The organism is Compostibacter hankyongensis (genome assembly GCF_039541075.1).
Taxonomy (GTDB): domain Bacteria; phylum Bacteroidota; class Bacteroidia; order Chitinophagales; family Chitinophagaceae; genus Compostibacter; species Compostibacter hankyongensis.
Genome location: NZ_BAABFN010000004.1, coordinates 57,672 through 115,342, shown reverse-complemented (window position 1 = coordinate 115,342; position 57,671 = coordinate 57,672). Strand labels below are relative to the sequence as shown.

At 54.6% G+C, this 57,671-nt stretch carries 47 protein-coding genes (1 of these 47 only partly in view); 22 read left to right on the top strand and 25 right to left on the bottom strand.

The window, feature by feature from the left end; translation table 11 throughout:
* Positions 1–337: 337 nt before the first annotated feature.
* Both ABD851_RS09515 and rbsK read right to left on the bottom strand, forming a co-directional pair.
* Positions 338–1,342, bottom strand: coding sequence for a GRP family sugar transporter (locus ABD851_RS09515; RefSeq protein WP_344978563.1), 1,005 nt, complete (start codon positions 1,340–1,342; stop codon positions 338–340).
* A gap of 89 nt (positions 1,343–1,431) precedes the next feature.
* Entirely contained in the window at positions 1,432–2,355 is a 924-nt protein-coding gene (rbsK, locus tag ABD851_RS09510; RefSeq protein WP_344978561.1) for a ribokinase, read from the bottom strand.
* A gap of 206 nt (positions 2,356–2,561) precedes the next feature.
* Here rbsK and ABD851_RS09505 point away from each other — a divergent pair, with 206 nt between their 5' ends.
* Together ABD851_RS09505 and ABD851_RS09500 are read left to right on the top strand one after the other, a co-directional pair.
* A complete protein-coding gene (locus ABD851_RS09505) occupies positions 2,562–4,061 on the top strand; it encodes a hypothetical protein (RefSeq protein WP_344978559.1) in 1,500 nt (499 codons plus the stop codon).
* Between the two features lie 8 nt (positions 4,062–4,069).
* Positions 4,070–5,263, top strand: coding sequence for a cellulase family glycosylhydrolase (locus ABD851_RS09500; protein WP_344978557.1), 1,194 nt, complete (start codon positions 4,070–4,072; stop codon positions 5,261–5,263).
* On the opposite strand, the gene ABD851_RS09495 is transcribed toward ABD851_RS09500, so the two are convergent.
* The 7 genes from ABD851_RS09495 to ABD851_RS09465 form a co-directional block, all read right to left on the bottom strand.
* The gene (locus ABD851_RS09495; protein WP_344978555.1) at positions 5,241–6,317 is read right to left on the bottom strand and encodes a GTP-binding protein; all 1,077 of its coding nucleotides are present in this window, start codon (positions 6,315–6,317) and stop codon (positions 5,241–5,243) included. The genes ABD851_RS09500 and ABD851_RS09495 overlap by 23 nt on opposite strands.
* Before the next feature lie 55 nt (positions 6,318–6,372).
* A complete protein-coding gene (locus tag ABD851_RS09490) occupies positions 6,373–6,711 on the bottom strand; it encodes a peptidylprolyl isomerase (protein ID WP_344978553.1) in 339 nt (112 codons plus the stop codon).
* Positions 6,712–6,721: 10 nt separating this feature from the next.
* Positions 6,722–9,343 carry a GH116 family glycosyl hydrolase gene (locus tag ABD851_RS09485; protein WP_344978551.1) on the bottom strand — a complete coding sequence of 874 codons (2,622 nt, stop codon included), beginning with the start codon at positions 9,341–9,343 and terminating at the stop codon, positions 6,722–6,724.
* A 46-nt stretch (positions 9,344–9,389) separates the two neighbouring features.
* On the bottom strand, positions 9,390–10,634 hold the full coding sequence (locus ABD851_RS09480; RefSeq protein ID WP_344978549.1) for a DUF6786 family protein: 1,245 nt from the start codon (positions 10,632–10,634) through the stop codon (positions 9,390–9,392).
* Positions 10,635–10,644: 10 nt separating this feature from the next.
* Positions 10,645–11,811, bottom strand: coding sequence for a glycoside hydrolase family 172 protein (locus ABD851_RS09475; RefSeq protein WP_344978547.1), 1,167 nt, complete (start codon positions 11,809–11,811; stop codon positions 10,645–10,647).
* A gap of 46 nt (positions 11,812–11,857) precedes the next feature.
* Entirely contained in the window at positions 11,858–12,718 is an 861-nt protein-coding gene (locus tag ABD851_RS09470) for a fumarylacetoacetate hydrolase family protein (protein ID WP_344978545.1), read from the bottom strand.
* 209 nt (positions 12,719–12,927) lie between these two features.
* Positions 12,928–14,586, bottom strand: coding sequence for a UxaA family hydrolase (locus ABD851_RS09465; protein WP_344978543.1), 1,659 nt, complete (start codon positions 14,584–14,586; stop codon positions 12,928–12,930).
* 171 nt (positions 14,587–14,757) lie between these two features.
* Between ABD851_RS09465 and ABD851_RS09460 the strand changes: the two genes are divergently transcribed.
* Together ABD851_RS09460 and ABD851_RS09455 are read left to right on the top strand one after the other, a co-directional pair.
* Entirely contained in the window at positions 14,758–15,642 is an 885-nt protein-coding gene (locus tag ABD851_RS09460) for an AraC family transcriptional regulator (protein WP_344978540.1), read from the top strand.
* 77 nt (positions 15,643–15,719) lie between these two features.
* Positions 15,720–16,760, top strand: coding sequence for a 2-oxoacid:ferredoxin oxidoreductase subunit beta (locus ABD851_RS09455; protein WP_344978538.1), 1,041 nt, complete (start codon positions 15,720–15,722; stop codon positions 16,758–16,760).
* A gap of 106 nt (positions 16,761–16,866) precedes the next feature.
* On the opposite strand, the gene ABD851_RS09450 is transcribed toward ABD851_RS09455, so the two are convergent.
* Together ABD851_RS09450 and ABD851_RS09445 are read right to left on the bottom strand one after the other, a co-directional pair.
* Positions 16,867–17,505, bottom strand: a complete 639-nt coding sequence (locus tag ABD851_RS09450) for a LysE family translocator (protein WP_344978536.1) — start codon at positions 17,503–17,505, stop codon at positions 16,867–16,869.
* Positions 17,506–17,555: 50 nt separating this feature from the next.
* Positions 17,556–19,091 (bottom strand): GH3 family acyl-acid amido synthetase, encoded by a 1,536-nt coding sequence (locus tag ABD851_RS09445; RefSeq protein ID WP_344978533.1) that lies wholly within the window; start codon positions 19,089–19,091, stop codon positions 17,556–17,558.
* Between the two features lie 103 nt (positions 19,092–19,194).
* Between ABD851_RS09445 and ABD851_RS09440 the strand changes: the two genes are divergently transcribed.
* Genes ABD851_RS09440 through ABD851_RS09430 form a run of 3 tightly spaced genes read left to right on the top strand, consistent with a single transcriptional unit; the run spans position 19,195 to position 22,271 of the window.
* Positions 19,195–19,962, top strand: a complete 768-nt coding sequence (locus ABD851_RS09440) for an inositol monophosphatase family protein (RefSeq protein WP_344978531.1) — start codon at positions 19,195–19,197, stop codon at positions 19,960–19,962.
* A 30-nt stretch (positions 19,963–19,992) separates the two neighbouring features.
* The gene (gene thiL / locus ABD851_RS09435; RefSeq protein ID WP_344978528.1) at positions 19,993–21,024 is read left to right on the top strand and encodes a thiamine-phosphate kinase; all 1,032 of its coding nucleotides are present in this window, start codon (positions 19,993–19,995) and stop codon (positions 21,022–21,024) included.
* A gap of 50 nt (positions 21,025–21,074) precedes the next feature.
* Positions 21,075–22,271 carry a redoxin domain-containing protein gene (locus ABD851_RS09430; protein ID WP_344978526.1) on the top strand — a complete coding sequence of 399 codons (1,197 nt, stop codon included), beginning with the start codon at positions 21,075–21,077 and terminating at the stop codon, positions 22,269–22,271.
* Positions 22,272–22,332: 61 nt separating this feature from the next.
* Here the strand turns inward: ABD851_RS09430 and ABD851_RS09425 are convergent, their stop codons facing one another.
* The 3 genes from ABD851_RS09425 to ABD851_RS09415 all read right to left on the bottom strand — a co-directional run bounded on the left by ABD851_RS09425 (position 22,333) and on the right by ABD851_RS09415 (position 29,375).
* Positions 22,333–23,742: a SusD/RagB family nutrient-binding outer membrane lipoprotein gene (locus tag ABD851_RS09425; protein ID WP_344978523.1), complete on the bottom strand. Its 1,410-nt coding sequence runs from the start codon at positions 23,740–23,742 to the stop codon at positions 22,333–22,335.
* Positions 23,743–23,752: 10 nt separating this feature from the next.
* Complete coding sequence (locus ABD851_RS09420; RefSeq protein ID WP_344978521.1) at positions 23,753–26,815, bottom strand: SusC/RagA family TonB-linked outer membrane protein; 3,063 nt, start codon at positions 26,813–26,815, stop codon at positions 23,753–23,755.
* Between the two features lie 169 nt (positions 26,816–26,984).
* Positions 26,985–29,375 (bottom strand): efflux RND transporter permease subunit, encoded by a 2,391-nt coding sequence (locus ABD851_RS09415; protein ID WP_344978519.1) that lies wholly within the window; start codon positions 29,373–29,375, stop codon positions 26,985–26,987.
* Positions 29,376–29,509: 134 nt separating this feature from the next.
* Between ABD851_RS09415 and recO the strand changes: the two genes are divergently transcribed.
* Positions 29,510–30,244, top strand: a complete 735-nt coding sequence (gene recO, locus ABD851_RS09410) for a DNA repair protein RecO (RefSeq protein WP_344978517.1) — start codon at positions 29,510–29,512, stop codon at positions 30,242–30,244.
* Positions 30,245–30,254: 10 nt separating this feature from the next.
* On the opposite strand, the gene ABD851_RS09405 is transcribed toward recO, so the two are convergent.
* From ABD851_RS09405 to rsfS, 4 genes are all read right to left on the bottom strand, one after another.
* Positions 30,255–31,019: a UDP-2,3-diacylglucosamine diphosphatase gene (locus tag ABD851_RS09405; RefSeq protein ID WP_344978515.1), complete on the bottom strand. Its 765-nt coding sequence runs from the start codon at positions 31,017–31,019 to the stop codon at positions 30,255–30,257.
* Between the two features lie 179 nt (positions 31,020–31,198).
* Complete coding sequence (locus ABD851_RS09400) at positions 31,199–31,840, bottom strand: LutC/YkgG family protein (protein WP_344978513.1); 642 nt, start codon at positions 31,838–31,840, stop codon at positions 31,199–31,201.
* 14 nt (positions 31,841–31,854) lie between these two features.
* Complete coding sequence (ftsH, locus tag ABD851_RS09395; protein ID WP_344978511.1) at positions 31,855–33,915, bottom strand: ATP-dependent zinc metalloprotease FtsH; 2,061 nt, start codon at positions 33,913–33,915, stop codon at positions 31,855–31,857.
* A gap of 91 nt (positions 33,916–34,006) precedes the next feature.
* Positions 34,007–34,411: a ribosome silencing factor gene (gene rsfS, locus ABD851_RS09390; protein ID WP_344978509.1), complete on the bottom strand. Its 405-nt coding sequence runs from the start codon at positions 34,409–34,411 to the stop codon at positions 34,007–34,009.
* Between the two features lie 187 nt (positions 34,412–34,598).
* Between rsfS and ABD851_RS09385 the strand changes: the two genes are divergently transcribed.
* Positions 34,599–35,357, top strand: coding sequence for a biotin--[acetyl-CoA-carboxylase] ligase (locus ABD851_RS09385; protein ID WP_344978506.1), 759 nt, complete (start codon positions 34,599–34,601; stop codon positions 35,355–35,357).
* Positions 35,358–35,359: 2 nt separating this feature from the next.
* Here the strand turns inward: ABD851_RS09385 and ABD851_RS09380 are convergent, their stop codons facing one another.
* The 4 genes from ABD851_RS09380 to ABD851_RS09365 all read right to left on the bottom strand — a co-directional run bounded on the left by ABD851_RS09380 (position 35,360) and on the right by ABD851_RS09365 (position 38,454).
* Complete coding sequence (locus tag ABD851_RS09380; RefSeq protein WP_344978504.1) at positions 35,360–35,698, bottom strand: translation initiation factor; 339 nt, start codon at positions 35,696–35,698, stop codon at positions 35,360–35,362.
* Between the two features lie 303 nt (positions 35,699–36,001).
* Entirely contained in the window at positions 36,002–36,925 is a 924-nt protein-coding gene (locus ABD851_RS09375; RefSeq protein ID WP_344978502.1) for a diacylglycerol/lipid kinase family protein, read from the bottom strand.
* A 169-nt stretch (positions 36,926–37,094) separates the two neighbouring features.
* Positions 37,095–37,943 carry a carboxylating nicotinate-nucleotide diphosphorylase gene (gene nadC / locus ABD851_RS09370; protein WP_344978500.1) on the bottom strand — a complete coding sequence of 283 codons (849 nt, stop codon included), beginning with the start codon at positions 37,941–37,943 and terminating at the stop codon, positions 37,095–37,097.
* A gap of 106 nt (positions 37,944–38,049) precedes the next feature.
* A complete protein-coding gene (locus ABD851_RS09365; RefSeq protein ID WP_344978498.1) occupies positions 38,050–38,454 on the bottom strand; it encodes a DUF4783 domain-containing protein in 405 nt (134 codons plus the stop codon).
* Between the two features lie 210 nt (positions 38,455–38,664).
* Here ABD851_RS09365 and gpmI point away from each other — a divergent pair, with 210 nt between their 5' ends.
* From gpmI to gmk, 4 genes are read left to right on the top strand one after another with little or no spacing between them, the layout of a single operon-like run.
* Complete coding sequence (gene gpmI / locus ABD851_RS09360; protein ID WP_344978496.1) at positions 38,665–40,215, top strand: 2,3-bisphosphoglycerate-independent phosphoglycerate mutase; 1,551 nt, start codon at positions 38,665–38,667, stop codon at positions 40,213–40,215.
* A 35-nt stretch (positions 40,216–40,250) separates the two neighbouring features.
* Positions 40,251–40,949, top strand: a complete 699-nt coding sequence (locus tag ABD851_RS09355) for a DUF4290 domain-containing protein (RefSeq protein ID WP_344978494.1) — start codon at positions 40,251–40,253, stop codon at positions 40,947–40,949.
* Positions 40,946–42,256, top strand: coding sequence for a UDP-N-acetylglucosamine 1-carboxyvinyltransferase (gene murA / locus ABD851_RS09350; protein ID WP_344978492.1), 1,311 nt, complete (start codon positions 40,946–40,948; stop codon positions 42,254–42,256). Before ABD851_RS09355 ends, murA begins: the two co-directional genes overlap by 4 nt.
* Before the next feature lie 2 nt (positions 42,257–42,258).
* A complete protein-coding gene (gmk, locus tag ABD851_RS09345) occupies positions 42,259–42,831 on the top strand; it encodes a guanylate kinase (protein WP_344978490.1) in 573 nt (190 codons plus the stop codon).
* A gap of 368 nt (positions 42,832–43,199) precedes the next feature.
* Here gmk and ABD851_RS09340 read toward each other — a convergent pair whose 3' ends face one another.
* Positions 43,200–43,814: an acyl carrier protein phosphodiesterase gene (locus tag ABD851_RS09340; RefSeq protein ID WP_344978488.1), complete on the bottom strand. Its 615-nt coding sequence runs from the start codon at positions 43,812–43,814 to the stop codon at positions 43,200–43,202.
* 210 nt (positions 43,815–44,024) lie between these two features.
* Between ABD851_RS09340 and ABD851_RS09335 the strand changes: the two genes are divergently transcribed.
* On the top strand, positions 44,025–44,429 hold the full coding sequence (locus ABD851_RS09335) for a hypothetical protein (RefSeq protein ID WP_344978486.1): 405 nt from the start codon (positions 44,025–44,027) through the stop codon (positions 44,427–44,429).
* A 189-nt stretch (positions 44,430–44,618) separates the two neighbouring features.
* Positions 44,619–45,593, top strand: a complete 975-nt coding sequence (locus ABD851_RS09330; protein WP_344978484.1) for a deoxyhypusine synthase family protein — start codon at positions 44,619–44,621, stop codon at positions 45,591–45,593.
* Between the two features lie 21 nt (positions 45,594–45,614).
* Here ABD851_RS09330 and tatC read toward each other — a convergent pair whose 3' ends face one another.
* Positions 45,615–46,418, bottom strand: coding sequence for a twin-arginine translocase subunit TatC (tatC, locus tag ABD851_RS09325; protein ID WP_344978482.1), 804 nt, complete (start codon positions 46,416–46,418; stop codon positions 45,615–45,617).
* Positions 46,419–46,766: 348 nt separating this feature from the next.
* Complete coding sequence (locus tag ABD851_RS09320; RefSeq protein WP_344978480.1) at positions 46,767–48,029, bottom strand: hemolysin family protein; 1,263 nt, start codon at positions 48,027–48,029, stop codon at positions 46,767–46,769.
* A gap of 48 nt (positions 48,030–48,077) precedes the next feature.
* Here ABD851_RS09320 and ABD851_RS09315 point away from each other — a divergent pair, with 48 nt between their 5' ends.
* From ABD851_RS09315 to ABD851_RS09285, 7 genes are all read left to right on the top strand, one after another.
* Positions 48,078–49,457, top strand: coding sequence for a LutB/LldF family L-lactate oxidation iron-sulfur protein (locus tag ABD851_RS09315; protein ID WP_344978478.1), 1,380 nt, complete (start codon positions 48,078–48,080; stop codon positions 49,455–49,457).
* A gap of 30 nt (positions 49,458–49,487) precedes the next feature.
* Entirely contained in the window at positions 49,488–50,156 is a 669-nt protein-coding gene (locus ABD851_RS09310; protein ID WP_344978476.1) for a 3-keto-disaccharide hydrolase, read from the top strand.
* Between the two features lie 67 nt (positions 50,157–50,223).
* Positions 50,224–51,456, top strand: a complete 1,233-nt coding sequence (locus ABD851_RS09305) for a FecR domain-containing protein (RefSeq protein WP_344978474.1) — start codon at positions 50,224–50,226, stop codon at positions 51,454–51,456.
* A 117-nt stretch (positions 51,457–51,573) separates the two neighbouring features.
* Positions 51,574–54,888 (top strand): TonB-dependent receptor, encoded by a 3,315-nt coding sequence (locus ABD851_RS09300; RefSeq protein WP_344978473.1) that lies wholly within the window; start codon positions 51,574–51,576, stop codon positions 54,886–54,888.
* Positions 54,889–54,905: 17 nt separating this feature from the next.
* Positions 54,906–56,582: a RagB/SusD family nutrient uptake outer membrane protein gene (locus tag ABD851_RS09295; protein WP_344978471.1), complete on the top strand. Its 1,677-nt coding sequence runs from the start codon at positions 54,906–54,908 to the stop codon at positions 56,580–56,582.
* 32 nt (positions 56,583–56,614) lie between these two features.
* Positions 56,615–57,577 carry a hypothetical protein gene (locus tag ABD851_RS09290; protein WP_344978469.1) on the top strand — a complete coding sequence of 321 codons (963 nt, stop codon included), beginning with the start codon at positions 56,615–56,617 and terminating at the stop codon, positions 57,575–57,577.
* 77 nt (positions 57,578–57,654) lie between these two features.
* A protein-coding gene (locus tag ABD851_RS09285; RefSeq protein ID WP_344978467.1) for a BNR-4 repeat-containing protein crosses the window boundary here: on the top strand, positions 57,655–57,671 show its 5' portion. The gene runs 1,495 nt beyond the window's last position; the window shows 17 of its 1,512 coding nt (coding positions 1–17); the start codon lies at positions 57,655–57,657; the stop codon falls past the right edge of the window.

Below are 57,671 nucleotides of genomic sequence, written 5' to 3'. Positions count from 1 at the left end.
CATATAACGCTCCATTCTTGGCATTTATCAACATGGAATTATACGTTACCAAGGCGTCGTACTTTATTCAAAAAACAAACGTGTTTGGTCGCTGCTTAGGGTTCTTTCCGGATAGTATAACTGGGTTCAACGCGGCTTAAAACATAAAGACCTCTGAGGGCAGGACAAGCATCAAAAGTATCCTCAGGGTTTTATAAAGAAAAATAAGTATTGTTTATAACTGATAACACGGGTTTATGCTGATTAAAAATTATTACATCCATTCTATTTGAATTTTGCTTTCCCGCCGGCACACTACCCCGGATATCATCCTCATCTGAGCACGGGAAATGTTTATTCAGGATCCTCCGGACAGTATGATCAGGCCCAGCCCGGCCAAAAAGCAGATAAACATCCCGGTCAGCAAACCGGTCACCTTGTTGCCGGTATTTTTAAATTCTTTCCAGACCACCACGCCCCAGATGGCGGCTACCAGCGTGGCCCCCTGTCCCAGTCCGTAGGAAATGGCAGGACCGGCCTTACCGGCGGCGATCAGGTTAAACAGGTTCCCCAACCCCCAGATCGCTCCGCCGAGTACGCCGATAATATGCAGTGAAAAACCGCCCTTAAAATAATCACGATAAGACAAGGGCGCGCCTTCCAGCGGTTTTTTCATCATGATGCTGTTAAAAAGGATATTGCTGACCATGATACCGGCCGCAAAGATCACGAAAGCGGTATAGGGCGTCATCTTCAACGGTTGCGGATGCACGAAGTTGTCCAGGTCCATGGAGGCTGCCACAAAGCGGTAGAAGAAAGACATGAGTATTCCGGCCAGTACGGAGAGCACAATGCCTTTGGTGCCGGCTTTCTGTCCCCCGGCCGCCGCTTTGCGGTAAGCGATGGCATTTAATATGATCGCCACCGTTACCAACAACACGCCGCTGAAGAGCAGGGCGGGGTTTCCTTTTTCCACGCCGAAGTAATTGATGACCACTCCCAGCACCAGCGCGATGCCGATGCCGACAGGAAAAGCCACCGACATCCCTGCAATGGCAATGGCCGCCGTGAGCAGTATATTGGCCAGGTTAAAGACGATCCCGCCCAGGAACGCACTCCCGATATTGGCGCCGCTGGCCTGCATCAGGTCCGGCAGGAAGCTTCTGCCGTTTTCACCGAAGCTCCCCAGGGTAAAGGCCGCCAGCAGCGAAAAAAGCAGGATGCCGATGGCATAATCCCAATAAAACAACTCATACCGCCAGCGCCCGGCGGCCAGCTTCTGGGTATTGGCCCAGGAGCCCCAGCAGATCATGGTGATGATACAGAAAAGGATCGCCGTGAAATAGCTTTCTACAATGAACATGGAGCAGATTTAGAATACGCGTGACTGCAAATATGAATCATAGCTTTTTAAGGCTACCATTACTATAAACTTATATTATATCCTTTCTGCTACACCGTCCACCCGCTTACGATGAGCTCATTACGGTAAGGGATAGACGACTGCGCCCCCATGCGCGTCACCGAAATAGACGCGGCCAGACAGGCAAACCGCACCGCCGCCTCCAGGTCCCGGCCCTCGGCCAGCGCCACCGCCAGCGCACCGTTGAACACATCGCCTGCCGCCGTGGTATCGACCGCCTCGACCTTCTGCACCGGTACATAGAGGCATTCCCCGGCCTGCAGGATGACGGCGCCCAACGAGCCCAGCGTCACCACCACGTTTTCCACACCCTGTTCATGAATCTTGCGGGCAGCTTTTTCCGCGCTTTCCACATCATGTACCGCTATGCCGGACAGCATCTCGGCTTCGGTTTTATTGGGCGTGATCACCGATACGCCCTGCAGCAACTCCCTGTCCAGCGGCTGTGCCGGAGCGGGATTAAGGATCAGCTGTATCCCTTTGGAAGCCGCATAGCGGGTCACAAAACGCACGGTCGACATCGGGATTTCCAGCTGCATCAGGATAATATCTGACGCGCTTATCCGCTCGAGGGCGGGCTCCAGGTCTTCAGGAAACAAATGGGCGTTGGCGCCGGAAGCCACTACAATGCTGTTCTCCCCCTGCTCATCTACCGTGATAAGCGCTACGCCGGAAGGGTGGTCGGGGTCTGACAGCAGACAGGAAATCTGGATGCCCTCTTCATCAAACGTCTGTGCAGCCTGCTTTCCGAAAATATCATTCCCTGTTTTGGAAACAAAGGTCACCTCTCCGCCCAATCGTGCAACAGCCACCGCCTGGTTGGCCCCTTTACCACCGGGATTCATAAAAAAAGCGCCGCCGAGTACGGTCTCGCCCGGTACCGGAATATGAGTGGTCTTCACTACCATATCTACATTGGTACTCCCAACTACTACGATCTTTTTTGTCTGCATTTCTCTTTTACTTCAGGCTGATTTTTTTATGAACAGGGTTTCAAAAGTAGCGGTTCCCTTTTTTAAAAAAGAGCCATCTTTTCATCAGGAACTGAATCCCGGAAAACTAAAAATTTCTCATTTAACTTATAACAATTTGATTATCAATAGTTATAAAAACATAACTTTGTTGATTATCTTTATTCCTGTAATAAACGCCATGCACCATGTCCAAAAACGGGGTGATCCGTCTGGTACAATCCATGTCAGGCGCCGAGAAGAGACACTTCCGCCTTTCCTGTAAAAAGCAGGCGGGGGAACGGGATTACCTGCAGCTTTTTGATCTGATCGACCGGGAAAAGCTCACCGATGCGGCACTGCTGGAAAAGCGGTTCCTGCAGCTATATCCGGGTGTATCTCTGGAAAATACCGCACAGTATCTTTTCCGGATCATTACGGACAATCTGGTACAGATCAAGATCAACCACAACCATTTTTTCCGGCAGTTTCACCACATGCTGCAGGCACGGCTGCTGTTTGAACGCGCATTGCCGGAAGAAGCTTATAAGCTGCTGAAAAAAGTACAGCACAGCGCCATGGACCGCGAAAATCACCTCATCGCCTATCTTTCGCACCGCTTTGAGCTGGACTATCTGGCGGAGACCAATTTTGCCGATATGCAGGAGAAACAGCTGGTGGCCCTGCAGATGAAGGCCAAGCATGTGCTGAGGGATATGCATCATATTCATGAGCATCATTCGCTGTACGAGCTGCTGAAGTACCGGCTTATCTATTCCGGAAAGGCGTTGTCGGAAGAAGACCGCAAGCAGCTGAACGACCTGCTGCTGAGCGAGGTAAGCCTGGTGACCGGCAGGGTAAAGAACAGCTTCACCGCCCGCAAGCTTCATCTGCTTTTCCAGTCTTTTTTCTTCACCGACACGGGAGATTACAAACCGGCGCTGAAGATGTTCCGGCAGCTGACCCAGCTTTTTGAGGACAACCGGGAAAGATGGGATCATCCTCCGATGGACTACCTTTCTTCACTGGAAGGTATTCTGGACAGCCTGCGCACCATCCGTTTTTATGATGAAATGGATTTTTACCTGCAGAAAATAGAAGGGCTGACCACCCTGCCCTACCCGGAGCATTTCAGCACCATCGCGGACAAAACAGTGATGATCTACCGCCTGGCCTTTCTGACCGGCACCGGTAATTTTGAGGATGCCGCGCTGTATTGTAAAGCCATCCCGCCCGTATTGCTGAAGATGTATCATACGGGCGATTATGAAAAGCAAAGCGAGCTGCTCTTCTATGCGGGACTGGCTTATTTCGGTATACGGGATTTTAAAAAGGCCAGCAAATATATCAACGAGATCGTACTTACCGGGAAGGTGCATTACCCTGCTGTCATATACAGGGTTGCACGCCTGCTGGGACTGCTTATTCACTATGAGCTGGGCGACCAGGAGTACCTCGATTATGAGATCAGGTCCTACAAGCGCAGTTTCCGGGCCAAAGGAAAACTGTTAAAGACCGAAAGCCTCCTCTTTAAAATCATCCAGCTCAGCCCGCTGAATCATCCGCATTTCCGGAACCAGCAGCTGTGGAAAAAAACGGCACCGCTGCTGGCGCCGATCGAATCGGACAAGTACGAGATGCAGCTCCTGAAATACTATGATTTCACCTCCTGGATAAAAGCGAAATTCAGCCGTTACCAGGAAAAATAATGATTCGTATGCTCCATTTTTTCTTCTTAAAAAAGTATGTCGGCTCCGCTCTTTACAGGAGCGGCAGGATCCTGTGCACGATATGTATTCTCTGCATCGGCCTGTCTTGTCCTGCCAACGCTCACGCAACTTCCCCGCCGGATACTATCGGCTCCCCGGGGACCGCCTGGATCCGGCTCAGCAAAGACGGGAGACATTTCGTCCAGGGCCGGGCCGGTCAGCCGTTCGTAATATGGGGCGTGAACTATGACCGCGATAACGGCGGCCGTCTGCTCGAGGATTACTGGCTGCAGGAATGGAATACCGTTGCGGAGGATTTCGGGGAAATCAAACAGCTTGGGGCCAACGTCGTAAGGATACACCTGCAGTTCGGGAAGTTCATGCGTGCTTCCGGTCAACCCGATACCATCGCCCTGCGCCAGCTCAGCCGCCTGCTCCGGCTGGCCGAAAAGACGGGGCTCTACCTGGACATCACCGGACTCGGCAACTATCACAAACAAGACGTTCCGGAATGGTTCGGGAAAATGGGCGAGGCAGACCGCTGGAAGGCGCAGGCTGCATTCTGGAAGGCTGTAGCCGGGGTCTGTGCCCAAAGCCCTGCGGTTTTCTGCTATGATCTGATGAATGAGCCGCTGTGGCCTTCTTCAAAAAAAGAGACCGAATGGCTGGCCGGGGAACTGGCCGGAAAATATTACTGCCAGCGCATCACGCTTGACCTGGGCAAACGAGCCCCCGAACAGGTAGCCAAAACCTGGATACATACCCTCGTCAGCGCTATCCGGACAGCGGACAGCAGGCATCTCATCACGCTGGGCGCCATTCCCATGGCACAATACTTTCCCGGAGCCGGACTGACCTTCTGCTCGCCGGAAGTGGCCAAGGAGCTGGATTTCATAAGCGTGCACTTCTATCCGGACGGAAAAGACGTGGCCGGACAGATCCGCATCCTGAAAACCTATGATATCGGAAAGCCCCTGCTTATAGAGGAGATGTTCCCGCTGAAATGCAATATAGATACGTTGAATGCATTCGTGGAGGCTTCCCGCACCGTGGCAGCGGGATGGATAGGCTTCTATTGGGGCACCCGGCCGGACGAATATCCCAAAGATATGGCAGGAGCGCTTATCCGCAGCTGGTTAGCCTATTTCCGGCAAAAAGCGGCCGATATCACCGGATCCGCTAATCCAGGATCCGGTGGGTAGGCCTTGGAAAGCCCGGCCGGAATACCGACAGCTTCCGGCTGGTGATCCTGCACCCTCTCCTTGCTGCAGCATCTTTTATCGCATCGGCAACAAGCTGTTTGAGCTTATCCGGCTCCGTCTGCACCCGGGCGTTCAGCAGCAGGACGACATTATCGACCGGGTCATTTTCGGGCACAGGAGTATCCGGCAACCGCCCGCCGGCGGTATAGCTGATCTTGATCTTCCGTCTGCCTCCGTCGAGCAACGCTTTCAGGTGACCGACGGGATAACCCTGCCGGACAATATCTTCGTATATGCGATGGAGTAATTCCATACCGGCCTGCCATGCCGTTCCGTTATCCGTATGCAGCTCCATCTCCTCATCCAGCCAGGCCAGCCGGGCCTCCCCTGCGCCATATACCGCATAATCCACATCCAGCGCCCGGCGCTCCGTCTCCCCCTGCTCATCCAGCGTACGGAGCCAGCGCCGGATATGGGCCTTATCGAAAGAATCCTGACCCAGTACTGTCTTACCGGGATATTTTTTTTGGGCTAACTGCAGTACCTCCTGCCGCCGGTCGGCATCCAGCAGGTCGATCTTGCTGACGACCAGCATATCAGCTTCTTCCAGCTGCCGGTCATAAATATAGGCGACGCTGTCCTCGAAAAGCTGTTTTCCTTCCTCTAAAACCGGAAGCAGGACGCCCGCATCAGCGAATACGGTAACGGATATGTCCAGATCTGGGTAAAACCGCTGCAGGGGCCTGACTACCGTGGCCACCATATCCGTACAGGACCCTACTGATTCGGCAAAGATGATCTGGGGCTGCTCCGTTTGCTCCAGCGAACGGATATGCGCTTCCAGCCGGGTATAATTACAACAGAAGCACCCGCCTGTGACTTCCCTGGACGGGATGTCCAGGCTGTCCATAAAACGGCTGTCCACCAGCTGAACGCCCTGATCGTTGGTGATCACCCCGGCGGAAACGCCGTTCCGGACCAGCTCCGCATAGGCCTGCTGTATAGCGGTGGTTTTACCGCTCCCCAAAAAACCGCCTATCAGGTATAGTTTCATCCATTACGTTTTATAGCTTCCCAGATATAACCCTAACGGGCATATGAAGTAAATCTCAGCACTGGCAGTCCGGTCCGCACAGGGGATATGTGCCCGGCAACGCAGGACCGCCATGCTCCACCTCTTCGGGTGTGGCTGCCCGTACCGAGGCTACCGTCACCTCAAAATAAAGATCGTCATCCGGCCCTTCCCCGCCGGGATCCCGGGGAAGAAAGATAGCAGTATGCCCGCCCGGCTCCAGGCCGGCCAGCGCCGACTCCAGCACCGGTAAAATATTCCCCGCCCCGTGCAGGTAGCTGACGGGCTCCCCTTTCATGATATCTTCCAGCACTTCGCCCCGGCTGTTTTTCATGTTATAGCGTATGGCTACGATGGTATGATCGGCTATCTGCATGTCACGAGGTTCAGGTGGCAGCCAGCGTGGTTTTTCTATCGCCGATAAACACTTCTTTCACCGGTATGCTACCATAGGCTACCTGGAGGGAAGGACGGCCGTTTTTGAAGCTGACGGTGCCGAAGCCCGTAGCTGTGGAAAGGAAGGCGGTAAAATCGCCGGTGCCGTTATGCAGGTGCAGGCTCTGGTCCACCGCATCGTAGCGCAGCCCGGTCAATCCCTGTATCATGCCATAGCTGGACATGGCACGGGCATACCAGCTTCCGCATTCATATTCGTTAAAAGGATTCCGCACGCGCCCGTCATAGCGGTCGCGGCAGGCCCGTACAATCTCCAGACCTTCCTTCACCTGTCCCATCAGCATCAGGTGCGAAGCCACCTGGTATTCGATGCCGGTCCATACCTCGTCGCTGTATACAAAGGGCAGGGAAAGCATGCCGCCTTTGGGCCAGGTGCACAGCAGCAGTCCTCCTTCGTTGCCCAGGGCATAACCGGGGCGTTGCGGGTTGGCATGGTCGCTGAGGTCTTCCTTCAGGTTGTATTTGTGCACCGCCAGCAGGTGACTTTTTACTTTTCCGGGATCCACAGGCGTCTGCAGTCCGCACATGGCTGCGATCCAGACGCCCAGCACACCGTCGGCCAGACAGCCGGTTCCGTACTGGTATTTGGGTCCTTCCTGCTTCAGTATACGCAGGGCCTCATCGGAATATTTTGTGTTGAACGACTTTTCATGTGCAGGGTCGGGAGCATTAAGCCCTGTAAAGGTGATCCGCTGTATAAAATATTCACCGTTATACAGCTCCTGCTCCATATATTGCTTACCGGCCGCATACAGCTTTTGATAGGTGGAAACGTCCTCGTTCAGAAAACGGCCCATCTCCGAAATGGCGGTCAGCGCACCCAGGTAGAAGCTGGTGCACATACCGTCCGGCCCCCAGAATTCGATATCGTAGGTATTGTGATGCGGTTCCTCTACCACTCCCTTGTGCCGCGGGTCCCACGTTTTTATACAGTAGTCCATGCTCTTCCGGACCAGGGGAAATATCTTCCGCAGCCAGGTATGGTCGGCGCTGACGCGCCAATCCCGGTATACCTTCATGATACCGCCCAGCTGTCCGTCAGCGGCAGCATGGAAGTCGTGCTTCACTGCCCGGATGGGCAGCGCCGCCCTGAAATTCTGATGCCCTTCGGCATTCTGATCCTCGCAGAACTCGGTATTGCGGAGCGTTCTTTCCAGAGAAGGAAAAAGATGGGGAACGGCCTGGGCATAGTTCCACACATGGGTACAAGATCCTTCGCAACAGCCGCCGTTGTCACCGCAACCTTCAAAGCTCCACAGCCGCCCGTCGTACTGGCGCAGGACGGTAGGCGATTTCAGGATACTCAGGTTGGCAGCTATGGCCTCGGTAACTTCCGGCGGAAGGCTGCTGGCATAAAAGGCCTTTTCAAAAAGAGCACTGTTTTTATAAAGCGTGCCATAATTATCCTTCCAGTAACGAACCACCTCGGCGACATCCCCGAAGCGGCTGCTATACCAAGGCTTGTAATGGGAGGTCGGATTTTTTTTACCGGCATAGCCCAGCTCGGAAGATAAGTCGCAGTCATCCGCATCGCCTGTCTCCGGTTTCACATCCGGACCCAGGTGCAGATCGGAATCGGGAACATACCAGGCCATCATCAGCCGGATGGTCTTTACCGCGCCGGGGCGGAGCCGAAACGGTACAAACAGGGAAGCGCCCGGCGCATCTGCCGGAACGGGCGCATGCTGTTTGGTATTACCGCTCTTGATGGTATTCCAGGCCATGGTCAGCGGATCCCACCAGCCGCCGCGGAACCAGCAATGATCTACGACGGTAGCGGCATCGTCGGTGAAGATGGCAAAATCACCTTTCAGAAAAGGCTTTTTGTCACTACCGGCTTCAGACAGCACAAAACCGCGCTCCATGGCCTTTATGGCATTCTTGCCACCCTCCTCGGCCATAAAGTTGCGTGCATTGTAGGAAAAGACCGCTTCCGCTTCCTGCTTTCCCTTGTTGGTAAACCGGTATTCAAAGACCGCTACCGGGAGACTGGAATTATCTTCGTCGGTCGGTATAAACGGGCTCCAGCCTTTCAGCTCCACTTCGAAGGGTATATCATCATCGGCAAGCTGAATGACGCCAAAAGGAAAACGGGTGGTAAAAGTAGCTTTGCCAAAACGGGGAAGTCCGTAGGTAGCGCCGGCATCGCCGTTCCCCGATCCGGGCTTGCCGAATTTTTTCCAGCCCGGAACCGGGCCTTCGATCACCTTTACCCCCCGGGGTTGTCCTTTTACGGCAAGCGCCGCAAACATGCCCGGCTCGTTAAACATCGCCGGATGATGACGGACAGACATGTGAGAAACAGCGCCGGTACCTTCGAGACAAAACATCCCGGCGCCCATGCCGCCGAGAGGAAAGGCAAGGCGGTTCAGGTACGCGCCTGTATAATCGCCGTTGTACTGCCGTTCTCCCTCCGCCGGGAGGAATCGACCCTTATCCGCTTTCGGGGGAGCGGCAGAGCGTTCAAGCATGGAAGAAGGAGTAACGGCAACACCTATACTCCCCAAGGTCAGTTTTTTCAGAAACGATCGGCGGTTGTCTTCCTGGGTCATGGGTATACGGTTGTTTGGTATATAACAGGGTTATCCTTCGCGGGCCTTACTGATCGCCAAAGGTATTTTCGATCCGCTGCAGGGAGGCGCCCAGCACCTGCTCCGCGATGCGGTTCAGCGCAGCCTTGTCGCCTGTGAAATGAAATACGCTGTGGCGGTGGGAAAGCGATGCGCCGGCATCCAGCGCTGCCGCGGGGGACACGCTTTCCATTTCATAAAACGGCCCCATCTGGCTGCCGTCTTCCAGCGGACCGTCGTTATAGGCATTTACGGCATCTCCGCTGAAAACAGGTTTGTCGGTATTCCATTCCTGGTTCAGGTATTTGCCGGTAGAGTCCATATCAAAATGGATAATGGTAAGCACATTGCTTTCCGGGTCATAGCTGCCGGCCACTGTTTTTGCCCGGCCGGGCGGAACGCCCAGCTTACCCCGCGACTTGCCGTCTGCTTTCAGAAACAACACCCCGTTGTCGTATTTCAGCCGGTCGGGAGGGATCTGGCCGAAATAGTCCGCCGTGGCCACCGGGGTTTTATGATCTTCAGGATGCCGATAAGGCACTGCAATCACCGTCCGGGGCGCCGGACGGAACATATCCAGTATCCAGATGCAGGGCATGCCGGTTTCGGCGGTCCAGGCTTTGTTGCCCGTATTGGTGATGGTATTATCGGTCTGGTAGCCGACGGCCTTTACCGAATCTCCCAGCTGTATGCTTAGCTGACTTTCTGCGGAAGGCCGGTCCAGCAGGGTGATCTTACGGTTTACAGAAAGGTTGAGGGTAGCGCCCGCATAATTCTGCAGCTGCATATCTTTTTTCATGGATACCGACTGCCCGCTTTTCTCCGATACTTCCCAGGGGTCAGTATCCACCGCAGCCGGCGTGACCCAGTTGTCGTACACCATCTTGGCACCGGGCTTGAAGAAAAGCGAATACTTGCCCCCTTCCGGCCCCAGCCAGAGACGGTTTTCCCCGCCATAAGCGTTCATATGCGCATCTTTCGGACCGGTAAAGGCTTTGTAATTCACCCACCCGAAGCTTCTTCCCCCAGGCCCTTCGGCAGTAGAGGTAAAGACCTTGGCCTGGTATTTCGGGGAAACGATCACGCCGGCCATGCCGGAGCCGTCCTTCAGCACGATGACGCTGTCGTGCTGCTGCAGAAAGGTCACATCGTACCCAAAGGTACCTTCGGGAAAGCTTTCCCCGGTATTGCTTTCGGTACCCTGACGGGGATGGTTACACGCCAGCGTGGCCAGCAGGGCCGTAGCCATGATAAAGCTTCTTTTTTTATACATGCGTTTTTTTTTAAAGTACTTCCAGTTCATCCTTTGAAGGCAGCTTCGGGAAGGGAGCATGCGGCTCGCTCTGGTACCAGAACACCACGCTGCTGATGTCTGAATGCTGCGGCTGATAACGGCCGCCGCTGCGCCATCCCAGGTCCTGTATGGTCACCTTCAGCCCGTCTGTAAAGCGGACCGGGTCCATGATATGCCAGCGGTAGAGACCGAAACGGGGCATGGCATTATAATGACCGTCGCTGCGGATCACCTGCGGCAATCCGGCATAAGCCGTGCTGAAAGGCGTATACTCCCGGCTCATGGTGCCATTCGGGCGTTCCTGATCGGTATCGAAATCGTAGGAGCCGCAGAAATAGTCTTCCGTGCCCGTGCCGGCAATGGTCGGAAACTTGGAGTCGCCGTCTATATAAAACTTGATCTCGCCTTCACCCCACCAGCCGTTGTTGTGCACACCCCAGGCCAGGTAGGTCCCCACATACTGTCCTTTGCCCTTTATGCCGTCTACCAGCGTATGCAGCGATCCCTGGGTAGGATTGCTGCGGCGGAACTGGGCGTGGAAGTAGGCTGCATCGTCGGGCACATCGGTGAGCGTATAGTCGACCTGGTAATAAAGGGTCATCGGCTCGGTATTGATGTTTTCCATGGTGATGCGGCATTTTTTCCGGAAGGGCATGGTCCAGTAACAGTTAAAGGCGCTGCCCGGGTTTACGCATACCGCCAGCGAGTTTACCGGCGCATACTTTCCCCAGCCCATGCAAAAGAAATCACCCACGGGAACTTCCACGGAGGGTTCCTTTTCATCGTCCCAGTAGATGCGCAGGATGGAATAGCGCCAGTTGCCCGTCGGCGTCATCCAGATATGCTGTATGGCGCCGGGTCCGCTCACATCGGCGAGGGTATAGGTTTGTCCCGGCGCTATATGAACATAAGGATTCACCTTCCAGCCCTGGCCCAGATCGCGCGCGGCATTTTTTGCCGTACCGTTCTCCAGGGTAGCCATACCGCCCTTGCCGGGCTCTCCGGTATGATTTTCCGGGCTGATGGAGCGGGTTTTGGCGTCGGAAAGACGGTACAGGTTACCCATATTCATGTCAAGCCCGTTAAACTTGCCGGGCTTTTGCGCAAAGGCGCCCGCAGAGATGATCAGAAAAGCGAGGAATAGCAGTTTCTTCATAGTGGTTGGTTTTGTGATATGCGTCATTTGATCCAATATACAAAAATTACGGTTGCTGCGCCGGATACATCTCCACCCGGTTTACCAGGGTGCCGATATCGTCGATTGTTATTTCCACACGATCGCCGGGCTGCAGGGTAAAGCTGTCTTCGGGCACCAGGCAGGTGCCGGTCATCAGGAAGCTGCCGGCGGGAAAACCACTGGCTTTGTAGAGCCATCCGGCCAGCTCGGGCAGGGTACGCTTCATCCGGCTGAGCGTTACGCTGTCTTTATAACAAACCTCCTCTTTCCGGAGGATGGTCATCGTAATGCAGGTATCGGGGGAGATCGGTTCTCCGGGCACAAACAAACATGGCCCGAGGGCGGCGCTCCGCTCATATACCTTGGCCTGAGGCAGGTACAGCGGATTTTCACCTTCGATGCTGCGGGAGCTCATGTCGTTGCCGACCGTATACCCCTGGATGCTGCCGGCAGCATTTATAAACAGGGTAAGCTCCGGCTCGGGGACGTTCCAGGAAGAGTCCTGACGGATGTATACGGGCTGTTCCGGACCGGACACGCGATGGGGCAGCGCCTTGAAAAACAGCTCCGGCCGCTCCGCTTCATACACCTTGTCGTAAAAACCTGCTCCGCCCGTTTCTTTTGACTCTTCCATCCGTGCATCACGGCTACGCATATACGTAACTCCGGCAGCCCAGACCTCCTGGCTCCCGATGGGGGGAAGCAGGGTTTTAAGATAACGCGTCTCAGCCTCTTCTGCAGAGAGCTCTGCCGCTTCCTTCTTCTTACCGGCCAGGTAGGGATGGAGCCCTTCGCGGTTGATGAGCTCGTCCCAGCTTTCCTGCAGCCGGTAATAGCTGTTGTCATCCTGAAGCAGAATGCCGGCGGTGGTGTTGTATAGTTTCATGTTTCGGGTTTCTGATTTGACGTTTCTGATTTTAAATTTAATTTGTCTAAGGTCTAAAGTTGATCTGCCTGGAACAAAACCTTACTTTAACCATTGAGCCATATGCAGTCTGAGATTTCTGATGTCCAATGTTACTTTGCCTGAAATGGACCTTTTACCTTTTACCTTTTACCTTTCACCTTTCACCTTTCACCTTTCACCTTTCACCTCTATAAAGAAATGCCCCGTTTCCATGGGATAAAATCGTCATGGCCGTTTGCGGTAGCCTTCGCCTTTGCTTCTCCCCCGGCCACCTTGATGATGGACTCGAGTATCTGTTCTCCCACCTCCTCAATGGTCGACTCGCCGCGGATGACGGCGCCGGCATCGATATCGATGATATCGTTCATCTTCTCAAACAAGCGGGTATTGGAAGATACCTTCAGCACGGGAGCTACCGGGTTGCCGGTGGGCGTGCCCAGCCCGGTGGTAAATACGACGATGCTGGCGCCGGCACCTACTTCCGCCGTGGTGGATTCGATATCGCTGCCCGGAGTGCACAGGAGGGTAAGCCCCTTTTTCCGCACCTTCTCCGGATAATCCAGCACATCGGTCACGGGAGAAGTACCTCCTTTTTTTGCCGCGCCGGCCGATTTGATAGCATCGGTGATCAGCCCGTCGCGCACATTTCCGGCAGAGGGGTTGGAATCAAACCCCGACCCTACGGCCCGCGCGCGCTCCTGGTAGCGCGTCATCAGCTCCATAAACCGGCCTGCAGTCGCTTCGTCCACGCAGCGGTCGCTCAGCTCCTGCTCCACGCCGCAGAGCTCGGGAAATTCCGAGAGGATGACGCTTCCGCCCAACGCCACCAGCAGGTCGGAGGCATAACCCAGCGCGGGGTTGGCCGATATTCCCGAAAAGCCGTCGGACCCGCCGCATTCCAGCCCGAGACAGAGCCGGTCGAGCGGCGCCGGCCGGCGGACGCATTCGTTGGCCTGCATCAGCCCGGCAAAGGTTTGCTTCACCGCTTCCCTGAGCAGCACCGTTTCATTCCCGACGGCCTGCTGCTCGAGGATATACAGCGGTTTGGAAAACTGCCTATCCCGCCGGTCGATCTCTTCTTTTAAAAGCGATATCTGGGCATTCTGGCAGCCCAGACTCAACACGGTGGCGCCGGCCACGTTGGGATGGGTAATATAGCCGGCCAGCAGTCCGCAGAGGGCCCGGGTATCGTCGCGTACCCCGCCGCAACCGAGGGTATGGGTAAGCAGCTTGACACCGTCCACATTGGGAAAAACCTTTTCTGCTACCGCCGCGGCCGTCGTTTCCCCGCCGCTGCCGGCACCCAATATGTCTTCCACCGTTTTCCCCGCCCTGTACATACCGGCCAGCTGCCGCACCTGTTCCTGCGCGGGCGAGAGATGAAGCGCATAGCCCAGCTCTTTTACAAAAGCTTCCGCCAGCACCTGCACATTCCTGTTCTCGCAGAAAACGAGCGGTATCAGCAGCCAGTAGTTGGCGGTACCCACCGATCCGTCGGCGCGGTGAAAGCCCATAAAAGTCCGGTCCTTCCATTTCGTCACATCCGGTACCTGCCAGTCGGTTTTTCGCTCGCCCAGCCCATAGCCTCCCGAGGCATGTTTTACGTTTTTCACCGTAAGCAGGCCGCCCTTTGGTATGGGATGCAGCACCCTGCCCACCAGGACGCCGTACATCGTCACAGCGTCTCCTTCCTTCAGCGCGGTGACGGCAAACTTGTGCTTTACGGGTACGGGCTCCGTCAGCGTGCAGCTCCGCCCGTTGACGTCTATCGTTTCCCCGGCAGGCAGATCGGTCAGGGCCACCATGACGTTGTCCCGGGGATGTATACAAATCGCTTTCGTGTTCATGTTTTTTTGCTCATTTCTGGTCCTGCGGCATACCTTCGCAGACCCGTCACAAAGGAAATGCTTTACAGCGCAGCCGGATTTCAAATAATTGGCCGATACTGATACTATATTGGCAATGCTTTTTTTATTCTCCCCGGCCTGACGTATCTTCAATTACGGAAACGGAAGACCATGAAACCGATCCTCAGAAAGGTAGATACCGGATACAACTATTCCTTCAGCATCAGGGAGGATATTTACCCTTATTTGTACAACCGCTGGCATTATCATCCCGAAATGGAGCTGACGCTGATCCGCAAGGGCAGCGGCACCCGGCTGGTGGGCGACAGCATGGAACCTTTTGCCGACGGAGACCTCATCCTGCTGGGCCCCAATCTGCCGCATATGTGGAGAAGCGATGCGCAGTATTTCCAGGGAACCCCCGGCCTGCATATTGAAGCGATCGCCATCCATTTTAAGCCGGATTTCTGGGGCAACGGATTTCTGCAGCTGCCCGAGCTGAAACGGGTGCGGGAGCTGCTGGAAAAGTCGGCCCAGGGCATTCGCATCACCGGCAGGACCCGGCAGGAAATCAGCACGCTGATGGAGGTGATCCTGAAAGCCGGGGATGTCAAAAGAATATCGCTGCTGCTCAATATGCTGGAGCTGATCGCCCAGTCCAAATCCTGCACCCTCCTTTCCCATATCGGCTTTACCCGCTCCTACAACCCCGAAAATACCGATAATATCAGCGCCATTTATAATTATACACTGGATCATTTTCAGCAAAAGATAGGCATCCGGGATGTGGCCGCGCTGGTGAATATCAGTCCCCATTCCTTCTGCCGGTATTTCAAATCGAGAACGCTGAAAACTTACTGGCAATTTCTGCTGGAGGTCCGGATCGGCCATGCCTGTAAGCTGCTGATAGAAAATAAATTGAGCATATCACAGATATGTTATACATGCGGATTCAACAACCTCTCCAATTTCAACCGGCAGTTCCGCATGCTGACGGGGATGACGCCCACGCAGTACCTGAAGACTTATATGGCGGGCCTGATCCCGAGCGAATAGCCGCTTCTTCAAACTCCCCTTGTTCCTACCCCGATATTCAATAACTTTGCATACTTATTTTACAAGAGGATAAAGCCATGGAGACAGCAACAATTGCCCCGCAGACGCTAACGGCCAAGGATTTTGCCACCGACCAGGAAGTACGCTGGTGTCCGGGATGCGGGGATTATTCCATATTGAAACAGGTACAGACGGTGATGCCTCAGCTGGGCATTCCCCGGGAAAATATCGTCATCATCTCCGGGATCGGGTGTTCCTCCCGCTTCCCTTATTATATGAATACGTACGGGATGCATTCGATCCACGGCCGGGCAGCCGCCATTGCCTCCGGGCTGAAGGCTACGCGTCCGGAGCTGAGCGTATGGATGGTCAGCGGGGACGGGGACAGCCTGTCGATCGGGGGAAACCACCTGATCCATGCCCTGCGCCGCAATTTCGATATCAACATCCTGCTGTTCAATAACCAGATCTATGGCCTGACCAAAGGCCAGTATTCCCCTACCTCCGAGGAGAAGAAGGTGACCAAGTCTACCCCCTACGGGAGCATCGATCACCCCTTTAACCCGGCGGCCCTGGCCCTTGGCGCCGACGCCACCTTTGTGGCCCGCAGCATGGACCGCGATCCCAAGCATCTGCAGGAAATGCTCAAGCGGAGCCATGGCCATCGCGGCGCTTCGCTGCTCGAGATCTACCAGAACTGTAATATCTTCAACGACGGCGCCTTTGCCGTTTATACCGAAAAGGGCAGCAAGCCGGAAGAGGCCTTGTTCCTGGAACAAGGTCAGCCGCTGATCTTTGGCGCCGGGCGGGACAAAGGGATAAAGCTGGACGGCTTCAGGCCGGTGGTCGTTTCCCTGAACGAAGGCCACAGCGCCGACGACCTTTGGATCCACGACGAGCAGGATTTTTACAAGGCGCAGGTACTTACCCGGCTGTTTGACGACGCAAGTCAGCCCGGGCATCTGCCCCGTCCCTTTGGCGTGTTTTATGCAAGCGAGCGCCCCACTTATGAAGAGCTGATGGGAGCACAGATTACGGCAGTCCAGACACAGAAGCCCGCCGACCTGGACGCCTTGCTGGCCGGCCGGGAAACCTGGACGATCGCAGCGGAAGGTTAGAGGCAAAAGGAGAAAGGTAAAAGGCATTTTTGTTTAAAGTTCAAAGTCTAAGGTTCCATTTCAGACACATAAACTTTAGACTTTAGACCTGCAACCTTAGACTTTCTCAGTGTCCCAGCTTTCCCACGCGGAACACGACGGCATAGAGGAGAATTCCGCCGAAGACCAGCATGCTCACCGCGGCGATGCGATTCAGCCAGCGCACCGTACCCAGCGTAAGCCGGTGCCTGATCTTATCGGCGAGGAACACCTTAGCGATATCCGCCGACAGCACAAAGGCCAGGCAGGTGCCAAAAAGCACCAGACGGTAATCCAGCTCAAGGGCGCTGTTGGCCGTACATATCCCCAGCCAGAACAATACCACCGCCGGATTGAGGGTATTCATAAGGTAGCCCGAAAGCCATACTTTGGCATAATCCCGTTTCCGGGTGAGCACAGGGCGATCCTCCCCTGCACGGATCCGTAATTTTTTGAAAAATAAGCCGTACAGCCCCATTCCGATCAGCACGATGCCGCCGACTATCCCGATCGTGCGGGTCATCTCACCAAGCTCATAAATAAAGGAAGAAGCCACATTGCCCAGCACCACAAACATGGTATCGCTGCAGGAAACGCCGATGGCGAAGCAAAGGCCGGCGCGGAATCCGCTGTTAACGCTGTATTTGATAATGGCAAAAATGACCGGCCCTACCGAAAGGGATAAAAAAATGCCTAATCCTAAACCTCCTATAAAAGCTGCAGTCATTCCTCTAAAACGGTCTAAATAATGATTAGTTGCCCGTTGAAAGCGGAAATTTAAAGAAATTTCTCCTCACGGAGAAAGTCCTCCCACTGTTTCAGCAGACCGTTTTTGAGGACGCGGGGAAATTTATTCATGGCACCTTCCCGGCCATTACAGCGCAGGTAACGGATAAAAGCTTCCTGGGGAAGCAGGGTTACAAAGACTGCCTTCAGGGCCGATATACGTTCCACGGCATAGTCGTCGTTGAGCTCGCAAAGCGTCTGGTCCAGCAGCCGCTGCACTTCCCGGGGATCGGCATCCGGCTGGTCCGTACCGATATACCAATGATGGGCAAACAGGTTTTCATACGGCATACCGCCTACGGTAAACTCCCGGATGGTGATCCCCATCTTTTTGGCCACCGTCTCGATGGCCCGGTTCATGTTGTCTACGGACAGATGCTCCCCGCAAAGGCTGAGAAACTGCTTCGTGCGGCCGGTAATGACGATCTCATGCTCTTTTACGGAGGTGAACCTGATCACATCCCCCAGCAGATAACGCCAGGCGCCTGCACAGGTGGTTAGTACCACGGCATAGGCCACATCTTCCACCACCTCATGGATCATATAGGCCCTGGGATCGGCGCGCAGCTCACCTTCCGCATCGAAATTCTCGTCATTAAAGGGTATAAATTCATAGAAGATGCCGGCATTGAGCACCAGCTTGATACCTTTGGTATCGGGCCGTGCCTGAAAGCCAAAAGAGCCTTCCGAAGCCATATAGGTTTCGATATAGGTGATGGGCTTCCCCAGCAGCCGCTTAAAGCTTTCACGGTAGGGCTCAAAGGACACGCCCCCGTGAATATAGATGGCCAGATTGGGCCATATATCGTGGATATGGGCTACTTTATGGTATTTGATGATTTCCTCGAACACGATCTGCACCCAGGCCGGAACGCCGCATACGGTAGCCACATCCCACTGCGGGGCTTTGCGGACGATGAGACGGATCCGCTGCTCCCAGTCGGCGCGGTGCGAGATCTTTCCGCCGGGCTTATAAAAATAGCGGAACCAGCGGGGGATGTTCTTTGCGCTGATACCGCTCATATCGCCTTCGTAATAATTGCCCCGGTTGTGCAGATCCGTCGTGCCCCCCAGCATCAGGATGCCTTTCTCAAAAGACTTGTGGGGAATGGGGAAATTCACCATGGAGAACAGCTGCTTCACGCCTACCTTACGGATGGTGCGGAGCATATCCCGGGTCACGGGGATGTGCTTGCTGGCCGATTCGGAGGTGCCCGAGCTGAGCGCAAAATAATTTACCTTTCCGGGCCAGGTAATATTTTCTTCCCCGTCGAGGCAGCGGTGCCACCACTCCCTGTTCATACGGTTATAGGAATGTACCGGCACAGCGTCCCGGAAGCGGGACAGCCAGTCCGGGGATTCGAGCAGGTCGGGGAAACGGTAGTGCAGACCGAATTCGGTATACCTTGCCTTAAAGAGCAGACGATGCAACACCTGTCGTTGGTAGGCCCTCGGGGTTCCCCTTGGCACCGTAACCTGTTTGCGGATGCGCAGGGCACGGCTGATCAGCGTTCCGAATATCGGCATGGATTTCTACTGTAATTATGCTTTGGCAGCGCAAAGTTACTGATTTAAAACAAATCGGCCGGATGACCGGCGGCTATCGATCGTTCCCCGTATCTTTGCGGGTATGTTAAAGCCGACTTTATTCAGTGCCCTGCAGGCCGGCGGGAAGATTTTACAGGAATATTTCGGAAAATCCTATGCCGTTTCCAGTAAAACCACGGTCAACGATCTGGTCACGGAAGTGGATAAACGATCCGAAACGGCCATCATGACCGTGATCCGCGAAGCCTTTCCCGACCACTTTATCCTGAGCGAAGAATCCGGAGAGATCAAACAGGACTCCGCCTACAAATGGATCATCGACCCGATCGACGGCACGGTCAACTATGCCCAGGGCATTCCGCTCTGCTGCATTTCCATAGCCGTGGAAGAAGCGGGGCAGATGCTGATGGGAGCGGTATACAATCCTTTTTTAAAGGAGCTGTTTTTTGCGCAGAGAGGCGCCGGAGCCACCCTCAACGACCAAAAGATCAGCGTTTCGTCCAGAACGGACTTCGGACAGGCCTGCCTGGCTACCGGTTTCCCGTATCGCTGGACGGAGATGCCCAACGATCCCGCGGAAACCATGGCCAGGGCGGTCCGCCGCGGCCTGCCGGTGCGCCGGCTCGGGTCGGCCGCCATCGATCTCTGCTGGGTGGCCTGCGGCCGCTTTGACGGTTACTGGGAGCACCAGCTGAATGCCTGGGACAGCGCAGCCGGCTTCCTGATCGTGGAAGAGGCGGGCGGGAAAGTGACCGACTTCAGCGGCAACGCCTATTCGCCTTACCGCCCCCCACTGGTGGCCAGCAACGGACTGATCCACGATGCGCTGCTGGAAATGGTGAACGGATAAGGATGCATCTTTTTTGACAATTTTATCATCATGGCGGAACGTACCGAAATAGAAGAATTGGGCGAATTTGGCCTGATCGACTACCTGACCAGAAACATCACCCTGCAGAATGCCGGCACCTTGCTTGGCGTCGGCGACGATGCCGCGGTGATCGACCATTTCGGCAGGCAGACCGTGTTGACTACCGACCTGCTGATCGAAGGGGTACATTTCGATCTGGCCTATACCCCCCTGAAGCACCTTGGTTATAAATCGGTGGTGGTGAACCTTTCGGATGTGTATGCCATGAATGCGCGTCCCTCGCAGTTCCTGCTGAGCATTGCCTTTTCCAACCGCTTTCCCCTGGAGGCGTTGCATGAGTTTTATGAAGGCGTATACCATGCCTGCGAAAATTATCAGACCGACCTCATCGGCGGCGATACCAGCTCCTCCCGGAAAGGGCTGATCATCAGCGGCACCGCTGTCGGAGAGGTGGCGCCCGATCGCTTTATACGGCGGAGTACAGCCCGCCCCGGCGATCTGATCTGCGTAAGCGGGGACCTGGGCGCTGCCTACCTGGGATTACAGCTGCTGGAACGCGAGAAAAAAATCCACCAGGAGCATCCCGGCGTGCAGCCCGACCTCGAAAACCAGACTTATCTTTTACAACGTCTGCTGCGGCCGGAAGCCCGCAGGGATATCATTGCTTTCTTCGAAGAGCAGGAGCTCGTCCCGACGGCCATGCAGGATGTGAGCGACGGGCTCAGCTCAGACCTGCTGCATATCTGCCGGCAAAGCAATGTGGGCTGTCTGCTCTATGAGGAAAAGATCCCTATCCACGACCAGAGCCGCAATATGGCGCTGAAGTTCGGACTGGATCCTACCGCCTGCGCCCTGCACGGAGGAGAGGACTATGAGCTGCTCTTTACGATCCGCCAGGAAGACCATGAAAAAGTCACCCTCTCCGAACAGATCAGCGTAGTCGGCTACCTCACCGAGCCGGCAGAAGGTACTTACCTTTACAGCAAAGGAGGTAAAAAACATGCGCTGACGGCCCAGGGCTGGAATGCCTTTCGCTCCTGAACGCCGGAGCGGCCGCCGGCGCCGGTATTAATCATCTGAAACCACCCGGAATGAATGCTGCCAAACATCTATTTCCACCTGTTTTTTCCGGCCCTGCCGCAAAGTTCCGGCCGCGCCGGCTATTCCTGATTGTGCTTTGTCTGCCGGCCCTGCTGCTGCTCCGCTGCCGGACCGAAGATGCGGATCATTTCACTGTACATATCACCCTCAGCCATCTGCCGCCCCATATCCGTAAGGCGGTGCTGCAGGCGGTAGACATGAGCGGCAACCGCATCATCGACACGGCGGTGATCGATGCCGCGGCAGGGCAGTTTTCCTTCAGCGGCCCGCTGAGCGAAGAGGGCTTGTTCCGCGTCATGCTGCAGGACAGCACGGCCCTGTACTTGGTGCTGGCGCCCGGGGATATCCGGGTAAAGGGCGATTATCTGCATCCCGCTAACCTCAGCATTACGGGCTCGCCGGCAACGGCGGCGCTGTCGGATTTTCTCGGAGAGACCGCCCGCCGGGCCAACCAGGTCCGCAAACAGCAGCAGGCATACAGCTATCTGAACAAGATAAAAGCGCGGGACAGCCTGATCTATGCGACGGGTACAAACCTGCGCGACAGTTCCCGGGCATTGAGCGCATACATCCTGCAGACCGTGCGCGGTACCGGCGACGCCACCATAGCCGTCTTCGCCCTCAGCCTGCTGCATGCACCCGGGGAGCTGGCGGCCAATCGCAGCCTGTATGATAGCCTGCCCCTGCGGTTTCCCAACAGCATGCTGGCCAGGCAGGCCGCCGCCGCCTACCACAAGACGATGAACGACCGGGGCGGGGATATAGCCGTTCCCGTGGGCAGCATCGCCCCGGATATTGCCTACCCCGGACCGGATGGCAAGGAGGTTGCCCTTTCTTCGCTGCGGGGCAAATATGTGCTTGTTGATTTCTGGGCCAGCTGGTGCGCCCCCTGTCGGGAAGAAAGTCCTGTGCTGGTAAAGGCCTGGAAGCAGTTTCTCCCGCGGAATTTTACCATCTTCAGCGTATCGCTCGACACCAAAAAGAGCTCCTGGGAAAAAGCCATCCGTGACGACGGGTTGCAGTGGACCCAGGTCAGCGATCTGAAAGGCTGGAATTCGGTTCCCGCCGCTACCTACGGCGTACAGATGCTGCCGGCCAATTTCCTGCTGGACCCCACCGGCAAGGTCATTGCCAAAGACCTCCGCGGCGACAGCCTGACGGTGGTGCTGAAAAGGGTGCTGAGGTAAAAGAAAAAAGCCGGTCAAAATAGCTGACCGGCTCCTTTATAATCGGATTTTTCCTTCTGTATTATTTTGTATCCCACCATACCCGGCCGGTAAGCTTAACCCCGCTCTGCTCGGGCTGAGGGTTACTGGATACTTCCTGAGAAGAATACACCCACCTGCGGGGAATGGTATTGATGTAGGCATTCTCCACCGGGCTCAGCTTCGGAAATCCGCTTCTTCTCCAGTCATTGAAAGCTTCCAGCGACAGGAAATTGGAGATATATTTCTGCGTCATAATTACCTGATAAGCATTGCCGGAAGTGAGCGTGCAATGTGCAGTAATGTAAGTCGTCATCGCCAAACTTTCAGGATCCATGCCCCATTCGGCAGCAGTTTCCTTTACTGCCGCTGTCAGGATAGGCTGGGCAGCGGCAAAACCTTTGGTCCAGTAGGTAGCCTCCGCTTTAATGAATAACGCCTCGGCATAAGTAGCCAGGTAAACGGGGGCGTCGGCTTTGGCAAACAGGTCTCCTACTGCAGAGACCTCATCATCCGTTAAGTGCTCGGAACCTATCACATGCCCGATGTATGCATTCCCTTCTTTCGCCTTTTCTGCAATCACTGATATACGGGGATCATTGGAAGCCTTTAGCATATTAATGAAGGTAGAAGCCATATAGGCACCGCTCCACTTCTGGATAAACTGATACCAAGGGGCCTCTCCGCCTGCGGAGGTACTAAAAGGCACTGCTGCATTATCACCACTACCCGAGAACCCATTCTTCAACGCAGCAAGTGCCGCATTACATTGCGCAGCCTTATCCTTTCCCGGCGCATTGATCAGCCGAAGGGCATAGCGGGCCTTCAGCATATAAGCGAACTTCGTCCATTCGTCCATGTCGCCGCCATAGATCAGATCATCACTGCCGGGCTTTTCACCCTCGTACGACTTACCTGCCAGCTCAATGCCATCATTCAGCAATTGACCGATCTCCTCATACACTTTCTCCTGGCTGTCATATTTGGGTTGTGAGTTTTCGGATCCCTGAAAGGCATCTGAATAAGGCACGTCATTCCAGAGATCGGTTACTACGCCCATGTTATACGCCAGCATTATTTTGGCAATAGCACAGTAGTAATTGTTACCGTTATCGGTCGTCTTTTCTTCCAGCACTTTCAGGTTTTTCAAAATACCGGCATACAAATCAAATGTCCAGGTATTTTCCACCGTGGAAGCCAACATCTGATAGCTGTCAATATCGGGTCCTGGCGTGTTAAAGGAAACCTGCTGGGTCCAGTAGGATGACACCCTTGCCGGGAATCCTCCCGTTACGTTATAGGCAGTAATGGTTTCGGTGGAGGTAACCAACAAACCCTCTTTTACGTCTTTGGCGGCATTGGGATTGTCATTTACGTCGAGAAAATCGGAACATCCCGATCCTACTATAAGGATACCGCTGACCAGTAAAAACTTTATAATGCTTGTCTTCATGATTCCGGATTTAGAAAGTTAACTTCAATGCTACCGTATAAGATCGGGTGCTGGGGGTGATAAAGTTGTAAAAACCTTGCGAGTTACTGCCGCTGCCATACAGCCCCAATTCAGGATCCGACCCGGTAAAGTGGGGCTTGTAAATATAAAGATTACGACCCGTTACCGATAAGGTAGCTCCTTTCAGGAGAGAACGTTTCAATATTTTCGGATCCAGCGAATAGGAAAGGGTTACATTCCGAAGCTTAACAAAGGTCCCATCTTCCACCCAGGCTTCCTCGACACCGGGAACATAGCTCCTGTAATAGGACTGATCCAGCTTTACCGGCGTGGTATTGGGCTTCCCGTCTTCATGTACTCCTTCAAAGACCTTGGTGGTTTCCCGGGTATCGGTATACTTGGCCACGCCGGCCGCACCCAGGTAATACCGGTCCAGGTTCATCACGTCCCCGCCCTGTTTCGTATCCCAGGTAAAAGAAAGGCCGATTCCCTTATAGGAAAATTCATTGGTAATGCCCCCTATCCAGTCCGGCGATATGTCCCCGATCACACCGAGCGCGTCATCGACAATCGGATAACCGTCTTCATCAATCAATAACTGGCCCTTTTCGTTGCGCTTCCATTTGGTTCCCCATATGGAACCATAGGAATAGCCCTTCACCAGGAAAATTCCCGGATCCACAAATCCGCCAACCTGGATATAGGGAACCCCTTCGGCCAGGGAAACGATCTTGCTGTTGTTCTTGGACCAGTTTACCGATATATTCCAGTTGAAATCCTTTGATTGAACCGGTGTGGCGTTCAAGGTTACTTCCAAACCGTTATTGCGGATCTCACCTGCATTGATCAGGGATTCCACAAATCCGCTGGAAGCGGCAACCGGCGTCTGGAAGATCAGGTCCTGGCTGATCTTGTTATAATAATCCACTTCCAGACCAAGACGGTTATGCAGCCATTGGGTCTCGAGCCCTACTTCAAATTCTTTGATCCTTTCCGGCTTCAGATTCGGATTCCCCTGTACATTATCCAGCACAAAAGCATTCTGTCCGTCGAAGGGGAGGGTTATTTCGCCACGCTGTCCGTCCCCAATTGCAGGCTTTGAATAATAAGTTCCGGTTTTGTATGGATCGGCGTCATTACCGATAACGGTATAGGCGGCGCGCAATTTGCCGAAGCTAAGCGCAGAACTACCGTTAAGTCCTGGTAATTCACTGAATACAAAAGCTCCGGAAACTGAAGGATAGAAATAAGACCGGTTATTGATAGGAAGCGTGGATGACCAATCGTTTCTTCCTGTGACCGTTAAGGACAACATCTTCTTGTATTCCAGGATTGCCTGGCCATAGACGCTTACCCGCCGCCGCCGCTGCAGATCTACAGAGGAGGTAACGGTTTCCGCGTTGCTGATATCGAAGAAGTTATAGCCCGAAAGACCGATCCCCTTATTGAAAACATCGTTGGTCCACTCGGAAATGATGTTGTTTCCGACCATTACCGAGAGGTCAAGGTCAGAAGAAAGATCTCTCCGAGCCTCTACATAAAAGTCATGGTTGATCTGGCGGCTGTGGATCAGCTCATCAAACATTCTGCCATCCGGATAGTCACTCTTGGAACCGATCTCTTCGTGGAATTTTCGCGTATCCGAATAAACATCCGCACCGATACGCTCCGTAAAGGTCAGCCAGTCCAGTGGCTGATAGATCAGACTTCCGTTTGTTATGAAGCGGTCTACATTCAGATTCAACCCAATATTATCTACTGCCCAAAACGGGTTATTGATCGTATTCAGATATGTCCGTTGATCTCCGTTCTCATCCAATACCGGTTTCAGATTATAGGTAACCGGAGCTCTCATGATCCCCCAGAGATAGCTGGAAGTGCCGTTCCCTTCAGGCTGGCGGTCATTATCGGAATTGACGTAATTGACAGTTACATTGGCCCTTAGTTTGTCGGAGAACTGAGTTCCAAACCTTCCGTATACTGAATTACGGGTATAATTGGTATTGGGGACTATTCCACCTTGTTTCAGGAAAGAATAAGATAAGAGATAATCGGATTTATCCGTAGTACCGGTAAGGCTAACAGAATTATCCGACGTAACGCCGGTTTTGAAAAACTGACTCCGCGGATCATATTTTTTAACCGGTGCCCCGTTGACCTTCAGGGTATCCAGCCTCGCTCCCCAAGAAGAAGAAGTTTGTTGATTTACTTCATCATAGTATTTACCGTCTATCCCGGCGGAATACTTATCCTGGAATTCGGGAAGAATAGCCTGATCAAAAGTTACAGCAGTACTAACATTTACCGTCATGCCTTTCTTCATGCCCTGGCCGCTCTTGGTGGTAATGATAACAGCCCCGCCGGCGGCGCGGGAACCATACAGGGCCGTCGCTGCAGCACCCCTCAGGATGTTCACACTGGCAATAATATTCGGATCGATGTCGACGCCCCTGTTGGGGGTAGAGCCTCCAAACAAAACGGGATCATCATCCCCGGCGCCGATCTGCTGGTTACTGATCGGAACGCCATCCACTACGAAAAGCGGCTGGTTCTGGCCGGTCAGTGAGGAAGCGCCCCGTATCACGATACGGGAGCCGCTGCCGGGCATACCGCTGTTCGAATTGATCTGCACGCCGGCGACCTTCCCCTGCAACGCATTTAAGAAGTTGGTTTCGCGGGATTTTACGAGGTCTTCACCCTTGACCTCCTGCGTGGTATAGGAAAGGGTTCTTTTCTCCCTTTTGATACCGAGGGCGGTCACCACCAGCTCATTCAGGGCGTTGGGGTTCACCTGCAGGGTGATCGACAGGGAAGACTGGTTGTTTACAGGGACCTCGATGGCGTTGTATCCGACGTATGAAACACGGATAACAGCGTCTCCCGAGGCAGGAACGGTAAAATTCCCCTGTTCATCGGTGACCGTCCCCTGGTTTGTCCCCTCCACCTGTACGGTGGCAAAGGGAACCGGTTTTCCGTCGCTGCCGGTAACCGTACCTGAAATGGTCCGTTCCTGGGCCAGTAGCTGCCCGAAACTTAACGCCGTAAGAAGTAGGCATAGTAAGAAATTTTTCATAAGCTAACCGTTATAATTTTGTTAAATCAGGTGATGCAAAATTACATGTTTGCCCTACACAAACCGTTTTTTCGAAAAAAACTTTTACTCCGGGGAACAAAATCCTCCCTCTCCGCCATCAGGCGGTGCATATGCGGGAACAGCAGACGATAGGTGGGGAGAGAGATCCCTATGCAGAACGGCCGGGAACAACGCCGGCGTCCTCGCCTTCCAGGCCGGGCCATAGCTTGCCGGAACGGCCCTTTTTCTGCAGGGATTTTTCCATCCATAGCAGCAGGGCCGGTAAAACGGTGAGATTGGCGACCATGGCCAGCAGGATGGTGAGGGAAGTCAGCAGGCCAAGGGCCTGGGTGCCGCCGAACCCGGAGAAGCTGAAGATCATAAAGCCGGCAAAGAGGATCAGCCCGGTATAGATGATGCTCAGTCCCGTATCGCGGATGGTGCCCCGTACCGTAGCCGAAATATCATAGCCGTACACGGGAAGCTCCTGCTTGAAATTCACCAGGAAACGGATGGTCACATCGATGGCTATCCCTAAGGCTATGCTGAACACCAGCACGGTGGAAGGCTTCAGGGGAATGTCCGCCCAGCCCATCACTCCGGCCGTCACCAGCAGGGGTATGATGTTCGGGATCATGGAGATCAGCAGCATCTTCCAGGAACGGAACAGGTAGAACATACAGGCCAGTATCAGCACAAAAGCCAGCAGGATGCTGTCGCGCAACCCCGAAATGATAAAGTGACTGCCCTCCAGGTAGGTGATGCTGCTCCCGGTAAAGGTCACCCGGTAGCGGGCGGTATCAAAGATGCGGTCGGTCTGCCGGTGGAGCGAATCGAGCAGCGCCGGCAGCCGGGCAGTGCCGATATCGGCCATGTTCACGCTTACACGGGCTACCTGCCGGGCGCTGTCCATAAAAGTGGCGGTAAGCCTGGAGAAGTCCCCGCCGGCCGCCTTTCCCTCCCCGCCTTTCATCCGCAGGTAGGGCGCCAGAAAGGCAATATCAAACTGGTTGGGAATGGCATAGCTGTTGCTGTCCCCGTTGTAATAGGCCTGCCGTGCAAATTTCAGCCCCGCTACCAGCGAGAGGGGGCGGGCGAGCTCGGGATGCCCTGCAATGGCGCGGGTCAGCTGATCCAGCTTCTGCAGGGTGGGCAACGTGGTAATACCGTATTTCCGACGGGTATCCACCAGTATCTCCAATGGCATTACGCCGTGAAAATGATGTTCGAAGAATTTAAGGTCCCGGTAGATGCGGTCGGAGTGCGGGATATCATCCACGATATGCCCTACCGCATTGAGCCGGCCGATGCCGATAAAGGCGATCACCACCACCGCCGCCGCCGCACCGTAGACCGCGGGACGGTAGCGGAATACCCAGGTCTCCAGCGCCTGCAGCACTCCCTGTACCAGCCGGTTGTCCAGGTAATGGGTATGCCGGTCCCGGGGCACGGGAAGATAGCTCAGGATGGCGGGCAGGAAAATAAAGGAGATCAGGAAGATAAACATGATGTTCAGCCCGGCCACGACCCCGAATTCTTTCAGGATGGCGCTGCTGGTGAAGCAAAACACCCCAAAGCCGATGGCGGCGACCAGGTTGGTAAACAGGGTAACGATGCCCATCCGGCGGACCATCTCCACCAGGGCCTGCCGCTTATCCTTGCGCCGCGCATACTCCGTATGGTATTTGTTCAGGAAGTATACGCAGTTGGGAATACCGATCACCACGATCAGCGGCGGGATCAGCCCTGTGAGTATGGTCAGCTTGTAACCCAGCAGGACCACGGTAGCGAGGGACCATACCACGCCTATGGCTACCACCACCATGGAAATGATCACGGCGCCGGCGGAGCGGAAGAAGGCAAAGAGAATAAAGGCGGTAAGCAGGAAGGATATCCCGAGAAATATCTTGAGCTCATGGGCTACCTTATCGGCCACCATGGTCCGGATCAGCGGCAGACCGCTGAGGTGCATCTGCACATGATGGGCGTTACCGAATGCGTCTACCGTCCGCTGTACCTGACCGATCACGGCGGTGCGGCGCGCGGTATTCATCACATCCTTGTTGATGCGCATCGCCATCAGGTAGGCGTGGGTGGCGGGGTTATAAAGCATACCCCGGTAAAAGGGAAGGGAAAGAAAAGTGTCCTTCAGGCTGTCCAGAGGCGAGGCGGGGTTCCCAAAGATGGGAACGGCGCGCAGGTGCTGCGTGCCGGCATCTTTTACCAGGTTCACCGCACCGGGAATGCTGAGCACGTCCTCCACGCCCGGTATCCGCCGGATCTGATGCACCAGCGAATCATAGTCGGCAAAAAACCTTTCTCCGAAAAAAACCGGCGTCTGCACACCGGCTACCAGCATGTTACCGTCTTCCCCGAACTGCTGCTTAAAGGCAAGATATTGCCGGTACTGCGGGTTATCCCGGGGGATGGCGTTGATAAAATCATAGGAAAGGCTTACCTGCCGGGCAAAATAAACGGCGATACCCGTCGCTATCAGCAGAAAGAGCAAAAGGAGCATTCGGAATTTCAGCAGCAGGCCGGCGAGGCGTTTCCAGGTCATTACGCGATATCGTCTGTAAAGGGGCGTAAAGGTAATTAATTTTCGTGCCCCGCTGCGAGGTTCTGTGACGAGAGCACGAAGAACTACGGGATCGGTCAAAAAACGGTAGTTTTGAGGCCTGCTTAGTATTCCTCATGTTACAAAAAACAGAAGCGCTGGTATTGCGGACGGTAAAATACCGGGAAACGAGCGTGGTGGCCACCCTTTTTACCGAATCAACAGGTATCCAGGCTTACCTGGTCAACGGAGTAAGAACGGCTGCCACACGCTCGGCCAGGGCCAACCTGCTGCAACCCGGCAACCTGCTGGAGCTTGTCGCTTATCACCGCGGCTCGGCTAACCTGCAGCGGCTTTCCGATTTCCGGCTGGCCCATATTTACCGGAGCATCCTGCTGGACGTGACCAAAAATGCGGTGGTGCTTTTTATCGTGGAGGTCTTACAGCACAGCCTGCACCAGCCCGAGCCGCCTGCCGAGCTTTTCGGCTTTGTCAAAGCGGCGCTGCTGACGCTCGACGAACAGGACACGGTAACGGCCAACCTGCCGCTTTTCTTCCTGCTGAAGCTGGGCAAACAGCTGGGATTCGGCCTCGAGGAACGGCCCGCGTCCGGTAAGGTGTACCTCGACCTCCGGGAAGGAGTTTTTGTCAGGGAGCTGCCGCATCATCCCTATTATCTCGATGAGGAGCACAGCCGGGTATCGCTGCGGCTGCTGCAGGCTGCGGATGCCCGGGAGAGCGCCGAGGTGGCGATGAACCAGGCAACGCGCAGAAGGCTGCTGCAATCCTACCTGGAATATTTTCGCCTGCATCTGCCGGATTTCGGCACGCTGCGGTCGCCGGCCATCCTGCAGGAGATCCTGGAAGGATGAGCTGCCTCTTTCACTCCGGTCCGTAATAGACCAGCGAGGTATCGGCGCCGTCAAAAACGGCGTAGGAGTAATAATTGATCCAGTCCCCCAGGTTGATATAACGGCTGTCAGGTCCCAGCCGGATATCCAGGGGCAGGTGACGGTGACCGAAGATAAAATAGTCGGCATGCTCCTGCTGCAGCAGGGATTTGCAGTAGGTCACCAGCCATTCCCGGTCTTCCCCGAGAAAGGTTTCCAGCTGGGTGGCGCTGCGGCTGCGGCGGCTGAGGTAGTCCGCCAGGGATATCCCCCAGCTGGGATGTAATGCGGCAAAAAGCCAGCGGCTCAACGGGTGGCGGAATACCTTTTTCATCATCTTGTATCCCTGGTCGCCCGGCCCCAGCCCGTCGCCGTGACCGATATAAAAAAGCTTACCTCCTATCGTAAAGCGCTGCGGCTCCACATAGACGGGAATATGCAGCTCTTCTTCGAAATAACCGTCCATCCACATATCGTGGTTGCCGATAAACACGGAGATGCCGGTACCGCGGTCGGAAAGCGCCGCCAGCTTGCCCAACAGGCGGGTATATCCTTTGGGAATGACTTTTTTGTACTCAAACCAGAAGTCGAACAGGTCCCCCACCAGGAAAATATGAGCGGCATCCTCCTCGATCTCATCCAGCCAGCGGACAATGCGTTTTTCCCGGATGTGGCTGGCCTTCATGTCGGGAGCGCCGAGGTGAAAATCGGAAGCGAAATAAACCTTTTTGCCTTCGGGCAGGGGAATTTCAGTCATGATCACTGGTCAGTAGTCAGCGGTTTCTCAGTTTCTGATTTCTGGTTTGAAGTTCGAGGGTCTAAGGTCCAAAGTTTAACGTCTAAAGTTGATCTGCCCGGAATGGAACTTCAGACCTTAGACCTTGAATTTTAAACTTCAAAAGATGCCTTTCACCCTTAGCCTTTCACCCTTAATCTTTACTGGTCCACCAGGAAAACGTACACTTCCCGGGGACCGTGTACGCCGACCACCAGGGTCTTTTCGATGTCGGCGGTGCGGCTGGGTCCGGTCTGAAACGAGATCATGGAAGGCAGCTCCGGACCGTACTTCTCCTTCAGATATTGAAGTCCCTCTTTGATATCGGGCACCAGCTGGCTGGCATAGGCCACTACAATGTGTACCGGAGCAAAAATGCCCACACTGCGGCCGGAGGGCTGCGCTGCGCTCATGATGATACTGCCGGTGCGGGCCACCAGGGCTTCGCAGGTGGTGATGCCGGCATCTATATCATCCATGTCCTCCCCCGTATTGATAAAAGACAAGCTGTAGGGGCTCAGGATATGCACCAGCTGCAGCTCCTGGCAATGCACTTTCTTCCAGTCCTTGTTGGCAGCAAGTGCGGAAAGGTTGGCCGCCAGCTCCTCATGGTCCGCGCAAAACACAAACTTACCCTGCAGCCGCGAAAAGGCTTCGGCAAACGCGATCTCCGGCTCCTCCCCTTCGGGCGTATTATAGACGGAAGCATTTCCTTCCGCGCGCGGGAAAGGCAGCTGCACAGGCTGGCTGAGCGCATTCCTGACGCGTTTGAGTATGTTTTCCTTGGCGGGAGATACTTTCATATGTCTGCGCTCGCTTACAGGTCCTGGTTCCGTTCGCCGGCATTGTTCTCCGGCGTTTTGGGCAGGATGATATCCTGGGGCTGTACGTTGTTATCGGTAGGGGTAAACACGATGGAAGGCTCTTTCCGCTCTTCGTCATAGGGCCGTTTACCCAGCAGGCGCTCCAGGTCGGACTGATAAAGCACTTCCTTTTTCAGCAGCTCACCGGCCAGCAGCTTCAGCTGCTCCATCTTCCTGGCCAGCAGCTCCTTGGTCCGTTCATAAGCCGTTACGATCAGCTTCCGGACTTCCTCGTCGATCAGCTGCGCGGTTTCTTCCGAATAAGGCTTATTGAAGGTATAGTCATTCTGAGGATCGTAGAACGATACATTCCCCACCTTTTCGTTCATGCCGTATACAGACACCATGGCATAGGCCATCTTGGTGATGACCTGCAGGTCGTTCTGCGCGCCGGTGGATATCTTGCCGAAGATCAGCTCTTCTGAAGCGCGTCCACCCAGCGTCATACAGATATCGTCCATGAGCTGCTCGGTGTTATACAGATACTGTTCCCGGGGCAGGTACTGCGCATAGCCGAGCGCGGCCACACCGCGCGGCACGATGGTGACCTTCACCAGGGGATTGGCATGCTCCAGGAACCATCCGCAGATAGCATGACCGGCTTCGTGGTGGGCGATCACTTCTTTTTCGCCGGGGGAGATAATCTTGTTTTTCTTTTCCAGACCGCCGATCACCCGGTCGATGGCATCGTTGAAATCCTGCATCTCCACCTGCGACTTCCCGTTACGGGCGGCAATGAGCGCCGCTTCGTTACAGACATTGGCGATATCGGCACCGGCAAAGCCGGGGGTCATGGCAGCCAGCTTGCTGATGTCCAGGTCCGGGGATTTCTTTATCGGTTTTAAATGTACTTCAAAGATCTTGGCGCGGCCGGCCAGGTCGGGCTTTTCAATGGTGATCTGCCGGTCGAAGCGGCCGGGGCGCAGCAGGGCGCTGTCCAGCACATCGGGACGGTTGGTGGCCGCCAGGATGATGATGCCGCTGTCGGTGCCAAAGCCGTCCATCTCCACGAGCAGCTGGTTCAGGGTATTCTCCCGTTCGTCGTTGCTCATCATCATGTTCTTCCCCCGGGCACGGCCGATGGCGTCTATTTCATCGATAAAAATGATACAGGGGGCTTTTTCCCGGGCGGTTTTAAAGAGATCCCGCACCCGGCTGGCGCCTACGCCCACAAACAGCTCCACGAAGTCCGACCCCGACATGGAAAAGAACGGCACCTGGGCTTCTCCGGCCATGGCCTTGGCCAGGAGGGTCTTACCCGTACCGGGAGGGCCTACCAGCAGGCATCCCTTGGGTATCTTACCCCCCAGCATGGTGTATTTCTTGGGATTTTTCAGGAAGTCCACAACTTCCATCACCTCCACCTTGGCTTCGTCCAGACCGGCCACATCGTTAAAGGTGATGTTTACCCGGGCGCCCTTCTCAAAAAGCTGGGCCTTGGATTTCCCGATATTGAAGATGCCGCCGGGACCGCCGCCGCTACCGGTGCCGCCGCCCATCTTGCGCATGAGCAGCACCCACAGCCCCAGCACCAGGAGGATGGGCAGCACCAGCTGCAGGATGGGTCCGAACCAGTCCGGACGGTTATCATAGGTAACGGGCACGATCTGGTCCGCAGAAAAATCCTGCTGGGCCTTGTCGAGGTCCTGCTTAAAGCTTTCTACGCTGCCGATGGTAAAATGATAATGCGGACCGGGATTCAGATTGCCCAGACTTCCCTTGGCCACGTCCTTGTACTTGGGATCGTTCAGCCGGTCCTGTTTGATATAGACTTCTACATCGCTTTTATTGACCACCACCAGCTTGGCCACATCGTGGCTTTCGAGATAATTCCGCTGGAACTCCTGAAAGCTGATGGTCTGCGGTTTGCTGCGAAAGTCAAAAAACTGCATGGACAGCAGCACGATGCCGATGATGGCATATATCCAGTATATATTGAATTTCGGCCCTTTCCTCGGAGATTTACCTTCTCCTCCTTCCCTGCGGGGCTGCATGCCGTTTGATCCTGTTTCCATTTGATCTGCCACTACTGAGTTTTGTTAGGTTGATAAGTGATAAGGTTATATTGATCGTTTAACGGCCGTTTTTCCTGCCTGAAGGCTACTGTCATTTGTCGTTGTGCTCCATAACGCCGGCATCATTCCACATTTCCTCCAGCCGGTAAAATTTCCGGACTTCGGGTTGAAATACATGCACTACAATATTTACATAATCGATCAGCACCCATTGCAGCGCGGCGTAGCCTTCGTGTTTATAGGGATCTTCACCCGTTTCTTTTTTTACCGTCTCTTCCACAAAATCGGCAATGGCACGGACCTGTGTGGTAGCATTGGCCTCGCAGATCACAAAGAGATCAGCCACTGCTTCGGGAATCTGGCGCAGATCCAGGGACACGATGTGGGTGCCTTTTTTTTCCCGGATAGCGTGAATAATGGCTTCAAATAATTTACTGTTCCTGGTTAAGCGGGTTGCCCCTTTCGGACGGGTGTTCAGTACGGTTAATGGTGCCAAATAAATAGTGATTTTATGTTTATTTTCAATTATTATAATTGATTAACCCGCAAAGTTAGTAATTCCCTTATTAAATACGGGGTTAAATTCCATGACCGGCCGGATACCGGGAATGGGATACCTTTGCGGGATATATAAGTAAACGGCAGGTCCTGCTAAATGTTCATACTCCTTATAAATATTTTTCATGTCTGAAAACGCCGTTTCCATCGGTCGTCCCTGGGTGGAGCTGTCCTCGGTGGACAGTACCAATAACTATGCCATGGCCTGCTGTGCCGGGGAGGCTGCCGTAGCGGAAGGCACCACTTATTTCGCCCACCGTCAAACTGCCGGAAGAGGCCAGCGGGGCCGGCGCTGGAGCGCCGAGGCGGGGGAGAACATCACGCTTTCCGTCGTGCTGCGGCCGGAATCAAAAGCCCTTCCGGAACCCTTCCTCCTGAATGCAGCCATGGCGCTCGGAACGCTTGATTTTTTCCGTCAGGCCGCCGGGGAGAAGGCCTGCATAAAATGGAGCAACGATCTTTACTGGGATGACAGAAAGGCAGGCGGGCTGCTGATCGAGAACAGCTGGCGGGGGGGCCGCTGGCAATATGCCGTGGTGGGTATCGGAATCAACATCAACCAGGTGGTCTTCCCCACCGATCTTCCCAACCCTGTTTCTCTGCGGCAGATCACCGGGCAGGCCGCTCCGGTCGTGCCCCTGGCCCGGGAGCTGTGCCGCTGTCTCGACCGGCGCTATCAACAGCTCCGACCCGGACACTACGAGAGGGTGATGAGCGATTATACCCGCTCCCTCTACCGGCTGGACCAGCCGGCGCTGTATGAAGTGGAAAATGAAACTTTTGAAGGGATCATCCGGGGCGTAGCCCCCGACGGGCGACTGCTTTTGGAAAGGGGAAATACCCGGTTACAACTCGACTTCGGGGCGGTGCGGTTTGTGATTTGACCTTAAACAGTTTTTACGCCGTAACCCGCTTTGCGAAGCATACCGGTAATCTTGGTGCGGCAGTCGCCCTGAATAATGATCAGACCGTCTTTGACGCTGCCTCCGGTACCGCAGTAGGTCTTCAGCTGCCGGCCCAGCGTTTCGAGGTCGGCGCTTTTCCCGGTAAAGCCGGCGACGGTGGTCACCACTTTTCCGGCCCTGTGCTTGGTATCCAGCTTCACCTGCAGCATTTGCTGCGCAGGAGGAAGCGTTTCCTGCTCCCCGCTTTCCTGCTCAAAGGCAAAGTCCGGATTTGTGGAATAAACGATACCGCCAGTTCCGGATTTGTTCTTTTTGGCCATGGGTCATTCTGGGTTAAAGATTAAAGGCACAAGGTCAGGGGCATTTTTTCTCATCGGTCATTGGCTTTTGTTTGGGTTTCTGATTTCTGGTTCTTTCTTTGCCTTGATGCAAAGAAAGAACCAAAGAGAAATCAAGACTGCCGAAAAATGACTAAAATTTGCTCCATTTCACAAATTTTTTAACGTCATTTTTCTAAGGTCATTATCGCAATGCGCTTATTGCGCTGAACGACCAAAATCGGATGGATAATGCTATTAAGAATAATCATCAAATTACCCAATCGTTAAAATGCCCTTCACCTTTCACCCTTCGCCTTTTACCGTTATTCCCCCTTTAGGGGGTCGGGGGCTGGGCACGATCACCCGGAGCGCCCGGGGCCGGAGGCCGATTTCCACATAGCCGTTTTCTACCGGCAGGGCATCGCCGTCCACCTGCATCCACTCCAGCGGCTCATCCCGCGTAATCCGGACGCGGCGGCACCGGAGCTGCTGAATATAGGCGTTGTTCCGCAATCTGCCTGTCAGGGCCTGCAATCCGACATGGGGCAGGTTCGTCATCCGCAGGGGATGCATTACACAAAGGTCCAGCCACCCATCGTCCGGCAGCGCCCCGGGAGCTATTTTAAAATCGTATCCAAACTGCGTGCCGTTGGCCACCGCCACAAAGAAAGCCTTTTCATGCAGGAGGTGCCCGTCTGCCTCCAGGTGATAATGCTTGTGCTGGTATTTGCCGAGCGAATGCAGCACAAGCTTGGTATAATTAAGTAAGCCGCGACCGGTATTTCTGGCAAAAAGACGCGCGATCAGCGCATCGAAACCGACGCCCGCATTGCTGAGAAACAGGTGACCGTTGGCCGTTCCCGCATCGATCCAGCGGGTATGCTGCCGGTTGATCAGCCGGATGGCCCTGCCGGTATCCCGCGGAATGCCGAGGGTCCGCGCCAGCCCGTTTCCGCTTCCTTTGGGAATCACCGCCAGCAGCGCATCGCTGCCTTCCATGCCCTGCGCTACCTCGTTGACCGATCCATCGCCTCCCACAGCGGCAATAATATCTACGCCGGCCTGCACGCCTTCCCTGGCCAGCGTTACGGCATGCCCGCGATAGCCGGTAAAAACGATCTCGCTGGAAAAACGCGTACCGTCCAGCTCCCGGGCGATCACCCGGCCCAGCTGCTTGCGACGGTCAGTGCCCGACTTCTGATTGATGATAAAAAGAACGCGTTTCACCGTCGATAGTCAGTGGTTTCTGGTTTCCGGTTTCTGATTTGAAGTTTCTGGTTTGAGGTTCCGTAGCCTAAGGTTCAAAGTCTAAAGTTGATCTGTCTGGAACGGAACCTTAGACTTTGGACTTTAAACTAAAAATGCCTTTCACCCTTCTCCTTTAACCCTTCACCTCTCATTGGGCCGCCTTCAGGCTCAGATCCAGGCTCACGGCCTGGTGGATAACCGCTCCAGCCGAGATATAATCCACCCCGGTAGCGGCATAAGCCTCCAGGTTGTCGAGCGTAATCCCTCCCGAGGCTTCCGTTTCGGTGCGGCCGCCGATCTGCCGTACGGCCGCCGAAAGCTGCTCCGGCGAAAAGTTGTCCAGCATGATGCGATGCACTCCTCCGGCGGCGAGAATCTCTTCCACATCGGCCGGCGTGCGGGCCTCTACTTCTATCTTGAGGCTCAGCCCGTTCGCAGTCAGGTATTCCTGCACCCGGCGAACCGCCCGGGTAATGCCCCCGCAATAGTCGATATGATTATCCTTCAGCATGATCAGGTCGTACAGACCCATGCGGTGATTGACACCTCCTCCGGCTTTTACGGCTGCCTTTTCCAGCATTCTGAAGTTGGGGGTGGTTTTCCGGGTATCCAGAAGTCGGGTGGCGTACCCCTGCAGCCGGTCGGTGTATTGCCGGGTCAGCGTGGCGATGCCGCTCATCCGCTGCATGCAGTTGAGCACCAGCCGCTCTCCCTGGAGAATGGCATGCACCCGCCCAGCTACTTCAAAGGCATGCTCTCCCGGACGCATGGCCTCACCGTCCTGCTTGTACGGTACAAAAACGGTTTCCGGGTCCAGGTACCGGAAAACGGCTTCCGCCACCTCCATACCGGCCAGCACCCCCGCCGCCTTGATCTTGAGCACAGCCTTCCCGCAGGCTTTCGCCGGTATACAGGCCAGGGTGGTATGATCCCCGGGACCTACATCTTCGGCCAGCGCGGCACGGATAAAGGCGTCGAGCAAAGACGCATCGTTCATGAAAGCATGGTTTTGGCGGGGCAAAAATAACAAAAAGCGCCCTTCGGGACGCTTTTATCCGCAGGAGATAAGCCGGATAAGCCGCCAAATGGCAGGCAGACCGGCCTTATTTTTTCTCGAAACGAAGCTCCTGCAGCTTGTACAGGTCTCCTTTCTGCCGGAAAAAGAAGGTGGTCCGGAAAACGCCGCCGGCAGTGCTCAGGCTGCCGATACCAAAAACGGAACCTTCGCCCGAAGATCCTTTATGGATCAGCTTAAAATCCTTGACCGCATTTTTGGCAAAAAAGTCACGTAAAACGATCTCCGCCTGGGATTTGCTGTAGGAGTTGGCATTTCCCGGCAGCGCCACCTCCACCATCGTGTCGAAATATTTTGCGAGGCCGACCGCGTCACCCTCTTTTAAGGCCGCCTGCACGTCCTTGAACGGGTCGGCCGCTATAACAAAGGACATCAATACCGCACCGATCCCCATCCACTTCAATGTGCGCGACAGCGTTATCGTCAGGTCCATGATAAATCCTCCTATCGTAAGTATAAAGTGTAAAAATAAATCCGACAGCTCGTCGCTAAAACTATGCCAATTCACTGCCTCCGGCAGGGTCTGGCAACCGCCGGGACAAGCAAAACAGAGGACGTAAAGATAGCAAATCCACCGCATAAAATCATTCATATGATATGTAAACATAATACAATAAATCATTATTTACCGTAGCTTTGCAACATGGCACAACAAAAACAAGCGATCCTCATTATCATGGACGGATGGGGACACGGCCGGGTACGGAAGGCCGATGCAGTAGCGCTGGCAGGTACCCCCTTTGTAAGCTCCCTTTATCACCGTTACCCGAATACGGAGCTGGTGACCTGCGGCGAAGCGGTGGGTCTTCCCGAGGGCCAGATGGGCAATTCCGAAGTCGGTCACCTCAATATCGGGGCCGGCCGGATCGTCAACCAGGAGCTCCAGCGGATCAACATAGCGGTCCGGGAAGGAAAGCTGGCTGAAAATAAAATACTGAAAGACACGCTGCAATATGCAGCCGACGGGAAAAAGGCGCTGCACCTGATCGGACTGGTCAGCGACGGCGGCGTGCACTCCCATATCAATCACCTGAAAGCGCTGACCGAAATAGCGCAGCAGACAGGGTTAAGCAAAGTATTTATCCATGCTTTTACCGACGGCCGCGATACGGACCCCAAAAGCGGGGCCGGCTTCCTGAAAGACCTGCAGCAGCACCTCGAAAAGACGACGGGACAGATCGCCACCGTTACCGGACGCTATTACGCGATGGACCGCGATAAGCGATGGGAACGGGTAAAGCTCGCCTACGATGCGCTGGTAAACGGCACCGGCACCCCGACCAAGGATCCGGTGGCCGCCGTGGAGCGATCCTATGCAGACGGGGTTACCGATGAGTTTATCAAGCCCATTATCCATGTGGACGATGCGGGCAAACCCATCGGTAATATCGGGAAAGACGATGCGGTCATCTGCTTTAATTTCCGTACCGACCGATGCCGTCAGATCACGCGGGTGCTGACCCAGGAAGATATGCCGGATCAGGGAATGCATACCCTGCCCCTGCATTACGTCACCATGACGGAATACGACAAGTCCTTCAAGAATATCCCGGTCATTTTTGAAAACGACAACCTCTCCATGACGCTGGGCGAGGTATTGGAAAAGGCGGGTAAAAAGCAGATCCGCATCGCCGAAACCGAAAAATACCCGCACGTCACCTTCTTCTTCAGCGGAGGAAGGGAAAAGGAGTTCGAAGGCGAGAAACGGATCATGGTACCTTCCCCCAAGGTGGCTACCTATGACTTGCAGCCTGAGATGAGCGCCGCGGAAGTCACCGTCAAGCTTTTACCGGAGATCGAAAACAAAGCAGCGGATTTTGTGTGCCTCAACTTTGCCAATGCCGACATGGTGGGCCATACCGGCGTCTGGGAAGCGGCCATAAAAGCGGTACAGACCGTAGATCACTGCGTGGAACAGGTGGTTACCGCCGCGCTGAAGAACGACTATGTGGTATTTCTCACCGCCGATCATGGCAATTCGGATTACATGATGAACGAAGACGGCTCTCCCAATACGGCGCATACCCTGAATCCCGTTCCCCTGTTTGTGATCAGCAATGATTTCAAAGGCCCGCTGAAAAGCGGGAAGCTGGGCGACCTGGCCCCCACGATCCTGCACTTCATGGGATTGAAACAGCCTGCCGAAATGACCGGCGCCGTGCTGACGGACGAAGCCGATCAGGATTTTTCGTAACTTTGCAGCTTATACTTTACGGACACGCACACTATATGGAATACAATACCTCGCGCAACCACCTGATCATGCGGGAATACGGCCGCAATATCCAGAAGATGGTGGAATACCTGCTAAGCCTTGAAGACCAGGAAAAACGCCAGAAGAATACCATGGCGCTGATCGAGCTGATGGGCACCCTGAACCCCCACCTGCGGAATGTGGAAGATTTCCGCCACAAGCTCTGGGACCACCTGTTCCTGATCTCGGATTTTTCCCTGGAAGTGGATTCCCCCTATCCTATCCCGACCCGGGAAACCCTGAAGGCCAAACCGGCTCCCCTGCCTTATCCCAAGAAGCATCCCCGGTTCCGGCATTTTGGCAAAAATCTCGAAATGGTGATCGACAAGGCCCTGCAGGAAAGCAACGAAGAAAAACGGGAAGGCTTTACCCAGACCATCGGCAACTATATGAAGCTGGCCTATGCCAACTGGCACAAAGAAAGCATCCACGACGATATGATCCGCAGCGAGCTTTCGCTGATCACCGACAACCAGCTGAGCTACCAGACCGGTTATGCCAGCTCGCCCCAGCCTTTTGTGCAGCAGGACAGCTACCGGCCCGCCAACAAACGTAAAAATTATTCTTTCAAAAGCGGAAAGAACGGCGGCAACGGAAAAGGGAACGGGAATGGTAACGGCTACGGGCATACGCACACCTACAAGAAATACAACAACAAAAACCGCAATAAGTGAGTTTTGCTTTTGAGGTACGCGGCGGCCGCCCCCTGCGCGGGGAGATCGTCCCCCAGGGCGCCAAAAACGAAGCCCTGCAGGTGATCAGCGCCGTCCTGCTTACCCCGGAGAAGGTCACGATCAGCAATATCCCCGATATCCTTGATGTAAACCTGCTCATTGCCCTCCTGGAAGAAATGGGGGTAAAAACCGAGCGGATAGACCGGCATACCTGCGTCTTTCAGGCAGCCGATATAGATTTTGATTACCTGCAGAGCGATGCGTTCCGCAGCAAATCCGGCCGCCTCAGGGGCTCCGTAATGCTGGCCGGTCCCCTGCTGGGCCGCTTCGGAAATGCTTTCATCCCCAAGCCCGGGGGCGACAAGATCGGGCGTCGCCGGCTGGATACCCATCTTACCGGCTTTGAAAAGCTGGGCGCCCGGTTCAGCTATGACAAAAACAGCAGCTTTTTCGAGCTGCGGGCCGGGAAGGGCCTGACCGGCACCTATATGCTGCTGGACGAACCCTCGGTAACCGGTACGGCCAATCTGATCATGGCCGCCGTGCTCGCCAAAGGCACCACCACCCTTTACAATGCCGCCTGCGAACCTTATGTTCAGCAGCTCTGCCATATGCTGAACGCCATGGGTGCCGATATCCGGGGCATCAGCTCCAACCTGCTCACCATCAATGGGGTACGGTCACTGGGGGGATGCAGTCACCGCATCCTGCCGGACATGATAGAAGTAGGCTCTTTTATCGGCCTGGCTGCGATGACCCAGGGCGAGATCACCATAAAAAATGCCGGCATCAGCCAGCTGGGCATGATCCCGGACAAGTTCCGCATGCTCGGCATCGAGCTCGAATACCGGGGAGATGATATCCATATCCCCGCTCAACCGGACTACGAGATACAGCAGTTTCTCGACGGTTCCATTCTCACCATCTCGGATCATCCCTGGCCGGGCCTTACCCCGGACCTGCTCAGCATCATGCTGGTGGTGGCCGTTCAGGCCAAGGGCAGCGTGCTGATCCATCAGAAGATGTTTGAAAGCCGTCTGTTCTTTGTAGACAAGCTGCTGGATATGGGCGCCCAGATCATTCTCTGCGACCCGCACCGGGCTGCGGTGATCGGGCTGAACCGCAGCCACCCTTTGCGTGGGATCACCATGTCCTCCCCTGATATCCGCGCCGGCGTGGCCCTGCTCATCGCCGCGCTCAGCGCCGAGGGCGAAAGCCTGATCCAGAACATCGAACAGATAGACCGGGGATACCAGTATATCGACGAACGGCTGCGGCAGTTAGGTGCCGATATCAGAAGGGTTTAGCTATGTCACCTGCGCATAAAATCATCATCCTTACGGCCCCTTCCGGCGCTGGCAAAACCACCATCGCCTATCGCCTGCTGCAACAGATTCCCGGCCTGGTCTTTTCCGTTTCGGCTACCACCCGCGCACCCCGCGAAGATGAAACCGCCGGTAAGGATTACTATTTCCTGTCGGTAGCGGATTTTCGGCAAAAGATTGCGGACGATGCATTCGTGGAGTACGAGATGGTATATGAGGGAAAATACTACGGTACGCTCCGGACCGAGCTGGAACGCATCTGGCAGCTGAATAAATATCCCCTGCGGATTATCGACGTGGCCGGCGCCCTGGCGCTGAAAGAAAAATTCGGAGCAGATGCCTGTGCCATCTTCATACGCCCGCCTTCGCTGGAGGCGCTGCGGGTACGGCTGCTGCTCCGCGGCTCGGAAGACCGGCATACCCTGCTGGAACGTACCGAAAAAGCGCGGGTAGAGATGAACTACGCCGACCGCTTCGACCATACCGTGGAAAACGAAGACCTGGACCGGGCGGTGGCCGCCTGCGCCGACATCATCCGGGATTTCCTCAAAGCCTGAGTCCTGTCCGGTTTCTGATTTCTCGTTTCGGGTTTATCTCGCGCATTATGATTTTTAAAGGTCTCGATGAAACGAAGTTCGGCAACGCCATTTAAAAATAATTCGATCCAGTTGCCAAGGCTGCGCCTTTCTGATTTCTCGTTTCTGATTTCTGATTTCTGGTTTGAAGTTTGACGTTTTCGGTTTCTGGTTGCCGGTTTCAAGGTCTAAAGTTGATCCGTCTAAAACGGAACCTTAGACCTTGAACTTTTATATGATTACTTCATTATCAAATCATCAAATTTCCAAATCATCAAATCCGATTCAATGCCCTTCACCTTTTACCCTTCATCTTTAACCGTTATTCCCCCTTCAGGGGGTTAGGGGGGTTACCCTTCGTCTTTAACCGTTACTCCCCCTTCAGGGGGCTGGGGGTAGCTTTCGGCAAACTGCATGACTTCCGGTATAAAGTCGGCATAGCAGTCCGAAAGCGCTTCATAATGGGTCCTGAACGCCGTGAGCGCACCTGCATCGGCAGAAAGATACCGGGCCCGCCGGTAGATACCGTTAAAGGCCCTTTCCACACCGTCCCACCCCAGGTAGCTGTACAGCCAGTCGTGCCGGCGCATATACGAAAAAAGCGTTCCGAATCCTTCCGGGAACACCGCTTCATAGGTCTGCAGGCTGCGGTAGGTATCCTGCGAAAACTGCTGCAGCGCTTCTTTCCCGAAATAACGGGGATCATTGGCCAGAAAGTGATCATATACCACATCGGTAAAAACGCCGCTGTACAGCCCGCAGGCCGTCCTAAAAAAACTTTTTGCCTCCCGGGTAACGGGATGGCAATCGGTAAAATCGTCGATGGCCCGGTGCAGGCGTATGCCTTTCAGGATGCCCGCCGGGTAAGCATACATCCGCCGCCCTTTTACAAAATCAGCGATCATATTCCCCGCCAGTATATCCGGCTGCCCGAAGGAGAGAAAGGCATGCGCCAGGTAGTTCATGAAAACAAACCTACGCTTTTTCCCGCAGAGGCGGATACAGCGGTCCTCTCATGCGTCTCCGCTATTGCAGCCGTCTGCCGGCCCCTTTAACAAAACCTTAACTTTCAACGGTGCAACTTTTCCGCTCCCTCCCGGCCTTTTATATCAGAAAGCCAAACGCGTTTATGCCCTCATTGTAAAATTCATTCACAAGCCACTCAACTCATCATCATGAAAAAAGTATTTCGCAGCGCAATATGCATTGTCCTGCTGCTGGCCACCACTTTGTACATACCCGTCCGGGGCGCGGCCGACCCCGGCAAAGACACCACCTATGCGACTTCCGATGGTATCTATACGATCAGATCCACCGCCAATGAAAAATTTTATTACGACAAAAAGGGGGCGCTTGCTTTCTCTTCCCGTAATATTACAGACAGCGACCTCCCGCTCTCCATAATGCGGAAGCTGATGAAGCGCTATCCGGATAACTATTTCCGTAACATCCTGCAGTTCCATACGCCGCTGGGTAAAAACATCTACTTTATCACCCTCGAATCAGACAAGCAATGGACCGTACTGCAGGTAGGGGATTTTAACCAGATCAAGGTGCTGCAGCGCCTCGATAAGATCTGATGATCGGCACAGTTGGTTTTGTACCTGTCTGCACCCGTGTGCAGGCAGGTTTTTGTTTCCGGTTTCTGATTTGTCCGTGCCTGAATAACGTTGACCGTTTTTAGGTAATTAGGAAATCAGCACATCATCAAATCATCATTAATAGCCCCGTGTGTCTTATTTTTGCTGTCCAACCAACAACCGGACAACATGAACAAGGGACCCGTATCGCAGTTTATCGAACATCATTACCGTCACTTCAATGCGGCCGCGCTGGTGGATGCCGCCAAAGGCTACGAGCAGCATCTGGCGGGGGGCGGCAAGATGCTGATATCCCTGGCGGGCGCCATGAGCACCGCCGAGCTGGGCATTTCCCTGGCCGAGATGATCCGCCGCGATAAGGTGCAGATCATTTCCTGCACCGGCGCCAACCTCGAAGAGGATGTGATGAACCTGGTGGCCCATTCCCACTATAAACGGGTGCCCCATTACCGCGACCTCACGCCCCAGGACGAAAAAGCCCTGCTGGACGATCACTATAACCGCGTCACCGACACCTGTATCCCCGAAGAGGAAGCCTTCCGCCGCCTGCAGCAGCACCTGTTCCGGCAATGGAAAGAAGCCGAAGAACGGGGCGAACGTTATTTTCCCCATGAATTTCTGTATAAGACCGTTCTGAGCGGCGACCTGAAGCCCTACTACGAAATAGACCCGAAGGACAGCTGGATCCTGGCTGCCGCCGAGAAAAACATTCCCATCGTGGTACCGGGCTGGGAAGACAGCACTACCGGAAATATCTTCGCCAGCTATGTCATCAAAAACGAGCTGAAGGCGTCTACGGTGAAAAGCGGCATCGAGTACATGGTATATCTTACCGACTGGTATCGCAACAACAGCGGCGGCAAAGGGGTAGGGTTTTTCCAGATCGGCGGCGGTATCGCGGGAGACTTCCCCATATGCGTGGTACCGATGATGTACCAGGACCTGGGCTGGGAAGCGGTACCCTTTTGGAGCTATTTCTGTCAGATCTCGGATTCCACCACCTCATACGGCTCCTATTCGGGCGCCGTTCCCAACGAAAAGATCACCTGGGGCAAGCTGGATGCCGATACGCCCAAATTCATCGTGGAAAGCGATGCCACCATCGTAGCGCCGCTGATCTTCGCCTGGCTGCTGGGCTGGTAAACCGCCGCCTCAACCCGGCTATCAGGACCATTCCGCCGCATCCTCTTCCGCGCGCTGCTTTTCCATGCGCTTGGCGATGCTGATGCTGACCTCGAACAGGAGGTACAGGGGAAGGGTCACGATAAACTGGCTGGCCACATCCGGGGGGCTGATAAAGGCCGCGATCACCAGGATAATCACAAAGGCATGCCGCCTGTATTTTTTCAGAAAAGCGGAAGTCAGTATCCCTACCTTGGCCAGGAAGTACACCAGCACCGGCAGCTCGAACAGCGCGCCGCAGCCCATGACCAGCTGCGAAAGTGTGCTCATGTAGCTCTGTATGGTGATGATGTTCTCAATGCTTTCCGAAAGCTGGTAGGAGGCAAAGAAGTTCACCGTGTAGGGGGCGATCATAAAATAACCAAAGGCAACCCCCATAAAAAACAGCAGCGAGGTCCAGAATACCACCCCACGGGTGTATTTCAGCTCACCGGGCTTCAGGGCCGGCTTTACAAAGCGCCAGAACTCATAGAGGATATAGGGGGCGGCGATGATAAAGGCAAAGGTAAAGGAAGAGCTGAAGGCCTGCATGAACTGCCCGGAAAGCTGCATGCTCTGGAATTTGACGGGGGCGTCCGGAAGACAAAGCCTGTCGCCCAGCCCCAGCCGGTGACCGATGCCGCAGAGTATACGATACGTGATAAAATCATGACGGGTAGGGCCCATGATGATACGCTCGTAGATAAAATGTATCTTGATAAAGCAGATGATCCCTGCCACCACAATGGCGGCCAGGGAGCGGATGATGTGCCAGCGGAGCTCTTCGAGATGATCGAAAAAATTCATTTCCGCTTTGAGCGGATTGTTCTTAAACAATTGCTTGAACATAAATCACAGACCGACAGTAAATGACGCGCAAAGTTAGCAATCTGCACCAATTTGCCTAAAAAAGATGCGGAACAGTATCATATACCCATGAAAAAGCCCGCCCGAGAAGAATCAGGAGCAGGCCTTTCATCCATTGTTTGTTAACCCCAAAAAAGTTTATTGCAATTTTTCGTTCCCGCCGGTTTTATCAGACACTTATTTGAATGGCAAGCGGCAATGAGTGAATGACACAACTGCTGACAGAACTGGTCACAATATTACAAAATTTTTCGGGAAAGTAAAAATTTTTTAAGCCGGGGCTTCTTTCTACCGGAGCACACGCATTTTCACCGTTTCTATGCGCGTTTCGGTGACATTCAGCACCTCAAATTCAAAATCGCCGATAATGATCCGCTCCCGGGTCTGCGGGATGGTCTCGTGGTGGGCAATGATGATCCCGGAAAGGGTTTCGCTCTCCCCTTCCGGAAGATCGAAGCCATATCGTTCGTTCAGATAGTCGATCTCCAGGCGGCCGGAGAAGATATATTCCTTATCAGCGATCTGCTTTTCGATAAATTCCTCTGTATCATACTCATCGCGGATTTCCCCGAAGATCTCTTCCAGCAGGTCCTCCAGCGTCACGATGCCCGCCGTGCCCCCGAATTCATCCACCACCCAGGCAAGGCTCCTCCTTTCCTGGGTAAACTTGCTCATCAGGTCGATCACGCTCATCGTCTCCGGCACCGCCAGGATGGGGTGAAGCGTTTCCCGGATGTCGGCAGGGCGTTTATACAGGTCCAGCTGGTGTATATAGCCCAGGATATTGTCGATATGCTGATCGTAGATCACCAGCTTGGAAAGCTTGGTTTCCAGAAAACGGCGGATAATGGCCGGCAGCGGGGTATTTACCTCCATGGCCTCTATCTCCTTCCGGGGGATCATGCAGGCACGGATCTTTACCTGGCTCAGCGAAAGGGCGTTCTCAAAAAGCTCCGCATTCAGCTCCTGGTTTTCCTGGGTATGTTCCTGTCCCTGCCGGAAGAAATTTTCCACTACGGCGCGGTTAAACACCTCCTTGCGATCCGCAATACGCACATTGAACAGGTATTTGAGCATCCATTCGGATATGCCCACCAGCAGGGAAGCTACCGGATATAATATCTTGTAAAAAAGCGATACAGGAACGGAAAAAAATACCAGCAGGCTGTCGGCCCGGGCCCGGAAAACGGCGCGGGGCAGCGCTATGCCGACGATGACGATGGCGGCGGTGGCCAGGAATATCTCGATGACCAGCTGGAAATACGGCAGCTCCCGCGGTCCCCCGAGGGCGCGCCGCCACAGGGGTTGCAAAAACTCATCCACTGCGATGCAGTACAGCACCAGCATGATCGTGAGCCCCACCAGGCTTACCGCCACAAAACGCGCCGGCTGCTCGATAAAGCGCGAAAGGATCTTTCCCGAGAGGATGCCCTGTTTGCGCCGCAGTTCGATGCTGAGCTTGTTTACGTTTCCGAACGCCACCTCGATACCGGCAAAAAAGGCGGTCAGCAGGATGGTGGCGATCAGGCCGGTCAGCTGATAGTTATTCATACCAAACAAAGATAAGTAAATTAGTATCTTTGTTTTACACTTTGAGGTATGCAGGAGATTTCCAACACTTTTTTGGCCAAAAGCGAGGTAAAGGCGCAGGACCTGGAGCATCGCCGGAAGATCAACTTCAATATCGGCCGGTACAACGATGCCTTCCAGAAGGGCAAGCACCAGTTTACCGACCTGTCCACGGCGCGGGAAAGGGCCAAAAACGTGAAATGGCGGGCCATCGAGAACCTGGATAAATACCTGGAAGAGTTCGAGGCCAATTTCAGCCGCCGCGGCGGCAAGGTGATCTGGGCGGAGGATGCAGACCAGGCCCTCGGCGAGATCCTGAAAATCTGCCAGGCCAAAAAGGCCAAAGCCGTCATAAAAGGTAAATCCATGGCCACCGAGGAGCTTCACCTGAACGACTTCCTCGCGGAGCACCAGATCGAATCCCTCGAATCCGACCTTGGCGAGTATATCCAGCAGCTGGACGGGGAGCCGCCCTATCACATCGTTACGCCGGCCATGCACAAAAGCAAGGAGGACATCGCCCGGCTCTTTCATGAAAAGCTGCAGGTGGACGCCAAGCTCACCCCCGAGCAGCTGACCGCCGTAGCCCGGGAAAAGCTGCGGGAAAAATTCCGCACCGCCGACATCGGCATTACGGGAGCCAATTTTATCCTGGCCGATACCGGCAGCATTGCCATCACCGAGAACGAGGGCAACGGACGGCTGACGACCACCTTTCCCAAAACCCATATCGTTATTGCCGGCATCGAAAAGGTGCTGCCCTCCGTAAACGACCTCGCGCTGTTCTGGCCCCTGCTGGCCACCTTCGGCACCGGGCAGCAGGTCACCGTGTACAATACCATCCTGAGCGGTCCCCGGCAGGAAAATGAAACCGACGGTCCCGACGAGATGTATGTAATCCTGCTGGACAACGGCCGTACCAACATCCTGAACGATGCCGCCGTCCGCGAAAGCCTCTACTGCATCCGCTGCGGCGCCTGCCTGAACGCCTGCCCGGTATACAAAAACATCGGGGGCCATACCTATGGCACCACCTACAGCGGACCCATCGGCGCCGTCATCACCCCCCACCTGCGCGGCATGGACGAATACAAACACCTCAGCTATGCCTCTTCGCTGTGCGGCAACTGTACCGAGGTATGCGCCGTAAAGATCAACCTGCACGAGCTGCTGCTGGTGAACCGGCACGAGGCGGTCGACAAAAACCTGGGCAGCGGCGCGGAAAAGATGTCCTGGTTCCTCTGGAAACAAGCCAGCCTGAGCCGCCGGCTGATGAATATGGCCAAAGGCAGCACCAAGAACTGGGTCATCAGCAAAATGTTCCGCAAAGCCTGGGGAGATCGCCGCGAGCTTCCGGAATTTGCCCCGAAATCCTTTAACCAGCTCTGGAAAGAACGAAAAGGTAAGTGAAGTCGCTAACCATTACCCTAAACGAATAATATGTTGAAACGTAACCTGCTCCTGGCCCTGACCCTTATTCTGATCATGAGCTGCAGCGCCAGTAAAAAGACCAGTGGCACGCCTCCGGGAACAACCCGCCAGGGAGGCTGGATCTCCCTCTTTGACGGCAAATCCCTCAACGGCTGGAAGGTCGGCGACCATGCGGGCACCTTTACCGTACAGGACGGCATGATCGTGGCCCACGGCCAGACGGCGCATCTTTTCTATGAAGGGGATGCCATGAACCACAACTTTAAGAACTTCGACTTCAAGGCGCAGGTAATGACCACTCCCGGCTCCAACTCGGGCATCTACTTCCATACCGCCTACCAGGAAAGCGGCTGGCCGGCCAAAGGCTACGAGGTGCAGGTCAACAACTCGCATACCGACTGGCGGAGGACCGGCAGCCTCTATGCCATCCGCGACGTCAGGGACATCCTGGTAAAGGATAACGTGTGGTTTACCGAAGAGATCATCGTGCGCGGCAAGAGAGTGGTCATCAAGGTAAACGACAAAACCGTAGTCGACTATACCGAGCCCGAAAATCCCAAACGCTCCCCGGACATGGCAGGACGGCTCATCTCCAGCGGTACCTTTGCTCTGCAGGGGCACGACCCCAACAGCAAGGTATTTTTCAAGGACCTGGAGGTGAAGGTGCTGCCGGATTGATGCGATAAAATATTATTTGCCCGCTTTCACCCCTTTTTGACATTGGGTTGTTTTAGGTAACCATGCCATGAAACAACCCGACGCCCATTTTGAAATAGCCGCCCTGTTCGGGAAGATGCTGGAAGGCTCCCTGAGCCCGGAGGAGACTGCGCGCCTGGAAGCCTGGGTCGCGGAAAGCCCGGAGAACAGGGAACTATGGGCCCGGCTCAGCGATGCGGACTACCTGCAAAAGGAGCTCCGCTCCTGGCGGGCGCAGCACAGCACGCGGACCGCTTCCTGGAAACGGCTGGCCCGGCGCATTTCCCCGGGTGCGGTCCGCCATCATTTGCTACGGAAAAGTCTGCGCATTGCCGCCGTAGCGCTGCCGCTGCTGGCCGCGGCCGGGCTCGGATATCTCATGCTCCGGGACAAAAAAACGCCAGCTCCCGCTGTGGCCGTCCATACCCCCGCACCAACAAAAGATACCACGGGTCTTTATCCCAAAGGAAAGGTAGCGCAGCTTGTCCTGGGCAACGGCAGGACCCTGCAGCTGGGAGGTCCCGATTCCGCTACCATCAAAGAAGCCGACGGTACCCAGGTACGCAACCAGGGAAATATCCTGCGTTATACCGGGGCGGATACGCCGGATGACAAGATCGTCTACAACTCCGTCATCACTCCACGGGGCGGCGAGTACCAGCTGGTACTGTCCGACGGCACAAAAGTATGGATGAATGCCTCGTCCCGCCTTCGTTTCCCCATCCGCTTTTCCGGGAATGAGCGGCAGGTCTTTTTATCGGGTGAAGCTTATTTTGAGGTAGCCGCCGATGCAGGGCGCCCCTTTATCGTCAGTACGGACAGATCGGATATCCGGGTGCTGGGGACCGCCTTTAACATATCCTCCTACCGGGAAGAAGCCACCGAAAGAACCACGCTCGTAACGGGATCCGTACAGGTCAGACCGAAAGGGATGACACCGGAAGCCATCCTGCTCAAGCCGGGTTTCCAGGCCGTCTTGTCCGGAAACAGCCACGGACCCATCGTCAGCAAAGCCAATCTGGAAGAAACACTTTCCTGGAAAAACGGCCTGTTCGTTTTTGACAGCGAGGCGCTGGAGAGCATCTTGAAAAAGATAGAAAGATGGTATGATGTCACCGCGGAGTACAATGCTCCTCCGGGAGAGCCGCTGCATTTTACCGGCCGCATCCGTAAATACGAAAACATCACGTCAGTACTGCATCTGCTGGAGCTTACCGGAAAGGTTCATTTTGAACTGGAAGGGCGCCGGCTGATGGTCATTCCCCGCGGCCGCCAACCCTGATGAAACCCGAAAAAACCGGGAATGCAGTCACACTCCCGGATTAAAAGCCGAACAACCTGTTCCTTTCCCCTGAGAAAGGAGGAACAGGCATTGTCTAACTGTTAACCATACGAATGTATGCAAAAAAAGCAATCCTTCCCACACCGGCATTTCGGGAGACGCCTGCCGGTATTAATGCTCAGAGCCATGCGTATTACGCTCTTCCTGACCTTTGCCTGCATACTGAAGCTTTCCGCCCGGGGATATTCCCAGGAGGTGCGGCTGAGCTTCTCCCTGCACGAGGCAAAACTGTCCGCGGTTTTCCGCATTATACAGGACAAAAGCGATTATCAGTTCCTTTATAACGATGAGGATGTGCAGCAGTCACCCCCGGTGACGCTCTCGGTCAAAGACGCCACCATCCCGGAAGTGCTTGATCTTTGTTTCAGGACCTCTTCCCTCCGTTATCATATCGAACAAAAAACAGTGGTGGTGAGCCAGCAGCCTTCTCCTCCGGTAACAGCAGCCCTGCCGGCATTCACCGTCAAAGGGAAGGTCACCGATCCTGCAGGGAACGCCTTGCCCGGTGTCAGCGTGAGCCTGAAAGGAACACAAACCGGGACGATCACGGATGCCGACGGCAACTATTCGCTGGAGCTGCCCTCCGGTACGGGCACGCTGGTGTTTTCGTATGTCGGCTACAATAAGCAGGAGATGGCAGTGGAAGGGCGGTCCAGCCTCAACGTCACCTTGCGGGGCAATGTCTCTTCGCTGGAGGAGCTCATGGTCGTAGGATATGGCACGCAAAAGAAAAAAGACCTGACGGGCGCCGTGTCGCGTGTGGACAACACCCGTTTTGAAACCCTGCCGAATACCAATATCTCGCAGGCCCTGAGAGGTTCCATACCCGGCGTGAATATCAGCGCCGGCGGCAACGCCGGCTCCGGCTCCTCGGTCTCGATCCGCGGTCAGAACTCCATCACCGGCGGCAACGAAGCGCTGGTGGTAGTAGACGGCATTATCTACAACGGGCAGCTGGGCGACCTGAATCCCAATGATATCGCCTCTATCGACGTGCTGCGGGACGCCAGCTCCGCCGCCATCTTCGGCTCCCGCGCCGCCAACGGCGTCATACTGGTGACCACCAAAAGAGGCACGACCGCCAAACCCACCATCCAGTTCAACAGCTATGCCGGCGTACAGGACATGCTGATGACCCAGCATCTCGAAAGCCCCGGGGAGTATATACAGAAAAAGATCAACTACCAGAAGACCCTGGCCTTCCGGGGAGTAGCCCCCGAGCCGGATCCATCCAATCCCGTTCAGTACCTCAACGAGGCCGAAGTGGATAACTATAAAAAGGGGATCGTCGTCGACCCGCTCGATGTGATCACCCGGACGGCGCCAATACAGAGCTATAACCTAAGCGTCGGCGCCAATACGGGAAAAACAAATTACTTTATTGCGGGCAACTGGACCGATCAGAAAGGCGTCGTCATCGGAGACCGCTTCCGCAGGGCTTCCCTGCGGGTAAACCTGGAAACCGAAGTGACCGACTGGTTAAAGGTGGGGACCAATTCTTCCTTTTCCTTTGTGGATGTTTCCGGATCCCGCGCCAGCCTGGGCAGCGCCATCAACCTCAGCCCCTACGCCACCTGGTACCTGGACTCGGCCAAAACAACGCTGAACCCGGTGCCGATGACGGACGGGCTGATCGGCAACCCCCTGATGCCTACGCTGGATCAAAATACCAATCAACGGAAAGATCTCTTCGGTATCGTATATGCAGAGCTGAAGATACCGTTCATCAAAGGACTGACCTACCGCTTCACCTATTCCAATGACCTGATCTCGGGAACGCAGCAACATTTCTCTCCCTCTTTTAATGCAGGCGGGCTCGACCGGGTTGCGACAGCCAGCACATTGGACTCTTCTTCCCAGGACATGTACCTGGAAAGCCTGATCAAATACAACCATACCTTCGCCCAGGATCACAAGGTGGACGTGACCTTGCTGTATAACTATAATTTTTCCTCGGTTAAACTCCTGTCCGCCAACGCGAACACCTTTCCCTCGGATGTATTATCCTATTACAGCCTCAGCCTCGGGGAAAACCAGAACACTGCCGCCGGTTACGCGGATTATCATGCCATCGCCATGATGGCCCGGCTCAACTACAGCTACAAGGACCGGTACCTGCTGACGGTGACCGGACGGCGGGACGGCGCTTCCGTGTTCAGCGACAACAACAAGTTCGCCTTCTTCCCCTCGGTAGGGCTGGGATGGGTAGTCTCTGAAGAAAACTTCCTGAAGAATAATCCGGTTATCGACTTCCTGAAGCTGCGGCTTTCCTGGGGCGCCAACGGCAACCAGGCTATTGCACGATACCAGTCGCTCAGCCGGATAGAGCCGGGTGGCTCCCATAACTATCTGCTCGGCGGGACCACGGCTTACGGTATCGCCAAGACCTCCATCGGGAACCCGGATCTCAAATGGGAAAGCACCTATGCCACCAACCTGGGGCTGGACTTCGAGCTGCTGCACAGCAAGATATCGGGCAGCCTGAACTATTACAACTCAGACACGCGCAACCTCCTGCTGAATCGCAATATTCCTATCCTGAACGGATTTAGCAGCGTGCTTTCCAACCTGGGCGCGGTCAACAACAAAGGGATCGAAGTGGAGTTAACTACCCCCAACGTGCTGAACGGAGCGGTAAAATGGGGAATGGGACTGAACTTTGCCCGCAACAAAAACCGGATCGTCCATCTCTACGGGGACAAAGACGAGAACGGAAAAGAGCTCGACGATATCTCCAACAACTGGTTTATCGGCAAATCCCTCGGCGCTTATTACAACTACGAGCCCGACGGCATCTGGCAGACCGGCGATGATATCCCCGAAGGGTTCCGCGCCGGGGATGTCAGGCTGAAAGACCTGAACGGCGACGGAAAGATCACACCGGACGGCGACCGCACCATCCTGGGTTATGACAAACCCGATTATATGTTCGGGTTCAATACTTCCGTGCAGTATAAGGGATTCAGCCTGTATGTACAGGTAACCGGAGCAGTCGGCGGGGATAGGGACAACCGCGATATACTGGATCCCCCGGTAAACTTCACATACCGCATGCACGGCATCTACCAGGACTGGTGGACGCCGGACAACCCGAACAACAGCCTGCCTTCCATGGATTATCAGGACGCCTACCATATCAACTTCCTGCAAAGCACCACCTGGGTACGTATACAGGACGTTTCGCTGTCCTATACGTTTCCAAAGCCGCTCACAGACCGGCTGAAGATGAACCAGCTGCAGGTGTATGTCAGCTCCAAGAACTCCTTCCTGTTTACACAGTGGGGCGGCTGGGATCCGGAAACCACCGGAACGGGCCGCGGACAATACCCTACCATGCGCTCTCTCATCTTCGGCCTAAACCTGAGCTTGTAACATAAAAAGACCAGACCATGAAAAAAATAACATCCCGACATACCCTTACTTACTCAGGCCTGCTGTTGCTCGTCGCGCTCCTGGCCGGCTCCTGCAGCAAGGATCTGCTGAAGGAAAAGCCCAAAGACTTCTTCAGCACCGACAATGCCTTTACCGATCCCAAAACCTTCCAGCTGGCGGTAAACACCCTTTATGCCGACGCCCGCACTTTTATCTTCAGCGGCTCCGACGGACAGTCCGGCGGTTATCCTTACCGGGAATACCTGCGTATGGGAACCGATGTGGCGACCTGCGGACAATCCCACCGCCCTTATCTGCTGGTGGACTTCTCCCTGCTCAACACCACCCATGATGCAGCAGCGGATTTCTGGAATGCGGCCTATTCGGCACTTATCCCCCATGCCAATGTGGTAATCGACCGCGCCCAGCTGCCGGCCGCAATATGGGATAACGACCAGCAGAAAAACGAGGTCATCGCCCAGGCCAGGTTTTTCCGGGCTTACGCCTACTATACCCTCCTGAACCTATACGGGGATGTCCCCCTCGTCGATCACGAGATCCTCACGCCGCAATTTGATTTTACACGGGCGCCCAAGGACAGTGTGCTTGAATTTGTGCGGGAGGATCTTGAATTTGCTTCACGTTGGTTGCCCGCCAATCCCGATCAGGTCGCCGAGGGCACCCTTACCCGGTCCGCAGCCGACATGCTGCTTTCCACCGCTTACCTGCAGCTGGATATGCCCGACTCGACCATTGCCGCCGCCACCCGCATCATCAATTCCGGGTATTACCACCTGATGACAGCGCGCTTTGGAAGCGACGCTACGCATGACGGACATTTTCCCGAAGGCGGAGGGGACGTGTTCTCCGATCTCTTCTGGGACAACAACGCCAACCGCAGCGGCGGCAACATGGAAAGCATCTGGGTGCTCCAGGGCGCCTATAATGTCCCCGGCGGAGATATCGGCACCAGCCTTTCCCGCACCTGGGGCCCTTACTATGCCAACCTGATCGCCCCCAACGGAGGACAGGCCATGACCCTGGCAGACTCCCTGGGCGGCAGGCCGGTAGGCTATGTGCGCACCACCAACTATTTCAACTATACCATCTGGGACGGCGACTGGAATGACATGCGGAATTCCCCCTGGAACATCCGGAGAACCTGGTATTACAACAATCCTTCCAACGCTTTATTCGGTAAGCAGATCGATTTCAAGGCACCGGGATTGAAGGATACCATCCAGAATATCTATCCCATGGTCCGCAAAGCAGAAGGATCGATAAAAAGCATCAACAGCAGCTCCACGCCGGATCAGAAATTCATCGTTTACCGCCTGGCTGAAACCTTCCTGCTGAGGGCCGAGGCTTACCTCGACAAAGGGCAGCTCCAGGATGCTGCAGATGATATCAATGTAGTAAGAGCCCGAGCGCACGCCCCGCTGACAGATGCCGGGAAGGTGAACCTGGATTTTATCCTGGATGAACGTGCACGCGAGCTCATCATCGAAGAGCCGCGCCGGATTACGCTGAACCGGCTGGGCCTGTGGTATGACCGGACCCTGAAATACAGCCTCAACGAACCTGCTTTTTATTACCTTATTAAGAAAACCATCAAGCCGTACAATGCCCTGCTCCCCATTCCCCAGAGTGCGTTGGACATCACGCCGGGGCTAAAACAGAACAGCGGGTATTAAAAAGGTAAAACATCCACCTCAAAACAAACATCATGAAACGATGCATTCCCGGACTTGCCGTCATTATCCTTATTACGCCCTTGTTTTCCTCCTGCTCCAAGTCATTGCAGGATGAAGCGGGCTTACCCGGTACGGCAGGGAGTAAACAACAAACGGAAAAAGCCTTATTGTCCGTGCCCCACTCACTGGTGTATATCGGAGGCGCTCGTTCCTATGCCGGCATAGTCGGGGGAGACAGCCTGCAATCCCAATATATACGCGCGCATGCGGACGGATGGTATATCAATAATTTCGCCATGGACAAGTATTCGGGCGACAGCGCCTATTGCGGAGAGGCTTATAAACGTTTTTATTCCAGGAATGTGTTTTATGAAACCGATTTCACCTATGCTACGGACCATGAGGATTCTGTCTATATAGACCGCTTTATAGCATCAGGATTTAAGGTAACCTATGCCACGGTAAACAGGGACTACTCTCCCGCAAGAAAGTACACACTTAAATATCAGGATAGTAACCGGCCTGTCCTGAGGATGGTGGCCCCCTGGAAGGTATACGGCGATTTTAACGATTCCCGCAATGCTGATTTACAGAATGACATCAAAAACTGCCAGGGAAGCGCTACAGACGGCCCTATGACCCTATGGTCCGCCAATACGGGATATATGAGGATACGTCCGGGCGCACTGGCCGGAGGTAGCGCTACGCTGGTGCAGTGGACCCGGTCAGTGAACGCCCATTTTACCACCATGGTCATGATGGCTCCGAATGAATCCACCGGCAAACAATTCTTAAATCGCGTAAAGGACTGTGTAAGGATGCATGAACGGTTTAATGCCTCCCCCACTATATATGTGCTGTCCTTCTATGGGCCGGCAACCTTTACCTGCCCTGTTTTGCCCGAAACATCCGCCCCTAACGTTCCGGATACCACATTTGCAGGAGCAGCTTACTGGCTGATGCGGCATGTAAATGGTGATCCGGGATTTGAATAACCGCCGGTCGTACCAGAGAAAACAGGCCGTAACGGCCTGCCTTTTAAAAACCCATTTATTTTTATAAACCCAGTATTATGTCGATCAATAGATT

Coding starts and splice junctions, on each gene's coding strand:
- ABD851_RS09515 (WP_344978563.1), bottom strand. CDS start 1,342: ATGTTCATTGTAGAAAGCTATTTCACGGCGATCCTTTTCTGTATCATC.
- rbsK (WP_344978561.1), bottom strand. CDS start 2,355: ATGCAGACAAAAAAGATCGTAGTAGTTGGGAGTACCAATGTAGATATG.
- ABD851_RS09505 (WP_344978559.1), top strand. CDS start 2,562: ATGTCCAAAAACGGGGTGATCCGTCTGGTACAATCCATGTCAGGCGCC.
- ABD851_RS09500 (WP_344978557.1), top strand. CDS start 4,070: ATGCTCCATTTTTTCTTCTTAAAAAAGTATGTCGGCTCCGCTCTTTAC.
- ABD851_RS09495 (WP_344978555.1), bottom strand. CDS start 6,317: ATGAAACTATACCTGATAGGCGGTTTTTTGGGGAGCGGTAAAACCACC.
- ABD851_RS09490 (WP_344978553.1), bottom strand. CDS start 6,711: ATGCAGATAGCCGATCATACCATCGTAGCCATACGCTATAACATGAAA.
- ABD851_RS09485 (WP_344978551.1), bottom strand. CDS start 9,343: ATGACCCAGGAAGACAACCGCCGATCGTTTCTGAAAAAACTGACCTTG.
- ABD851_RS09480 (WP_344978549.1), bottom strand. CDS start 10,634: ATGTATAAAAAAAGAAGCTTTATCATGGCTACGGCCCTGCTGGCCACG.
- ABD851_RS09475 (WP_344978547.1), bottom strand. CDS start 11,811: ATGAAGAAACTGCTATTCCTCGCTTTTCTGATCATCTCTGCGGGCGCC.
- ABD851_RS09470 (WP_344978545.1), bottom strand. CDS start 12,718: ATGAAACTATACAACACCACCGCCGGCATTCTGCTTCAGGATGACAAC.
- ABD851_RS09465 (WP_344978543.1), bottom strand. CDS start 14,586: ATGAACACGAAAGCGATTTGTATACATCCCCGGGACAACGTCATGGTG.
- ABD851_RS09460 (WP_344978540.1), top strand. CDS start 14,758: ATGAAACCGATCCTCAGAAAGGTAGATACCGGATACAACTATTCCTTC.
- ABD851_RS09455 (WP_344978538.1), top strand. CDS start 15,720: ATGGAGACAGCAACAATTGCCCCGCAGACGCTAACGGCCAAGGATTTT.
- ABD851_RS09450 (WP_344978536.1), bottom strand. CDS start 17,505: ATGACTGCAGCTTTTATAGGAGGTTTAGGATTAGGCATTTTTTTATCC.
- ABD851_RS09445 (WP_344978533.1), bottom strand. CDS start 19,091: ATGCCGATATTCGGAACGCTGATCAGCCGTGCCCTGCGCATCCGCAAA.
- ABD851_RS09440 (WP_344978531.1), top strand. CDS start 19,195: ATGTTAAAGCCGACTTTATTCAGTGCCCTGCAGGCCGGCGGGAAGATT.
- thiL (WP_344978528.1), top strand. CDS start 19,993: ATGGCGGAACGTACCGAAATAGAAGAATTGGGCGAATTTGGCCTGATC.
- ABD851_RS09430 (WP_344978526.1), top strand. CDS start 21,075: ATGAATGCTGCCAAACATCTATTTCCACCTGTTTTTTCCGGCCCTGCC.
- ABD851_RS09425 (WP_344978523.1), bottom strand. CDS start 23,742: ATGAAGACAAGCATTATAAAGTTTTTACTGGTCAGCGGTATCCTTATA.
- ABD851_RS09420 (WP_344978521.1), bottom strand. CDS start 26,815: ATGAAAAATTTCTTACTATGCCTACTTCTTACGGCGTTAAGTTTCGGG.
- ABD851_RS09415 (WP_344978519.1), bottom strand. CDS start 29,375: ATGACCTGGAAACGCCTCGCCGGCCTGCTGCTGAAATTCCGAATGCTC.
- recO (WP_344978517.1), top strand. CDS start 29,510: ATGTTACAAAAAACAGAAGCGCTGGTATTGCGGACGGTAAAATACCGG.
- ABD851_RS09405 (WP_344978515.1), bottom strand. CDS start 31,019: ATGACTGAAATTCCCCTGCCCGAAGGCAAAAAGGTTTATTTCGCTTCC.
- ABD851_RS09400 (WP_344978513.1), bottom strand. CDS start 31,840: ATGAAAGTATCTCCCGCCAAGGAAAACATACTCAAACGCGTCAGGAAT.
- ftsH (WP_344978511.1), bottom strand. CDS start 33,915: ATGGAAACAGGATCAAACGGCATGCAGCCCCGCAGGGAAGGAGGAGAA.
- ABD851_RS09385 (WP_344978506.1), top strand. CDS start 34,599: ATGTCTGAAAACGCCGTTTCCATCGGTCGTCCCTGGGTGGAGCTGTCC.
- ABD851_RS09380 (WP_344978504.1), bottom strand. CDS start 35,698: ATGGCCAAAAAGAACAAATCCGGAACTGGCGGTATCGTTTATTCCACA.
- nadC (WP_344978500.1), bottom strand. CDS start 37,943: ATGAACGATGCGTCTTTGCTCGACGCCTTTATCCGTGCCGCGCTGGCC.
- ABD851_RS09365 (WP_344978498.1), bottom strand. CDS start 38,454: ATGGACCTGACGATAACGCTGTCGCGCACATTGAAGTGGATGGGGATC.
- gpmI (WP_344978496.1), top strand. CDS start 38,665: ATGGCACAACAAAAACAAGCGATCCTCATTATCATGGACGGATGGGGA.
- ABD851_RS09355 (WP_344978494.1), top strand. CDS start 40,251: ATGGAATACAATACCTCGCGCAACCACCTGATCATGCGGGAATACGGC.
- gmk (WP_344978490.1), top strand. CDS start 42,259: ATGTCACCTGCGCATAAAATCATCATCCTTACGGCCCCTTCCGGCGCT.
- ABD851_RS09340 (WP_344978488.1), bottom strand. CDS start 43,814: ATGAACTACCTGGCGCATGCCTTTCTCTCCTTCGGGCAGCCGGATATA.
- ABD851_RS09335 (WP_344978486.1), top strand. CDS start 44,025: ATGAAAAAAGTATTTCGCAGCGCAATATGCATTGTCCTGCTGCTGGCC.
- ABD851_RS09330 (WP_344978484.1), top strand. CDS start 44,619: ATGAACAAGGGACCCGTATCGCAGTTTATCGAACATCATTACCGTCAC.
- tatC (WP_344978482.1), bottom strand. CDS start 46,418: ATGAATTTTTTCGATCATCTCGAAGAGCTCCGCTGGCACATCATCCGC.
- ABD851_RS09320 (WP_344978480.1), bottom strand. CDS start 48,029: ATGAATAACTATCAGCTGACCGGCCTGATCGCCACCATCCTGCTGACC.
- ABD851_RS09315 (WP_344978478.1), top strand. CDS start 48,078: ATGCAGGAGATTTCCAACACTTTTTTGGCCAAAAGCGAGGTAAAGGCG.
- ABD851_RS09310 (WP_344978476.1), top strand. CDS start 49,488: ATGTTGAAACGTAACCTGCTCCTGGCCCTGACCCTTATTCTGATCATG.
- ABD851_RS09305 (WP_344978474.1), top strand. CDS start 50,224: ATGAAACAACCCGACGCCCATTTTGAAATAGCCGCCCTGTTCGGGAAG.
- ABD851_RS09300 (WP_344978473.1), top strand. CDS start 51,574: ATGCAAAAAAAGCAATCCTTCCCACACCGGCATTTCGGGAGACGCCTG.
- ABD851_RS09295 (WP_344978471.1), top strand. CDS start 54,906: ATGAAAAAAATAACATCCCGACATACCCTTACTTACTCAGGCCTGCTG.
- ABD851_RS09290 (WP_344978469.1), top strand. CDS start 56,615: ATGAAACGATGCATTCCCGGACTTGCCGTCATTATCCTTATTACGCCC.